Raw genomic sequence first — 43980 nt, 5'->3', positions numbered from 1 at the left:
ATACCTTCCAAAAGATGACTAATCTCATTACAGTAATGTAGGTGATTAAATGGCACAAGATATTATAGATGGAATTAATCCAACTCGTATGGAATTATTGTCTCTTAAAAACAGGACTAAACTTGCTGTTAAAGGGCATGGTTTACTCAAAGAGAAAAGGGACGCTTTAATTAAAGAGTTTTTTGATATCTTGGATCGTGTCAAAGGTATTCGTGAAAATGCAGAATTAAGTCTAAAAGAAGCTAATGATGCTTTACTTGAAGCTCAAATTGCTATGGGTGATTTGGCTGTTAGAAAAGCAGCATTATCTGTTAAAGAATCTATTGATGTAGAAATTACATCAAGAAGTGTAATGGGTGTTGCAGTGCCTGTAACTAATGTAAAAATGGAAGAAAGGTCCATTATTGACAGAGGTTATGGTTTCTCTGACACAACCATACAATTAGACGAAGCTGCAAAGAAATTCGAGGAATCTCTTAAGTATTTAATTGAACTTGGTGAAGTAGAAAAAACTATTTTCCTACTCGCTGAAGAAATTGAAGCTACTAAACGTAGAGTAAATGCTTTAGAACACATTATGATTCCAAGATTCCAAAATACTGAAAAGTATATTGATATGAGACTCCAAGAAATGGAAAGGGAAAACTTCGTAAGATTGAAAATGATTAGATCAACAATGGAGAAAAATGAAAAAGCTGCTGCTGCAGCTGAAGCAGCTAAAAATGCAGAAGCTTAAATTTTTCTCTTTTACTTCTCATTTTCTTTTATTTTTATTTATTTTATTATTTAAAGCTCAAATTAATTTTATTTTTAAAAACAGTTATTTTAATTTAGTTATTGTAAAAATTTTTCATTACTGGAAATTCGAGAAAACGGTGTAAAAATGAAAAGAAATCCAATTGACCAATTTATGAAAGACCCAGATAACAAAGCCAAAGTTTTTATCTGGATGACTCGTGCAATGATTATTACTACTTTTATGATAACATTAGGGGTAATTTTATTTATTTGCCATCTTGTTGGACTTTTCTAGCAATGTCATTTACGATTTTGCTTGATAATTCTACTTTTTCGAACAATTTTCTAAAATCTTTATCTTTATCAATAATTGTAAGTAACGGCTCTTCTTTTTCAGTTATTGAACCTATATGGGGCAGGTCATAAATATTGTATAAATCTATTTTTTCATATTTCATTCTTGCTGGTGAGTAGATTACTTTTTTATAGGAATAATATTGCGGTTTCGGAATTTCTATAATTTCTCCTTGGCATGCTTTGATGTGTGCTTCGAGCATATTAATTCCAAGTGATTTTTCCACACATTCGAATGTTCCCTGAATTCTTGGATTAATCTCGATTACATATAATCCATTTTCACTCAGAATATAATCGACACCATTGGATCCGATAAGATTGAATTTATGAGCCAACATTTCGGATGTTGTTTTCATTTCTTCAATAATTCCTTCAATGTCATTAACGTTAGCCATTATGGATTCATCTGTTAGGGGGACAATGTTTCCGATGTATCTAAAATTATTATTCTTTTCAAAGTCATGTTCACTCAGCAATCTTGAGTGTATGATTGCTTTTGCATCACTTTTGCTTGCCAATACTGATGAACTTAGATTGATTCCGCTTACATATTCCTGCAGAATAAATTCATTGTCACTAAATTGTAAATCTTCCATATTATCTAAAAGAGTTACGTCATACCCTCCACTTCCTTGAACGGGTTTTAAAATAAATTGAATGTCTTCATAATTTTTACTTATTTCAAATGCTTCATCTATATCAGTTAACCTAAAAGTCATAGGTGTTAAGAATTCATCTTTTATCTTTTTGTAAAAATTGAATTTGTTTTCAATATTTTCAACTTCAGTATTTCCCAAGATTTTCTTTTTGTACCTGCTTGGAAAGTCACTTGGTGAAACGCCGGAAATTGGAATGATGTAATCAACTTCTTCAAGATAGTCTTTTGATATGTCCAGAATATTTTCGGAACTGAACTGATCTTCAAAGATGCCACAGCTTTCACCATCGCTTTCATTTAAAATGATTTTTTGGTTTTTGATGGTGGGTGCGTCTGATGTCGAAAAATAGCTTGTAGAATATACATCATAATCTAGCTTTAATGCACTGTTAAGCATACTTCTTGTATCAATTCCAATAAGTAATAGCTTTTCCATAAAATATCAGTAAAAAATAGTTTTTGTAAATAGTCCCGAGCGGAGTCGAACCGCCGTCTCCGGGTCCAAAGCCTAGAAGGATTACCACTACCCTACGGGACTATATATGTTGCATTATATACAACATTTAATATATTTTTATCATGTAGTATTTAAATCTATCGGTTATTTTGTAATTTTTGATAAAATAGGCATTCTTCATGCCATAAACAATTAAAACAGATTTTAGATACACTTTTCTCTGTATTAAAAATGAAATCGACTTTTTCGAATAATTCAACAGATTCGTATTCCTTTGTGACATCAATTTTTTTTAAAACTTCCTCATCCATTTTAACAATTCTCTCATTCTGTGTTTCACATTCACACAGATCGTTTTTGAGATTTGGACAGGCTTTGCAGATATCATCCGGAGAATTAGTTAAAGTGATTATTGTTTCAGGCAATTTTCTTAGATTATTTATTTCGGTCATGTTTTTGGTGAAATCCTCATCATAACCATAACCCTGAAAACCTTTAAGGCACAAAAGATGATGCCCTCTGAGTAGTAATTTCATATGAATCAAAAAAAAGTAAAAAAAAGAAAGGTTAAAAAACCTTTTTAGTCTTTTGGTAAAAATACCTTGGAAACAGATGCTGCACCTAGGATTTTTACAATATCTCCTACAATGAATGGTACAAGACCCATCATTAAAAGGTCAACAACACCAATTGCTGCACCTTGAGTTAAGCTATACCATAATGCAAGACCGGCAAGTCCTGGAATGTAGATTAATGCAAAGTTTGCAATTCCAATTACAACTGCCATTCTTGAAAAGCTACGTGCTTTAGCATATTTTTCGGTTATTGCCCCAATAAAGTATGATGCAATAATAAATCCAATTAAGAATCCTCCGGTTGAACCTAAAAATACGTCAAGTCCGCCGGTCATTCCTCCAAACCAAGGGATAAATGCAATACCTAAGACAATATACAATATTTGGCTTAAACATCCATATTTTTTACCTAGGATTAAACCAGAACATAATACTGCAAAAGTTTGAGCAGTTATAGGAACTGGAGTCCATGGGAGTGGGATAATGATTTGTGCCATTAAACCAGTAAAACATGCCATCATAAAAGACATGAGTACTTTAGTTGCAGTGCTAGCGTCTTGTATCCTTTCGAAAACATCTTTTCTAGTACTGTAATAGTTTTCCATATTAATGTTCATTTTTTGCCTCCAATTCAAATTTTTAAATATGAAATGAGAATTGATCTATTCTCATTTGTAAATTCTAATCTATAGTAATAATTTTAACGTTTTGTGGTTTTTTAACTATATTTACTGTTTTAAATGCGACTAATTTGTTTATTCCTTTTTCGGATGCCACATCAACTAATCTTTGTGAGATAACACCATCGAAAATGACAGTATCTGCGGTTCCATCTATATTCTTAATTTCTTCATAGATGTTTTCCACTTCAACCTCTTTAGTCATATTTAATGCTTCATCTAAAATAGCTCCACTGCCAGATCCTTCGAATTCTTTAAGCATGTCTTTCATTAAGCTTACTTCATCATCTTCAATCACCGGCTCTTCAACAACTTCTTGGTGGCGGCGATTATTGTTGTATCTTTGTTTTTTATTGTTTCTGCCGTTTGACCTGTTGTTGTTTTCTTTTTTATTGTTCTCGTTAAGGATGTTGTTTGTAGCTAAGAATTGTGCGGTTGGAACTTTATCACGGAGTGCAACCAATACTTCATCTTTTTCCAAGTCTTCAACTTCTTTTCCTTTTGGAGCACGGGTAATGTAGTCAACGTCACCAATTTGCAAGAGTTCTTTCAAGATAAGTTCTCCGCCTCTGTCACCATCTACAAATGCGGTTGTAGTTCTTTTTTTACTTAATTCTCCAATTGAGCGAGGTACACTTACCCCTTCAACTGCTACAGTATTTTTAATGCCGTATTTGAGTAAGTTTAAAACATCACTGCGTCCTTCCACTACAATAATAGCATCTGATGTGTGGATGCTAGGACCTGCAGGTAGGCGATCTTCACCGTATTCTGAGATTTCATGAACACGCATAGCTTCTCTTACTTCTTCAATCATTCTCATGCTGGTTGGACCGACACTTTCAACCATTTTCTTATAGATTTCTTTTGCACGGTTAACAACTTGTTCTCTTTTAACAGCCCTTACGTCTTCAACTTTTGTGGTTTGAATTTCAGCTTCACAAGGACCCACACGATTGATTGTTTCAAGAGATGCTGCAAGAATGGCGGTTTCTACCCTGTCTAAACTGGATGGAATTACGATTTCACCTTTTGCTCTTCCACTATTTGAGTGGATGTTAACTTGAATTCTTCCGATTCTTCCAGTTCTTTGTAGTTCTCTTAAATCTAAGTCATTACTGAGTAAACCTTCAGTCTGCCCAAATACTGCACCAACAACATCTGGTTTTTCCACAATACCATTAGCAGTAATTTGTGCATGGATTAAGTATTTAGTTGTTGTTAATTCTTCACCTTTTCCCATTTTTAAGCCTCCTAAGCTTATTAATCGGGATAATTTATGTAATTCTAAAAATTAATGTATTTTTAGTAGGTAAATTTGCATAAATTATACGATAAACATATGTAATTCGTCAGTCGATAAGACCTATCATACACTAAAAAAAGAGCCAATACATTCAGACAGTTCTACTATTAAGGGTTTACTATTTTCTAATATTAATTGCTTATTTGAAATTATATAAACTTTTTAACCTTTATTTTTCCTTAATAATTGTTTTCTCCTGTCTTTGAATTAATTAATAATAATTATAATAATGAATAATGTAAATAACTCGTTTGAGTATATGATAATGTCAAGTATTTCTATAATACTATAATTATAATTATTGGTAAAACTAATATATAAAATATAGTATATGGTATAAAATAGTATACGAATGAGAAGATTGGTGAAGTTATGTCAATAAGTCCAAAAGACATTTTAAATAAGAATAAGAATTTAAACAAACGTATTGATGTAGAAAAAATTAATTTAGATGATGTTACAATTGACGATTTAGAATTTAATGGCAAGAATTATGAAAAATACATTAATTTATATTCCCTTTTGGATTCCGTTTCAGCATGTCAGGTTTCAGATGCTTATAACTCAGTGTCAAGAAGGCCGGGAACCTTCAATTCAATAAAGCCGATTAACAACCAGAAGGTTTTCGGTAGAATATTCACTGTTGAAACTGCCAGTGATGATTGGGGAACTTCTGCCATTGCAATCGATGAAGCTGACGATGGTGATATACTATTTTTCAAAGTGGATGGTGAAGATAAAGCCATATGGGGAGAACTTGCATCCACATGTGCAAGAGACAATGGAATCAAGGCAACTGTGATATACGGTTCAGCCCGTGATTTGGATGCACTTTTATACATGGACTATCCCGTTTTTGCAAGCAATTTCTGTCCTAATGCGGGATCCGCTTTGGGTTTGGGCAGTTTAAATGAACCGATTGAAATTGAGGGTGAGACAATTAATCCTGGCGATTTCTTTTTTGGAGATGAAAACGGTGTGGTTGTAATACCTAAGGAATTATTCACCAAAACCATGGTTGCGACATTGGGTGTAAAGATTAAAGAGGCCAAGATCATTGATGACATCTCCAATGACAAGACACTTGCACAGATTGTCGGACTCAAATAGAAAACCTTTTAAATATAATATAATATTTATATATAAAGGTATCGATACCTTTATATACTACTTTCTTTTAATATATAAATGATACAGATTTGATTTTAAGTTTGATTTTATGAAATTATTAGGTAAAAGTTTGCATATTGCAAATTCTGGAAAATTAATAGCTCGGTCTACCAAAACACCTTCACCAGGTGCCATTGTCTTTAACAGCAATAAAAAGAAAATTGGTAAAGTGGGCTATGTATTCGGGCCAACAAAGCAGCCCTATATCTCTATTAGATTATTCAAATCAGCAAATAGGGATGAAATAGCTAAAAACTGTGGTGAAAAACTATTTGTATCAAAACAAAAATCCAAAAAAACTAAAAAAAGGAGGATGAGACCACGACACAAGAAGTAGAAAAAGTTCCAACAAGAGGACGTAAAAACACACCAATGGCTGAAGCACAGGAAGAAGTTTTTGATCAAGACAGACAAACTGTATGTCCTGAATGTGGTTCTACTGAATTAATTGGCGACTATGAAAGAGCGGAAGTTGTATGTGCTCGTTGCGGATTGGTAATTGATGAAAATCTTGTTGATATGGGTCCTGAATGGAGAGCATTCGACCACGAACAAAGAGACAAACGTACAAGAGTAGGTGCTCCAATTACTTACACAATCCACGATAAAGGATTAAGTACAATGATTGATTGGAGAAACAAAGATATTTACGGTCGTGATATTCCTGCAAGAAACAGAGCTCAATGGTACAGATTAAGAAAATGGCAAAGAAAAATCAGAATTTCCGGTGCTACAGAAAGAAACTTGGCATTCGCATTAAGTGAACTTGATCGTGACTCCTCAAGATTAGGACTTCCTAGAAGCGTAAGAGAAGCTGCAAGTGTAGTGTATAGAAGTGCAGTAGAAAACAAATTGATTAGAGGAAGGAGTATTGAAGGAGTTGTAGCAGCATCATTATACGCTGCCTGCAGGCGTTGTAACGTTCCACGTACTTTAGATGAAATTGCAGAAGTATCTAGAGTTACTAAAAAAGAAGTAGGTCGTACATACAGGTTCCTGACCCGTGAATTAAACATCAAGTTACCACCAACTTCTCCAGTAGATTACGTTCCAAGATTTGCTTCAGAGTTAGGATTATCCGGTGAAGCACAATCCAAAGCTATTGAAATCATTGAAAAAGCAATGGATAAAGGATTAACCTCTGGTAGAGGTCCTACTGGTGTGGCTGCAGCTGCATTGTATATTGCTTCCGTTTTGCTCGGTGAGAGAAAAACACAAAGAGATGTAGCAGACATTGCAGGAGTTACTGAAGTAACTATCCGTAACAGATACAAAGAATTGACTGAACAATTAGAAATGGGCGTAACTTTATAGTCCCGATTGTTCTAAAAAATAATAATCCAATATTGATTAATTGAAGTATTCTAAGCCAATACTTGATTAATCAAACATTTTTTTATTTATTTCTAATTTTTTTTAATTTTTAAAGAAAGGATGATTTTTTTGCGAAATACCATTGAAAAAGAATGCTATAACTGCAAACATGTGGAATTTGACATTGGACTTTGCACCCAATACTACTGCAGATTCCATGAAAGATTAGTTAAAATGGTTGATAAGTGTGATGACTGGAGTGATTCATCCAATTAGATTCCGTTTCTATATAATTTGGCTTCAGCATCGAATCAGGTAATCAACTAGAATTAAAGGTAAAATCAGGCCTATTCAACATCGAAACCCTTTTCTATCATACTGTTTTTAAGAATTTCCATGGCTTTTATCGTATCCTCTCCGGAAACCCTTTTAATCATACGATTGTTTTCATTAAACCTTCCGACAAAATAATTCTGCTGTTCCTTACTCACAAGGTCAAGTCGGGTATAGTTTGTAAGGCATTCCAAAAGCGCGAATACTCCTCGATTTAAAGCCTTAGCGCAGGGATTGTTTTTGACGATTTCTACAACATCACTGCTTATGATATATGCTTCCCCATTTGAGGTTACATGGTCTTTAATCGGATCCATTTTTCTAATGTCTGTGACATCACAAATGATATATGCTTCTGCATTTTTCAATATTGCAATGTCATCATCATCAGTAAACTCTTCAATATCCAAGTTTCCTATTGTTGAATTAACAAAATTTATGGGGTCAAAAGTAATATTTACAACATATTTCCGTGTTTCCATAATGTTTTTCAGGGTTGTGGTACCGACAAATAATCTGCATCCAAGTTTGTCCTTGCCTTTGCATACAATTCCTATTGGTGCGGCATTTTTTACACCATCCTTGCTCATAGTAGTGTAAATCCCCTCATATTTCTGTCCTTCTTCAATTCCGATATCTGTCAAATCCATAACCATCTTATCACCCATATTAATTACATTTTCAATATAATTTCTATTCATTAATCTAATTAAAAATTTAGCATAACTAATGCCTTCTTAACAAATATGCACATTCCCGATGACGAATTTAATATAAAATAATTAAAGATTACTTGCGCTCACGTTCATCGACAAGCTGCGGTTTTCCACCGGACTTATCCCAATATCTTTTCAGTTCCATCCCGCAGTTAATGCATCGTGTCGCATCATCATTGTTAGGATAGCTGCAGTAAAAGCATTGTTTTGTCATTCGCCATCCTCAAAAATCATCTTCATAGTCCATTTCATCATCAAAGTCCACGCCCCAGTCAGGACTGTCGGACAAATCGGATCCGCATTCTTCACATATTGCATTTGAAGGGTCATTCAAATGTCCGCAAACGCTGCAAGTTATCATTTTTATCACCTTGAGTATTTTTCAATTCTGTATTTCAATTCACGAACGATTCCATCATTATTTGTCTTTTTAACTTTCTTAAGCCTTTCTGAATATTTTGGAAGTCTAGTTAAAAATTCTTTAACTCTTTCAGCGCTCATTACTTCGTGATATTCTCCGTAACCTAATTTTTGAACGTAAAATCCATTTAATGTTTGCTCAAAGTTTCCAATTGCAGGAACTGAATAAATAGGTTTTTTAAGACATATAGCTTCTGTAATGAACGTAAATCCTCCATTGCAGATTACCGCTTTTGATGAAGCCAAATCATCATAAAATACGTCTTCATTGAACTCTTTATAAGTCAAGTTTTCATCCACTTCGTTTTTGTTGAATCCATAAACTATGAATTTCTCGTCTTTGAGGGATTTTAGCCTTTCAACAAGCTTTACGCTTTCACGGCTTGTCTGATAAACGACAACATGCTCGCCTTCAGTCGGCTCTAGCTTAAGGATATCCTCACGTATGATTGGCGGATAAAGCACTGCATTTTTTCCAGGACGTATTTTCGGATAGAAGAAACTGGTTAGGATATGCACTTTCGGCTTCACGACGTAAGTCTTAACCACGCCTTTCGCCTTAATCATTTCAGCATAATGATTTTTAGGATAGTCAATTTTGGTTTGTGTCATCATATGGATGTTGTCTAAGCTGATCAGAGGAATGTTGAGAAGCTTTGAGACAACGGTAGCATATATTTCAAAATCAGTTACAATGACATCCGGTCTAAGTTCTCTTGCCTTTTTGTATAGCTTTTCATATCCCACTTTCATGTTTGTCGGATTTCTTTTCAGGGCATTTGAGAGGGTTCTTAAATTGTTTACCTTGTTGTTGATGTATACTGTATTGAATCCTCCGATTTTATACACGTTATCGAATTTGGAGTTCAGGTATTCATAAGCCCTGTCGCTTGAAAAGAGGTAAACGTCATAGTCATCCTTAATCTTGTCAACTATCACTCCTGTCCTTATGGCATGGCCCATTCCCTCACCGCAAACGCAGTAGAACACTACTTTCCTGTCCCTTATCTTTTTAACTTTAAATCGGGATCTTGTTGAGTTAATCTTTTGGATGGAGTTGTCATAAGTTTCCTTAACGCTATTAATTCTCTCAACCCCTCTTTCAAGTCTTGACAGTTTTGTTGTTGTGAGTTTTTCATGACCGTGGCCAAAATTATAATTCAAATCGGATGCTTCACTTCTTCTGCCTAAAAAGTCATTAACTGTACTTTTTCCGTATTGTTGTATTAAGGTAGTGATTCCTTCTTCTTCAAGTCTTCTTGTTGAAACACCAATTTTGGCATTTCTAAGAACTTTAAAGCGCTCTTCTTTAGCTAATCTTTCGATGTAATCTGTATCTTCACCAAATGTCAGGGATTCATCAAAGCCTCCGCATTTTTCATGCAATTCCCTTTTTGCAATGATTCCGTAACAGCCTGCACCGTGAGGCTTGATTTTTTCAACACTGATCATGAAGTAATTTGCAAAATCATGGAATATTTTGTCCTGAACCTTATTGGACAGTGGCTTCATTTGGGTAATGGCTATTCCCACATTTTCTATTTGGAATTCATATAATACATCTCTTAAATAATCTTCAGTAAGCTGCAAATCGGAGTCTAGAAATAGCAGATATTCTCCTTTTGCAACTTTCGCACCATTATTCCTACCTACTCCCGGAAGTCCCCCATCAACTACGATGCAACCGTATTCTTCCGCAATTTCTCTGGTCCTGTCAGTTGAGTTGGCATCAGCAACAATGACCTCATAATCGTCAAAGTCCTGCTCTTTTATGCTCTCCAATAGAACTGGGAGGTATTCCTCTTCATTATATGTAGGTATGATAATGCTGTAAATCATATTTTAAGATTTATTTTTAAAATTTATAAGGTTTTGTAAAAAAGGGCTTTAAATTAATTTGATTTTATTCTGTTAAATCAAATTTTAACACGCCCTACATTTTTGATAGTTGAATGTGAAGCAAAAAGAGGAATATTATATTCATACGTATCCATATGGTAAAAAGCATCTGTTGAAAATGTGGTGCTTGCTTTCTTTTACTCATAGTAGGAATTAGATTTAGTTTAGGCGGTACTTTCTTTTCGGCTTAACATCATCATGGCCATTATTGTCAATAAAAATCCTAAAAACATCAGCAGTGTCGGAATCTCTGTGTAAAATATAAATCCAAAAAGCAATGCTGCGAATGGTTCGGCGCCGGATAGCAATATGGAAGATACTCCTGAGTCTATGTAGTTCAAGCTCACAGTTGAAAAGATATAGGGCAGGGCAAATGAAAATGTTGAGTGCATGACTAAAAATATTATGACTAGAGGGGGATTGATTGAAATAAAATTATTTATTTGGCCGAAATCGGTAAATGGAATCAAAGCTATTGAAATGAAGATGATTGAATAAATAAGAATTGTAAAGGTATGCTTTCCGTTTTCAATAGATTTTTTAGATGCCATCAGATAGATTGCCCAGAACAGTCCCGCACCGATGCCTGAGGCAATTCCAAATAGAGGGATGTTTGAAATGTCGCTTTCAAGAACTCCAGTCATCAACACGCATCCAAAAATGGCTAACGCCATACAAATAAGTTTATTTGCCGTAATTTTTTCTCTAAACAAGACATAAGCGAATACTAATACATAAATTGGTGCGAGGGACAGCAAAACAGCCGCCAGTGATAACGGCACGGTGTTCATTGATTCATTATAGCATAAATTAAGTCCTATGATGCAGGCTGCACAGACTAAAAACAGAGGAATGTCCTTTAAATCTATTTTGAATAGTTCCTTGTCGGTTAAGATAATAGCCATCAATATTGGGATAACTGCTATTGAAAACCTTAAAAAGAGAAGTGTTGTTTGATCGATTCCGTTTTGAGTTAATGTTCGAACAAAAACGCCGCTTGACCCAAACATTATTCCTGCAAGGATTGGCAAAATAAGATAAATCTTTTTCATAAAATCACTTTAAATAGGAATATGCATTCCATGAAACCGTGTAGTAGTCACAGGAATTATTCAATGGCACTCTTAAATCGTTGAGCAGTTCCATTTCGTTGTATGATGAATCTACGTGATATGTGCCGTTGCTTATTTTTTCAATTGGGATGTCTGCGAAATCGACGTCATCTGTGATATTTGCGATTTCAACAGTATAGTAGTCAGGCTCTGCACCTGCAAGAGCTATTGTAAATCTTAAAGCTATAACGACAAAAACGACTATATAAGGAAAAAGGCGATTAAACAGGTATTTGATTTCACTCAAGCCCTTATTCCTGTAATTTGGCTGTATTGATTCGTTGTCCTTGAGCAATTTTTCATCTTTAAGGATTGTGCCAACAATGTAGTTTATGTAATATCCATTTCTATAAACCAAATAAAGTCCTAAAATACCTACGAGTGCAGGGGTTCCCCACATTCCACCATCAATTGCTCCGATAAGAAGGCAGCTTGAAAAGAAAGCGATCAGGAAGGTTGTAACCCATGGGCGCTTTTGAATAGCTAAGACCAATGCAATGAATAAGACAGGAATCAGCAATATCACTAAAAAACTGGCACTTGGAATGTATGAATATAGTCCAACGCCTGTGTTGATGTCGCTTTGAATGAACGGTCCAATTATTTGACTTAGAAGTGCTCCCAAAATGGACTTTAACAAATGGGTATGCAAAATGCTTGTAGAGCTCATTGTGTTAGACATGGCGCAGAATACGGTGTTGAGTTTAATGCCCATCTGCAGTCTAAATATGATTTCTAAAAGTATGCCTAAAACTAATAAAACCGTTCCGATAATTATTGAAATTTTCAGATATTTGTTTACATCAATTTTTTTGTTGATTACTTGGGATAAAATTAGGAATAGTCCTAAAATACCGAAAAACATGATGTCCTTTCCTTTTGAGGATCCCATTAAAAATAAATAGGTTATAGGTCTTATAATCGGATTTAAAATATTTGTCAGAAAAATTATTCCTGCAAGAAATATGAATAAAAATCCAAATAATATAGTTTTATTAATCTTCATTAACAATAATTTAATTAGTAATACTTTAAATAAATGATGTTTGTTTAAAAATAATTTTGTAAATGGTGAGTAGTTATGCCCTTGTATAGCTTAAAGAAGGTATGGAAATATTGCAGTTATAATATTCCATTTTTTGTATTCATATCCGTGTTAATGTTTATTATCGGTTTAGTTTCTGCTTATGTTGACCTTTACTTTAGTTTTATGGGGGCAGGGTTAATTACTGCGTTTATTTCGATGTTGTTAACTGGATATGGATTGTCAATAACGCGTGATAGAATCAACCATGGTTATAGATTGCCAAAAATCATGCCAAAGGAGGTTTTCCTTTTTGGAATTAAAGGATCAATCGTTTATGCCATATATATCACTTTTCAAATATTTATTTTGAATTATATTGCTTCATTTTTTGGATTTCCTTTGTTTAATTTAGAAGAAATGCTATTAAAATTCGATCAAACACTTCATTTGTTTTTTATACACAATCCGGTTCATTCGATAATCTTTTTTGTTTTAAGTGCAATTGTATTTTATGTTTCTAACTTTTTTGGAGAGATTGGATTGGCCAGATTGGCGGACACTAAAAGTTTATTTAGCGCATTTAATTTCAAAGCTATTTATAGAAGCATTGAACTGTTTGGATGGAGGCATTATGCAAGAGATTTGACTTCCATTGTAGTTGCAATTGTAATTCTGACATTCATCCAAAACAATTTGCCTGAATTTTTTGGGATTGACCTTCTATTATGGATGCTTTTAGGTGTTTTGATATTTGCGACTCAATATCTTGGTATTGGTGCGGTATACTGCAATATAAAGGATAACGAAAAAAGGTTAAATGCTGAAAATAATTTGTAATATGATTTCTTTTTTTAATTTTAAATTATTGATAGCCAAAAGTAATAATTATAATAACTATACAAAATTTTAATCATGATGTTTCCAATTGAATATTTCATAGGCCTGATTTTAATAGGTATATGCGCCGGATTTGCATCTGGCCTTTTAGGTGTTGGCGGAGGATTCTTAATTGTTCCTTTGCAGTACTTTCTGTTAAAATACATTGGAGTGGCACCAGACCTTGCAATTTTGATTTCTTTTGGAACCAGTTTAGCCATTATCGTTCCTACAGCATTAAGCGGCGCCTACAGACACACCAGAACCATGGACAATATCCTAAAGCCAGGTATTAGGCTGGGTATTTTTGGTCTTATTGGTGGTGTTTTGGGAGGTTTTGTGGCATCAGCCTTGCCTTCAAGAATCTTGGAGATTATTTTCGGCCTTTTGCTATTGTTCATCACAGTAAATAATATTGTCAACATTAATAAGGAACGGGAAGAAGCCAAAATTCCTTTAAATTTAATTTCAACTGGAATTATAGGTTTGCTCGTTGGATTTTCATCAGGGCTTTTAGGTGTTGGCGGCGGAATATTTTTGATAGCAATCCTAACTGCGCTTCTTGGATTTTCAATGATAGAAGCTATTGGGACTTCTTCAATATTCATTAGCCTAACCGCAATTGGAGGGTTTTTATCTTATATGGTTTCTGGTTGGGGAGTCAGCACATTCCCATATTCAATTGGTTATGTAAGTATTATTAATTTTGTTTTGATTGCATGTTTTTCAGTGCCAATGGCTTCACTTGGAGCTAAAATGGCACATAAAGTACCTCAAAAAAAGTTAAAGATCATATTTTCAATATTGGTGTTATACATGGCATTGAAAATGTTAGGAGTATTACCATAGGGTGATAAGATGAGTGGAGAGAGAAAAGTTGGAGAAAATTTTGATGCCGATAAGGCAGGAAGTATTTTTGATAAGTTAAAAAACGTTGAAGGAAAAATAAAGCCTAAAGGCGAGGGCAAATTTGACAATATTAAAAACATGATGAATGAAGCCCAATATCTTGAGAAATCCGGCAAATTGGATGAAGCTTTGGAATTGTACAAGCAAGTTATTTTTGTCCTGCCAGATTCCCAAAAAGCATACGAAGCCATTATAGGAATCTATCAAAAACAGGGCAGCGTTGATAAAGAAAAAGACATCTTGAAAAAGGCTATTGCCAACTGCAAGAATAATGAAGAATTTAAAAAAAGATTAAATGAGTTATAGATTAACTCATTATACTTTAATTATTCCGGTAGCTACTGATATCACACCAATAACAAATACCAATATTGCAAGGTATATGATGTATCTACCGTGTTTGCGGTATAACGGAACCTCTTTTTTGTAGTAAAATAATATGGCTCCATAAATTAGTCCCAAAAGTGGGGATATTAGAGCAATTATATATCAATCGGTATGATAATTGTTCCTTCACCATCCATTTTTTTCACTTCCAATATTAAAAAATAAGAAGATTAAAATCCTCTTATTTTTTGAAAATTCCTTTTATTTTGCTTAGAACACCAGTAGCAAGAAGGCCGACAGCGACATCATAAATCATGTTTGCTTGTGCTTGATCGACACCTAACTTCTCACTGATTAGCTTGGTAATCATGTCTTTGTTTTTGTTTCCAGCTAAAAAGGTGCTTTCTAAAATTCCGTTTACGCTTGCGGCTTGATTAGCATCAATGCCTGCTTCTTGACTTAATTGTGCTATAAAATCTTCTGGATTCATAATATCACCTATGAGAATAATTTAACTCCAATTCCTATTGCGTTTATTTGAAAACTATCTCCTCCAAGACCTATCAGACCATATTGGATTTCCAAATCGATCACACCATTGCCGCCGGCGGATTTGATTTCTTCACTTAGTTTTATTAAACATTCGTCTTTTCCTTTTTTAAGTTCGTACAATGCCTTATTTTCTATTTCTTGTGGAGTTAGATTTAATCTTTTATATTTTTCTATAATGACATGTGTATTGAATATTCCTATGTTTTCATGTTTCATAGTGATGAGGTCGGTGCTTGTCATAAAATAAAAATCTAGACTGTTTATTCTTTCATTGCTTTCTTTTTCATTGAATGTTGGGACTTCATAAGACTTCTTTTCTTCAATTCTTTCTAAATCAAGTATATGCGGCTCTTTAAGTACATATTTTTCATAATATCCTAAAATCAGATTATATACATGATTGGTAATCTTTTTGAAGATTCCTGAGAAGTAGGATATTATTCCAAAGCCTATTGAAAATAGTATATAGTTAACGGCTGTTGGAAATGCTGCCTGTAAAATCACAGCTATTGATCCGATAGTTATAATATTAAACCCTAATGTCGGGTTTTTCAATATAAAGCTGTAGAATGTTGTATATATAAAAAGGAAAAAGGCACTAATAGCACCTATGTTTTCACCTATAAATCTATTGGCCAATATGGTTTCTACATAACCTGCCGCCAATGGGGCGAAAATCAAGCCTAGATTCCACCCATAAATAGCAATATTGAAATGTAGAAAAAATCCATATACTACAAGGCCAACTAAGGTACCAGTTAAGATACATATAAATGCCTCTCGGATATATTTCATCTTTTCATGATTTTTAATGTTCATGCTATTCATATTTTATAGCGGTGCCATATGCAGTTACGAGTATGGTATTGCCCATAGTGCCGCCCAGATTATCATAAGAAATTTTAAGGCCTATAATTGCATTGGCTCCCAAATTTTCTGCTTTTTCTTTCATGCTTTCTAAAGCGATGTCTCTTGCTTTTTCAAGTTCCTCTTCATATCTTGATGTTCTTCCACCTACAACATCCCGCACACCGGAGAATAAATCTTTATAAATATTGGCACCAATTAAAGATTCTCCAGTAACCAATCCTTTATAGTCGATTATCTCTTTATTGGCGAGTGTATTTGCTGAAGTTAAAATCATTTTATCACTATTTCATGAAAGTCATTACTGCCCAAATTATTAAAAAGATTGCAATAACTACATATAAGATTATTTGTGATCTTTTTCTTTGGTTTAATCTTGCATCCCAGACTTTTTGACAATCCGGTGAGCATACAAGTTCATTTAGAGGAATTGGGGTTCCACAAATCGGGCAATGTTTATGAGGTTCTACTGCCATTTTTTCATCTCCTTATATTTTAAAGAATTCTTTAGTATTTTTAGTAACTTGAACTGCAAGTTCTTCTGCATCCATTCCCATGCAGAGCGCAATTGTTTCGAGGATGTGAGGTAAATATTTTGGTTCATTTCTGTTCTTTTTAGGCTTTTTGTCAAAGTTTTTTGGTATTAGGAACGGTGCATCTGTTTCAATCATTAACTTTTCGGGAGGTATTGCGCTTACAGCCTCTTGCAAATCCCTTCCCCGTTTCATATCACAAATCCATCCGGTAACACCAATAAAACAACCTAAATCAACGTAATTTTGTGCTTCTTGTTTGGTTCCGGTAAAACAGTGGACTACAGACCTTTCAACAACGCTGTCATGTCTTTTCAGGATATCATATAAATCATTGTGCGCTTCCCTTTCATGTAAAAACAGGGGCATGTCAGTCCTTTCAGCAACTTCAACTTGAGCTTCAAACCATTTTCTCTGAAGGTCCTGCGGTGAAAAGTTTCTATTATAATCAAGACCGCATTCACCGATAGCTACAACACAATCCTTTTTAGCTATTTTTTCAAGTTCAAACATGGTGTGTCCATTGCATGTTTTGGCATCATGCGGATGAACGCCTGATGTTGAAAATAAAGTTCCAGGATATTTTGAAGCATATTCTGCAGCCATATGGCTGGAATGAACATTGGTTCCTGTGATTATGAATTGGTTGACACCAACTTTTTTAGCCTCTTCAATGATTTCCACTCTGTCTTTTTTGAATGAGGAATGCATTAGATTTAAGCCAATATCGATAAGATTGTCCACTAAATCACCTATTCATTGATAATTCTGGTTCCTATTTTTTCACCATTGACAGCTTTGATTAAGTTTTCAGGCTCAAAACCGTTAGTAATAACAGTTTCCAAGTCGGATCTTTTAATCATTTGGACTGCAGTTGTGTCAAAGAACTCATAAGTTCCAGCTTTAACATCCTTGCCGCTTAAAAATTCAAGCAAATCGGTTGCAGTGATTTCAGGGACAAGTTCAGCATCATCAAATTTGTTAGGGTCTTTTGTGTACATTCCATCGACAGAAGTCAAGTTGATGAGCTTATCCGCTTGAACGTATTCCGCTAGAATTGCTGAGACTGCATCTGTACTGTGTGCCGGTTCAGTTCCACCCATAACAATTATTTTGCCAGTTGCTGAAAATTCAAGCGCTTCCTGGAAATTGTGAGGGACTCTTTGATATGCCACATCACCAAGTGCCGCCAACATCAATTTTGCATTAATTCTTGTAACTTCAATTCCAATATCATCACATTGCGCTTCGCCAGCTCCTAAGTCACGAACTACGCTTATGTATTCCCTAGCTGGTTTTCCACCACCTACAACAACAAATAACTCGTGTTCTTTAGCTAAATCTTTTAAGATAGCACCATATGCCTGGAATTTCTTACAGTCATATTCCTTAAGTAAAATGGATCCTCCAATTGCGATAACAATTTTCATATATTCACCTTATATATAATGTATCTTTAAGATATTATTTAAAGTTTAATAAGGATTAACTCTATAATAAGAATAATGAATTTAGAAAAGCAGATTTACATCAGAAAGTCTTGTAGGAACTATCTGGACGAAGAGATTGATATGGATTTGATTCATGAGTTCATGAACTCCATTAAACTTTTGAATGGGGGCGTCAGTTACAGTTATGATATCATGACAATTGATGAAGTCAATAACCTTGCAAGATTTTCCGCTCCATATTATTTGGCAATATACACTGACAAAAAAGAAAATCATGTGGATATGGGTTTCATATTCCAACAGCTTTGTCTGTATCTTCAAAGCATTGATGTAGGTAACTGTTGGGTAGGTCTGGCTTCACCCAAGAAAAAGAATTCTGATTTTGTAATTTCAATAGCTTTCGGCAAGTCTAATGATTTCACTAGAACCAGAGACAAATTCAAAAGAAAAAGCCTATCTAAAATCTCTGATGTAGAAGATGAACAATTAATTCCCGCACAGCTTGCCCCATCATCCATTAACTCACAGCCTTGGTATTTCAAGCATTCGGACGATGGTTTTGATGTATATCAGGTGAAACCTAATTTTTTTAAACGGCAATTCGTTAAGAAATGGAATTCAATCGATGTCGGAATAGCTTTAGCGCATATGTATGTGGCTAATGAGGATACATTTGAATTTTTCAAAAAAACTGATTTTAAGGATATTAAAGGCCACACTTACGTTGGAAGTATTAGGATTTAAAAAAAGAAAGGTGAGAGGATTTAAGCATCCTCTGAAGTTAATCCCTTGTATAATAAACCTGCAATGACTGCACCGACAACAGGTGCTAAAATGAATACCCAAACTTGTTGTAAAGCCTGGCCGCCAAGGAACAGTGCAGGTGCTAAACTACGTGCAGGGTTTACGGAAGTTCCAGTTAATGGAATTCCCATGATATGAACAAATGCAAGTGTTAAACCGATAACAATTCCGGCAACAGCTGCATTTTCTGCTTTTTTAGTAACACCAAGGACGGTAAATACAAATACAAAGGTTAAAATGATTTCAACAACTATTGCTCCAACAGCACCTAAACCTACGCTGGATGCAGATCCAAATCCGTTTTGACCAAGTCCGGTAGCCATGTATCCTCCAAGACTTGGGGCGGAATTAATGATGACCGCTAAAAGAGCAATACCGATTACTGCACCTATACATTGGAATACAATGTATGCAAGCAAATCTTTTGTTTCTAATCTTCCATCAATCCACATACCGATTGAAACGGCAGGGTTGATGTGACATCCGGAGATGTCTCCAATCACATAAGCCATGGCGACAATGGACAATCCAAATGCCAGTGCAATTCCAACGGTACCTAACATTTGTCCTGCTATGGCTGCACTTCCGCAACCGAATAGAACAAGAACCATTGTCCCTATTAATTCTGATACATATCTTTTCATAATTTTTTCCTCGTTAAATCTAATTTATTATCCTTGTTTATCTTCTTCTAATCTTTTTATAAAATTTGTAAGCAACGAAAAGCACTAACAATATTAAAACAAATGGGAAAATGTGTAATAATATTGAATCGTTAACTTTATCAAACTGATATTCGCTTTCAAAGCCCATATGCTGTGCATCAGTATGGCTTTGGGTTATCTTAGCAAAGTTATACATTAAGTCATAATATCCGATATGAGCTCCTTCGTATTCAATTGAATCAGGTGCCCTTCCATTAGCGTCCATGTAATTTTTAACGATTCCGGCCATATTGAAGTAATCGTAGATGGAATAGGTGTCTTTGGTTAATAATGAAATGCCTAATGGGTTTTCAGGACCGTCATATTCTTTAGGTATGTCAATTCCATCACCATTTAAGTAGGCACTGGTCTGGTAAAGTAATTGGGGAGTTGAATATGATCCGTATGGTCCTTTCATTTCTTTGTCTCCGCTTGCTATAAGCATTTTGCTTGCGTCTGCCATTCCTTGTGGTGATAATTTATTTGTCACTATTAACTCATCACTTAAGACTTTTGAATAGTTTCCGTATCCGTTAACGATGTCCACGATTTCTTTAGCCATTTGGCGGTTCATATTTTCATCATATTTTGATAAAACCCCGTCTTCAACATTGTCTGGGAACTCTTTAGTCGGTTGGATATAGTATATTCCCGCATTTTTAAGGAATGTTCCAGGGTCGTGCATTCCCGCAAGTGATTCATTAGAATAATTATCGTCCCATGCTCTTCTAAGGAAGTTTGTATGGTTGTCCAAATCATAATTGCCTATATTTACAAAAACAATCTGCTTATCAGTATTGACTGTTGCTGAAGCCAGCTGATAATAATTTCCAGCATCCGATGCGGCAATGTCGACGCTCACGTCACTTGTTACATTTATTGACCGCCATCCTTCGCCAGCTCCAGGGGCCTGATTGTCAACAATTACTTGTAATTCTCCTCCACTTATTTCCTCTATATACTGTTTAAGTGAATTTAATAATCTCACATCTTGATCATGGTCTATAATATTGTCCGAAGTTATAAATACGGTTTTAGATGCGGATACATCCTGTATAACCGGAGCAATTATTAATAGAGCCATTATTAATATAATAATTTCCTTTTTCATTTTTCATTGTCCTTAATGTTAATTATTATTAATGTATAAATTTCATAACTAAAATATTTTTATTAATCCAGTTTATTATATTTCCTTTTAAATCAAATATTTTTTTATTTTAAGAAATTTAAGTCTTTTATTACAATAAATTTAAATATATTGGTGTTTAATAGATTTTTTGAGGATTTAAAGAGATTATCTTTTATTTTCAGTTAAATTTTGTACTGATTTGAAAAAGTATATTTCTTTTCATAAAATTGGAAAATAACTCTTTAGTTAGGGCAATTAATTTGATTAAAAATTAATTGTGTAAGGCATCTAATTAATAGATTGCTTTTTAATTAAAGTTATTTTTTAAAATTTCATGACATGCTTTATTCTTTTCAAATAAAAACTCAAAATAAAAAGTTTAATTGCTGATTAGTAGCTTTTGTTAATTAATAGTATGATATGTCCTCGATAGGGGTATTAGAATGTTAGAAAATATTCAAAAGATGATTATTAGCAAACCTTTCCTCATTTCATTGCTGTTCATTTGCTTAATGTTTACTTCACTGGGAGTTGACATTAATCAAGCATATGCTGTAGAGCTTAATGAGAGTGGCGAAATAGGATTGGATGTAGATGTAGGAGATAAGCTGGAAAATTCTCACGAAAATGGAATACTTGAAAATACGAATGAAAATAAATTGATGCTTGAATATACAGGGCAAAATGATGTATTGCAAGCAAAATCCCATTCATTGGATGGGGGTACTTTTGGTGATATTCAGAAGGTGATAAATAGTGCAAGTAGTGGAGATACAATAAAATTAAGCGGAAATTTCATTTCAACTGGTGGAGATACAATTTCTTTATCAAAGAAGTTAACTTTTACTTCATCATCACAGGCAACTTTTGACGGGAAAAACAAAACAGTAATATTTAAAATTACATCTGGAGGAGCACAGTCAACATTTAAAAATTTAAAATTTATTAATGGATACACTGATAATCGTGGTGGCGCAATCAGCCTTTCAGCGAAGTTTGTCACGTTCGATAATTGCGTTTTTGAAAATAACTATGCTAAACTAACTTCAGGTGCAATACAAACACCTTACAAGGCCGAAACCTCATTAGGCTTAACAATAAAAAATTGTAACTTTACAAAAAATGGTGCAGGAATTGCTGCCGGTGCAGTGGGTGCTTTTAGTCATGATTTTAAAATCACAAACTGTATCTTTGATTCTAATTATATTAAAGGACCCGAAGCGGTGTGCGGCGGAGCAGTACAAATAGGTTTGGATACAGAACCATCATATGGTGTTGTCCGTGACTGCATATTCAAAAATAACATAGTAATAACTTCAGATGGATCAGGCCATGCTGGAGCAGGATGTGTTAGAAACGGTTCTTCATATTACAACTGCGTCTTCATTAATAATACTGCAGACCATGGGGGAGCTTTGACATACCATGCTTCAGGTAATTTAAACAACTGTACTTTGATTAACAACACAGCCAATGTATTCGGTGGTGCAGTATCAATTTTATTAGATTACCAGGATTTCATGGATTTAAATATTACAAATAGTGTTTTTAAAGGCAATAAAGCACCTTTGGGTGGTGCAGTTAAATTGGATGGTTTCAATATCAAAATTGAAAAATCAACATTTGATGACAATTACGCATCAAGGTATGGTGGTGCTGTCAATATTGAAGCGAATAATGTCAAAATTATTAATTCAGATTTTAACAGGAATATTGCAAATATTGATGGTGGGGCCGTATTCATAAAAGGGGAAGATACAACAGTCAAAAACTCAAAATTCATTGCAAATGAAGCTATACCTGATGTAACTAAACTGGATGATGGATTAGGAGGAGCTATTTACATCAACAGTACCAAGGCATTAGCTCAAAACAATGTTTTTAAGTTGAATACTGCAAGAAATGGTAGTGCAATTTACTTTGACAAACATGGCGTTGAATTTAAATTAAAAAACAATACCCTATACCAGAACCAGGCATGGGTTTATCATTTACCTATTTCAGCTCATGATATTTACTATGGTGATGTAGAAAATATCCAATCAGTAATCATTGGAGGGAATAATATTGCAGATTATGATAATCTAGATGTATCAAATGCAATTTATAACGCAGCCAATTTTGATAAAATTGAAATCGATGGTGAAAATCCTGTTTCTGGAGCTACAAACAGTGGTAAATTGTACCAGGACGATCGTGAATATAATATGGAAATATTAATGACTGTAAAACACGAAGATGGAACAGTTGTATATAATGACACTTTAAATTCCGATTATTTGGGTGAAGTGTCTGATAATTTAACCAATTTGAAACCTGGAAAATATTATGTTACAGCAAAACACTTTGAAGATAACTATTATAAGGCAATTACCAATAGCACTGTTTTCAATGTCCTTCCAAAAATAGACAACAAAATCCTAAAATCAATCAATAAAAATGCAATATCCTATGAGGATATGGTAGTTTGGACTTTGAACATTACAAATAATGGGCCAAATGATGCAACAGGGGTTGTTGTCAATGATGTATTGCCTAAAGGCCTTATTTGGGTAAGTGATGATACAAATGGAGCATATAATCCAAAAACTGGTGTTTTAAAGATAGGACCTTTAAAAGTTGGAGAAACATTGATTGTAAACATCGTAACCATTGTAAACAAAACAGGAAATATTACAAACAAGGCCAATGTCACAGGTAATGAATTCGATATAGATTTGAACAATAATCATGATGAAAAACAAATCAGCATTCCTCCTGCCGTCGATGTTGGTGTTGTTAAGCCTCGTTTTGGGGATTTGGTTGAGTGGACTTTGGTCGTTTCTAATTATGGTCCTGATGTTGCTCATGATGTTAAGGTTTCAGATGTTCTTCCTAAAGGGTTGATATTTGTCAATTCTACAGGCAATTATGATGCGGATACTGGAATTTGGAAGATTGGGACCTTGGGTATTAACAAATCCGTAAAATTAAACATAATCACAAAAGTTGATTCAACAGGGTTGATTAAAAATAATGCTTCCGTTTCATCAAAAGAATTCGATTACAATTTAACCAACAATTTTGATGAAAGTTCTATTAAAGCGGATCCTGCTGTTGATGTTGGTGTTGTTCCTCGTTTTGGGGATTTGGTTGAGTGGACTTTGGTCGTTTCTAATTATGGTCCTGATGTTGCTCATGATGTTAAGGTTTCAGATGTTCTTCCTAAAGGGGTGGTATTTGTCAATTCTACAGGCAATTATGATAACAAAACTGGAATTTGGAAGATTGGAACATTGGGCGTTAACAAATCAGTAAAATTATGCATAACCTGTAAAATTAATGCAACCGGAACAATTTCCAATAATGCCGATGCAACTTCTCGTGAGTTTGACTATAATCTGGACAATAATCATGCCAGAAAGTCTGTTAAAGTAGACCCTGCTGTTGATGTTGGTGTTGTTAAGGGTGTTAATGTTTCTAATCCTCGTTTTGGGGATTTGGTTGAGTGGAATTTGGTTGTTTCTAATTATGGTCCTGATGTTGCTCATGATGTTAAAGTTTCTGATGTTCTTCCTAAGTCTTTGATTCTTGTTAATTCTACAGGAAATTATGATAAGGATGCGGGTATTTGGAAGATTGGAACATTAGGAATTGATAAATCCGTTAAATTAAGTTTAATCTGTAAAGTCAATAAGACAGGCAGAATTACTAATGGCGTTAATGTAACCTCCCGCGAGTTTGACTATGATATGGATAACAACCACGATAATGAAACAATAAACGTTGGTTTGTCAACAGATTTGGCCATCTTGAAGTTAGCCAATGTTTCCACTGCAAATTATGGCGATACTGTTGAATGGACATTGTTAATCACAAATAATGGACCAAATAACGCAACAAATGTCAAAGTAATGGATGTTTTACCGAATGGCTTTGTTCATGTGAAATCTACCATGCAAAGGGGCAGCTATTCACAGAACGTCTTTAATGTTGGAAAATTGAATGTAGGAGAAACATTAAAACTAACAATTATTTCAAAAGTAATTAAAACTGGTAATTTTATTAATTTTGCCAATATTACTGGAAAAGAATTTGATTACAATTTGGATAACAATGAAGCCAATAAATCAATATTCATTAATCCCGCAGTCGATTTGGAAGTTAAAAAATCAGTCAATGATACAAATCCTGATTTCAAGAAACAAGTCAAATGGACATTAACTGTTAAAAATAATGGTCCTGATGATGCACATAATGTAAAATTAGCTGACAAACTCCCTAAATCTTTAATATGGGTAAGTGATGATTCATTAGGAAAATATGATCCGATAACTGGAATTTGGGATATCGGTACTTTAAAAAATGGAAAATCTGTTAAACTTTCTATTGTTTCACAAGTCGACCAAACAGGTAACATCACAAATAATGTTTCAGTAACCTCTAAAGAATTCGATTATAATCCTGCAAATAACTTTGACAATGAAACTATTGCCGTAAATGTGTCAGGGGATTTGGTTATTTTAAAAACAGCCAATGTCAGTGAAGTTAATTATGGGGAATTAGTCAAATGGACATTGACTGCATTAAATAATGGTCCTGATAAGGTAAACGGTATTGTTGTTGAAGACATGCTTCCTGAAGGTTTAGTGCTCATCAATTATACTGCAAGCAAAGGATTTTATGATGATGCTGTGTGGAATCTGTGCTGTCTTGAAAAGGGCGAAATTCAAACTTTAGACCTCATCTGTAAAGTTAATAAAACTGGACATATTATTAATTTAGCTAAAATTTCCGGAATAGAATATGACCCGGTTTTAGATAACAATGTAGATAATGAGTCTATTTTTGTTCCATCAGCTTCTGATGTTGCGGTTTTAAAACAAGTGAATGATAAAAATCCTTTCTTTGGGGATATTGTAACTTGGATGATTCAAGTAACAAATAACGGCCCTGATAATGCAAGTAATGTTGTAGTATGCGATGAGTTACCTGAAGGATTGCTCTTCAAAGACTATACATCAAGTCGTGGAAGCTATGAAAACGGCATTTGGCATTTGGATTATCTCAATGTGGGCGATAGTGAATATCTAAACATTAGCTGTTATGTGAATGAATTAGGCGTCATCGCCAATAATGTATCTGCAACAGCTAATGAATTTGATATTAACATGTCAAATAACTATGATAATGAGTCAATTGATGTATTGCCAGTTGCCGACCTTTCAATTGAAAAAGTTGCAAATGTTTCTGTGGCCAATTACAATGATTTTGTAAAATGGACATTAACTGTTTCAAATCAGGGTTTCAATGATGCAACAGGCGTTTTTGTTGAAGATGTATTGCCGGATTCATTAAAATTCATTGAAGCTAGCGGTGATGGAAATTATGAAGCGGGAATTTGGTATATTGGAGATTTGAACGTTGGGGATTATAAAGAATTGGAAATTGTATCAAAGGTAATCGATACTGGAGATATTATAAACATGGCCACTGTCCAGGGAAATGAAGAGGATCCTAATCTTGACAATAATGAAGCTGAAGATGATGTTCATGTCTATCCGGCAGCTGATTTGTCAATTATAAAATCCGTATCTAAATACCAATATTATGTTGGAGATTTGGTTACATATTCCATTAAGGTAAGTAATGACGGTCCAGATGTTGCGAAGAATGTTAAGGTAAATGAAGATTTCCCAAAATCATTGCTTTTGAAATCATTTAAAGCAACAAAAGGAACATTTGACTCTTCAATCCAGCAATGGTCCATTGATGAACTTGCAGCCGGCTGTGAAGAAAACTTATTGGTGGAATTTGAAGCTATAAACGATGGAATATTTAAGAATGTTGCATCTGTTTTAAGTGACACATTTGATTATGATTTGTCAAACAACGATGACTTTGCATTTGTTAATGTAATCAAAAGCCCTACTGATCATTCAAATAGAGTTATTAAAAACATTTCCACTAATTTGTTTGGTCATAAATTAGTCAATGCTAAAAATATTCATCATCCAGCTTCAAATATTCAAAAAAAACCTACTGCAAATCTTATTGCATTATTGGTTGTGTCTACATTAGTTTCCATAATATTTTGTGGTAGTGATATTTTCAAAAGAAGATAAAATTTAAAGTAGCTTTTAAGCTACTTTTTTAATTTTTTTGAAACGATTTTTCGAAATTATTCAAGTATTGAAATTATTAATTTAACGGTTAATAATTTTATATAGTATATAAAAAAACTATCAAATAATGGCCCGTTTTTTCAATTTAATCAAAACCTTTAAATAAAAGTTCCAATAAATGTATAGTTTGATATTGATGACATAATGCTTTTTTAAAGAAATTGTGGAGTGAATCAATATTTTTACAAAACACAAATGAGGTGTAATTATGTCTGAAGAAGAAATGATTGAAGAAACTTCTGAAGAATTAATGGAAGAAGAAAAATTACCATTCGCAAAAGCAGAAGTTGTACGTTTAATGAAAGAAAATCTTGATGACGACAAAATGATCAGGGAAAGAGTAAAAGTAGAAATGAACAATTTCCTCTATTCAGTCTTAAAAAATGTATGTGAACAATTAAACGATTATCCATACACTACTATTGAATACGAAATGTTTAAAGAATGTACTTACCCATATACCAATATTACCAGAATCAATCAAGAAAAAGAAAGAATTTTGTTACACTTAGAAGCTATCAAAGCTGACTGTAACGCATTAGCTATGGACGTACAAAAAACATTAAAATTAAAAGATGTTGTTGAAGACGATACTTTCACTTTCTCAGCACCTGTCGAAGATGAAGAAGAATTAGAAGACGAATAATTCTTCTCTTATTTTTTTTATTTTTAAAAACTTTTTCTAATTAACCTTAAATTCACCATTTATGCATTATCCTTTTTGATTTGCACATATTTCATTTTTTTTAACCTAGTTTTGCATTTAATTCTTTTAGAATAGGTCTTTTTTTTAAAATGTCTGATAAATCATGTAATCGATTTCATCTTTTAAAAATCTTAACTATCAATATTATGAATTTTCCTATTCATTATTCGATAAGTTATGGCTATAAACTATTGAATAATAAATCGTTTTTTTAATTTAAACAAAACCTTTATATAAGATGTATCATAAATATATTAGTAGAGATTGATGATTCATCTTTTTTTTGCCAAGATGGGGATTTGATCAAAATTTTCAATAAACTAAGGAGGTTTAATTGTGTCCGAAAAAGAAATGAATAATAATTCCAATGCACCCGCCGATGAAAAAAAAGAAAAATTGCCTTTCGCATATGCAGAAGTTGTACGTTTGATGAGAGAAAATCTTGACGATGGCAGAATGATTCAGGAAAGAGTAAAAGTTGAAATGAATAACTTTTTATACGGCATTTTGGTTAATGTATGCAAACAGTTAAACGAGTATCCATACACTACCGTTGATTATGAAATGTTTAAGGAATGTGTTTATCCATATACCAACATTTCTAGAATAAATCAGGAAAAAGAAAGAATTTTATTGCATTTAGAAGCTATCAAAGCTGATTGTGATGCATTATCAATGGATGTGCAAAAAACTTTAAAATTGAAGGATGTTGTTGAAGATGACACTTTCACCTTCTCAGCACCTGTCGAAGATGAGGAAGAGTCAGAAGAGTAAATCTCTTCTTTTTTTATTCTTCTATGTGACTGAAACCTGTTTTCAATTCTCTTAGTTCCTCTTCGGGAATTTCGGAAATTTCAACATTTTCGCTTACGATATTGCTTTGGCCGAAAGGATCCATAATTATTAAAGTTGCAGTTCCGTTTCCTTTTTTTAGCTCTTCAATCTGTTTGAGTGTGTTTTTCGCATTTTTTTGTGATTGCTCATCGTCAAATAGTTTCAGAGCCTTTTTCACTGCATCTTCAAAACGGGTTAAAATGCCCTCAACATTGGTTACATATCCTTCTGATTTTGGCCCAGGTTCCACTTTCACGCCTATTTCAGGTATTGAGACGGTAGCGGATTGAGATCGGACAACCCTTACAGACAAATTGTTCTTATTGATTTCAATGACGTATTTTGCAGGGTCATTTTGCTCTAAGGCTATGATATCACTGTGTTTGAATCCGCATTTTGGGCATTGGATTGTTGTTTCCAGAACCTTTCCAAAATGAGGTATTTCTATTTCTTTCATTATTGATTTCGCTAAACCTTCAACAGAGCATGCAGGACATTTAATAACCATTTCATTAATTTCACTTTCATTCATTTAAAACATATCCTTTATCTTGTAATTCTTTTATAATTTTATTTAATTTTTCAGGGTTTGAAGCACAGATTGTAGTTTTTCTATACTCTGATAATTCATATAGTTGGGACAGGTAGTCTTTTTTATCTTTGCTCTCATTAAGTTTCTCTATAAACTCATTGGCAGATTGAGCGTCTGAAACATTAATATTCCTTATTAGAGGCTCCTTGAATCCTTTAATGTTATATGTTACCTTTTCAAGTGTGCCGTGGTTCCTGTTTATGATGATGTCGATGACATCGGCCAATTCATCTACGGAATTGGTGAGGTTTACATTGGCGCAGGATTTATTGATGATTGCCAAGATTTTGTCCAATGTCGTTTCAATTGATTCTGTTTTAATGACATGGACATCATTGATTTCAGCTTGCTTTAACAGGTGGTCGTGGATTATCCTATTTTCCTTAAAGAAATCTAACTGTTTTCCACCCCTATGTATCTGAATTGCTCTTTTAACAAATCTTTCTTTATGGGATTCCTCATCAGAGCTTAAGATAAAGAAGTAAATATCTGCATCTTCTCTGAATTGCTCAATGTCTATCAGTCCAGGCACTAAATGAACTCCTTCAATAACAAGATCATCATAATCGGTTATTGCCCGTTGGATGATTTTTTCCAGACCCGGAATAACATATGCTGCGTGATCATCAAATCCCGCCGATACAAGCTCATCATAACTTTCGTATCGGCTTTTGTTTCTGATGTGCTTATATGCATCATAAGATGAGCTATGAAGCGCAGGGGCATATTCCTTACCAATAATTCCTCTGACCACTGCTCGAATAAAGTCACTTTCAATTAAATGTTTTATATTCAATTTTTTAGCAAGTTCAGCGGCAATGGTTGATTTTCCAATCCCTGATGCGCTTCCAATCAGTATAACATAAGGTTTTCTCATGTTAAATCTCTCCAAAATTTTTTTATTATTATTTTTATTTATTCAATTTTATTAATTAATTTTTTCTTAAAACATTTACATTTATTAATATGAAAAATTATAATTAATAATATAACATTTTTTTGAAAGAATTTTTAAAAAACATGAGGATAATAAATTTATTTGGTTGTTATAAATTATAACTTATAGGGGTGAAATTGTTGTATTCAGTAAAATCAGTTAAAGAGATTCAAGATTTAAATCCATTCATAGTTGTTGGTTGTGGCGGTGGAGGAGAAAAATTCTCCAATCTTGAAGGTGTTGAAGCAGTAGGATTCATTGATGATGATGTAAGAAAGCAAGGAAAAGAGTTTTGTGGTAAAATCGTTGCGGGAAGTTTGGAAAGTTGCTTGAAAGATGCTCCCGATGCTAAATCTTTGGTCATCATGTTGCCGATAGGTGCTGAGGGAACAGCTTTGAAATATGCTGTTCAGGCTATTGATGCAGGATTGAATGTCATCACATCATTCAGATCATTATCTATTGCTGACAACTTGTCTTTAAAGAAATTTGCTGATGCAAAGAATGTGGTTATCAAAGACATCGGCCCTAGATTAGATGTCGTTGAAATGATAGCCGGCGTAGCTCCCGAAAGGTCATGCGAAGTCTTACCTAAAATTTCTTACAAGCCAAAAGCAAAAGTTGTTTTTGTAGGCGGAACTTCTCAGGAATGTGGAAAAAGAACCACTACAAAGATGCTTGGTTTGGCAAGTGTTGAAAAAGGCTTAAAATCAGCAATCATATCAACTGATGAAATGGGATTGGAAGAGCCTACTGATTTTAATTTTAGAGCTGGAAGTTTATCCGCTATGGATGTTCCGGCAGCAGTTTTATCTGCAATTAAATATGTTGAAGAAACAAAACAACCAGATATTATTTTTATTGAAGGTCAGTCAAGCCTAACTGAAAAAGGCAATCCTCACCCTAGAGGTTTATCCGCTGCAATTTTAATTGGTGCAGCCCCTGATGCAGTTATCGTTGGACACAGACCAAATCACCCTTACAGAGAACCTAGAGGTATTGAGGAAGAAATCAAAGCTATTGAAGCAGTAGAACCTACAAAAGTTGTTGGATTGTCCATCAACCTTAAAAATGCCAGCTTAGATTTATGTCCTGAATTCTTTGAATCCAAATTCAATTTACCTGCTGAGGATGTTTATAATAACGGAGCATCTAAATTGTTAGATGCAATTTTAGAATATTTAGAGGAGTAGTTTAAATGAGCTTTACTGATACTTTAAAAAGAAGCTTAGGCTTTGAAGAAACAGAATCAAACGACAATAAATCCGGTGAAGGTTTTAGCCTAACTGAATTCATTAACAGTTTCACTAAATCTTCAAACAATGATATGCAACAACCAAATCCTAATGATGTACCAAATTCTTCAGCTGTGAATGAAACTCCTGTCTATGAGAGTTATGGGTATGATGTTGAAGTTATTACTCCTGACCAACCTTTCTATGAGATTGTCCTAATCAGGCCAAAATCATTGGATGATATCAATTATGTTGTGGATCAGATTATCGAAGAGAAAAATCCAGTAATTTTGGATTTGTCCTTTTTGGAAAAGGAAAGCCCTGCTAACTTTAAATTGGCTGCTGACAAAATAAAACAAATGAGAGCTAATTATAATGCACAGGCATTATTGCTTGCACGCTCTGAAGATAAGAATTTAATCATTCTTTCTCCTAGTAAAGTAAAAGTAATCAATAAGGGATAAGTAGACTAATTTCTACTTTCTTCACTATTTTTTTAAGAATCGCATGTATTCTGACAATACGTAGAATACAATTACTATGGATATTATTGTTTCAAATGTTAAAATGAGCGATAATGCCATATTTGGCCCGACTGTTTTCAAGACTCCTTTTGTTGCAATTGCACTGATTACAAATGGAAATGTGAATGCTGAAAAGCTTGGATAGAAGTCCAAATTTCTATATTCAATTAATTTATAAAGTGCAAATATGTAAAACAGGCATGCAATGAGATATAAAACTGTTATGAATTCAAGGGATGCTGTTTTTGACGAATTCAAATAGCCTACAATCAATATGCTGAATAATGCTGTGAAAATGCATATCAACGGCTTGTTCATATCCGGAATTTCATCATGTCGGACATATCTGTAGATTATCACGGGTGTGGTAACAAGCATTGCTATAAATCCTATCATGAAGAATATGAAGCCCATTTCTTCAAGTCCATATGTAGGTGCAGTGATTGCACCCATGGTAATTCCAACAAAGACTATCCAGTAGCTGGGATAGACTGTTGTTATATCGAAATTACGTATGATGAAATTATAGGTAAAGTAAATCATTAACAAAATATGCAAGCTAATTCCAATTATCCATATGGTATATCCAATACTTGGCATAAATGTGCTAAGATATGTAGATAGCAGCATCAAACTCATGGAAAAAGTACCGGAACTGCTTACAATTATTGGATTTTTAAAATCATTTTTGATGTCTGATGGATATTGAATCACTTTTAAGACAACTAAAATGATGAGCACCACTCCAATTGCTCCAAAAAGGTATCTGACATGGGGATGTATGTCCTGCAGTAAGTTTCCAAGGGACAACAATGCAAGAATCAGTCCTGCAATCGGAATAGGGATGTTTTTGATTATATTCATTGTATCCTAAATTTTAAAGTAGTTTTCAGCGTTTTTATGGGAAATCTTTTCAATTTCACTGTTCTTATAACCTAATCTTTTTAATTCGCGAATGGTCTTTGGAACTGAAAGGGGATCTGAAGGCTTATTGCTCATGTCACTGTTCAACAAGAATTTATCAAATCCGAAATCATCGAGAATGGCTATTGCTCCGTTCACGTCAAGTTTGTGGGGCTGCACGGTCAATCCCAGCATATAATTTTTGTCAATGACCTCTCCGATGACATCTTGATTAATATGATCAATCACAGCCTGTTTTTCATCTAGGTGTTGAGGAACGATGTCCAAAATAACTTTCAACACTTCTGATTTATTTTTTCTTGGTGTGTGGATGATTACTTTGGAATTTGTTTCATCTGCAATGTCCAATTGCTTTTCAAACACTTCTATTTCCGTTTCAGTTAAATCCTCAAGGCCTATTTCACCAATGGCTGCAATCTGTTTTGAGTCTATCCATTTGTATAATTCATTGTAAATCGATTCGGGATTTTCAAGGGCATTTGTCGGATGGATTCCCAATGCCACTTTCAAGTCAAGTCCATGTTCTAATGCTCTTCGGGTATCTAATTCCAAAATCCTATTTAAATGATTCAGAAGAATGATTTCTGAGTCAATCTTATATGGGTAATAGCTGCAGGTTATTGCACAATCGATTCCGGCTAGATACATCTCTTTAAAATCTTCGCCACTTCTGGCATCTGCATGAATGTGTGTGTCAATCATATTATCACGGATTAATGTTTATTTAATCTAAATTTGTTTCTTTTGTTTTAAAAAAATTACTACATGTATTCTTTACATTTAAATTTTTTGTAAATGTTATTTCGTGCAGTTGTTCACTTCAAGAGATTTTATATCTTCAGTAATAAAAATAACGGTATAAGTAATACTACACTGGTGATTAATGTGGAAGAAAATGAAAATTATCTTAAGAACTACGATTCGATTTCAGAAGAAATAAAATATATGACTAATTCATTGGTAAGATTAAAGATATTGGCGACTTTATATGATCATCCCTCCAATATGAAAGATTTAAATCAGAAAACCGGTTTGATTTATAGTTCAATATCCAGCAACATGCACAAATTGGAATTGGAAGAGCATGTATTTCGCGAATCCAACAAGTATCATTTGTCAAATTCCACAAGACTGAAAATCGAACAGATTTTGGAATTGGGCTATCTGATTACTCTGCTAAATGAATTCTTCAATATTTTGGATAAGCATCTGGTTACTATGATTCCAAATCAGTCAATTGCCGAGTTGTATTTGCTTGGAAAGGCAAATCTCATGGAATCTGATGCCGTTGATGTGTACAGAATGTATAATTTCATGGAAACTGCATTGAATAGTGCGGAGGAAGTCAAATGCATTTTGCCATTTTATTATGAAAATTTTAATGATATACTTAATGGATTGGTTGAAAATAATAAGAAAGTTGAGGTCATGATTCCTGAAAATATTTTTAATATCTTTCAAAAAAAGTCCAAGGTTAATGAGGTATCCTCTTTTGATGGTGAAAATGTTTTCCTTTTGATTGTCACGGAGGAACTAATGATTTTAGGGCTGTTTAAGGATGATGGATTTTTTGATCAGAATAGGCTATTGACCTCAAAAAATAGCGATTCGATAAGATGGGCCAATAATCTATATGAAAATTTTAAAATTGAAAATAAATGAGTTTAAACTCATTTATAATATTTTTCAAGATAGTCAGCTAATTCCTCTATTGGAATTCTTTCTTGAGCTTCAGTGTCTCTGTCCCTAACAGTTACCTGATTATCTTCCAATGTATCAAAATCAACTGTTATTGCAAGAGGAACACCAATTTCATCAGCTCTTGCATATCTTTTTCCGATTGTTCCGGTTGCATCATATTCAACGGTAAATCCAGCCATTCTTAATTGCTCTGTTAAATCCTGAGCAATTTCACGAGGCCCTTCCTTGTTGACAAGAGGGAATATTCCAAGTTGCACCGGAGCAACGGATTTGTCGAATTTGAAATAATCCTTCTCTTCGGTTTCGGTAAATGAATGCAATAAAACGGAGTATGTGATACGGTCAATACCAAATGAAGGTTCAATAACGTGAGGAACTATTTTTTCACCGGTAATCTCCTCTTCAACATCTTCAAAGATAAGCAAATCTTCAGTTACTTCATATATCTTGTCCAATTCAACTGTAAATTTGCCTTCACTTTCAATTGCTGCTTTTATATCTTCAACATCAGCATTTTCAATAGCTTGTTTGACTTTAGGAGAATCTCCTTTGAATATTGGTCCGAATTTGGATAAGTTTGGTTTAACAACAGTCTTTTGAACTTTTTTAGGTTCATCATATTCAACAAACACGTTCAATTCTTCGTTACTGAACTTTGAGTGTGAAGATAGGTCATAATCTCCTCTGTCAGCGATACCGATAATTTCAACCCATCCGTATTTGTCTGTCTTGACTTCAACATCCCAGCAGTCAAGCGCATAGTGAGCCATTTCCCCTGCCAAGTGTTGTCTGAATCTTAAAACATCTTCAGGAATTCCAAGTTCAGTCAAGAATTTACGAGCTAAATATAATTGGTAGATTAACATTTCATTGGCTACAATTCCTTTGTCAAGCGCTTCACGGGCGGTGATTTCCAAAGGCTCTAAATTGTTTTCCTGAACTTCCTGTGAATTCAGGCGCAATACGACATCCTCTATTTGTGAGAATTTAGGATGTGTCTTGTCTTTAGGATTTAAAAAGATTTCAGCTTCTGCTTGTGTGAATTCCCTAAGCCTGATAACTCCTTGTCTTGGTGAAATTTCATTTCTGTATGCTTTTCCAAGTTGCACTGCTCCAAATGGGAGTTTTCCTCTGAAAAATCTTTCTAAACGTTTGAATAAAATGAAAATGCCTTGTGCGGTTTCAGGTCTCATGTATCCTACCTTATCCCCTTTTGCACCGATTTCAGTCTTAAACATTAGGTTGTAATTCCAGATGTTTGACAAGTCTCCTCCACATTCAGGGCATTTGATGTTGTTGTCGATTACGATTTGGTCAAGCTCTTCATTTTCCAAGCTTTCCACATCTTCTCCAATAACATCTTCAATGATATGGTCTGCTCTAAACACTTCTCCACAGCTTTCACATTTACACATTGGATCTGTGAAGTTGTCAACGTGTCCTGATGCCTTTAAAACTTCTTTCGGCATTACGGTAGGACCTTCTATTTCGTAGAATCCTTCACCAGAAACATATTGCTTTCTCCATTTCTGCATGATGTTATTTTTTAGGCTAGCTCCAAGAGGTCCGTAATCGGTAAAACCGGATACTCCGGAATAAATTTCAAAGGAAGGCCATAAAAATCCTCTTTTTGCACTGATATTTGACATTTTATCATGATTCATAAGTATTATCTCCATTTATTTTTTTAATTCATAATCTAATTTAACTCTGCTACTTTCCGGGCGAGTTTGACCCATATATTTACTATTTCTGTCAGGATGTCCATATGGAATTTCGGAAGGTGTTGTCATTGTTTCAAATACAATTTGACATACCCTTTGGCCAGGATATAATGCTACAGGCATTGCGCCGATATTTGAAATCTCTAATGTGATTTTCCCTTCAAAGCCGGGGTCGATGAAACCAGCTGTAACGTGCATTGTAACTCCCAGTCTTCCCATACTTGAACGGCCTTCAACCCTTGCGACCAAATCATCAGGTAATTTGACATACTCTAAGGTAGTGGCCAAGGCAAATTCATTAGGATGTATTATGAATGCTTCGCCTTCTTTGACTGAAGTTGATTCCATATAAGATGAGAGGTCTTCTTCATCTTTTGGGTCAATATATGGTTTTCTAATAACTTTAAATACTTTAAATTCATCCCCCAATCTCAAATCAACAGAAGATGGTTGTATTTGTTTTTCATCTAAAAGGGGATCAATACCAATTTTATCCTCTTTTAAATATTCTTTAATAGTTTTATCACTCAAAATCGCCATTTTTTCACACAAATTTACAATTCTTTTATTTCAATTAAATCATCCATTCTTTTAACTACGTTATCAATTGTTTTTTGGGTGTAGTTAATTGTAATGGCATCAAATTTACAGGTATTAACGCAAAGGCCGCAGCCTCTACAGATATCATGATTGATTGTAATCTTATTATCTTTTAAATCAATAGCTTTGAACATACAAACTTCATCTAAACATTTTTTACATAACCTGCAGTTGTCTTCATGAAGCTTTACCTCAACGCCCTCAAGCTTTTCTAACTTATCGCTGATATCGGTATCCAGATTAGGATAAACCTTCCATAAGCAGCAGCATGGACAGCAATGGCAAATTGTCAAAAGTCCTTTTCCAGGCCTCACATTCATCCATACAGTATCGATTTTGTTCCTTCCAATGATATGGCTTAATCCTGCCTCATCAGCCCTGTCCACTTGAGCCAATGCTTCTTCTACGGTTGCCTTCTTACCGATATTTTTCGGAATCTTTCTGGTTGTCGGACCAAGGAATATGCATCCGATGTCTTGAGGATAGTCTTCACATTTGTTTGATGTTCTGCATAGGCAGGAATTCATAATGACAATATCCTCGCTGCGCTTAATAACTTCTTTAATAACGTCTGTCGGTAAAAATTCGGAACCTTCAGATTCGATTTTCTTGTTCACATTTATGGTATTAGGCACAACAAGAATTTCATCATCTTCAAATAGCATCTTATCAACTAATTTTTTGTATGCCTTTGATTTTTTGGTTATTTCAGCTATCCAAAATCTCCAGTTGAAAATGTATTTCAGGACAAATATGCTGATGTCAGCAAAGCTTATTTTTCTCATTGTTCACCTATTTTATTTTTTAATCGTCTTAATATACCTTTAAAGGTATGTGCTTCCCGTGCTGTTATAAATGCTCTTGAAATGATGTTATTAAATGTTTTAAGACCATTTCTTTTTTTATGGTCTGGAATATCTAAACTATCGATTAGTTCCTTCATATCTTTAATTAAATATTCTTTTTCCAATTCACTGCTTTCTTCAAGCCCCTGAACTCCGTAATCGTGCTTGTTCTTGAATAATTCATAAAATATTATAGCAGCGGCATGTGAAATGTTCATGATTGGATAAGTAGGGTCAGTCGGAATGGAAACGCAGATGTCACAATCACTTATCTCTTTGTTTGAAAGACCATCCCCTTCCCTTCCAAATAAAATTGCAATTTTATTTGAAACATTCATTGATTCACCAAGTTCCTCAGGCCTTATGGGAATTCTTGATAAATTATAACTGCCCCCAGCCATTCCAGTTGAAGCAACTTTAAAATCAATCCTCTGTGATTGGTAGAAATCATCTAATGTCGGATAGATTTTAGCGTTTTCCACAATGTATTTTCCATGTGTTGCCTGATAATAAGCTTCATTGGTTAATGTTGTAGGGTTAATCAACACTAAATTCTTCAATCCAAAGTTTGCCATGGTCCTTGCAAGAAAACCAACATTTCCGGGAGTTTCACATTCAACAAAAACGATGTAAATGTTTTCCTTGAAAAGGCTAATCTCTTTTTCTTCCTGTTCCCTTACTATTTTGGATCTCGCAGTTCCTCTGGATTGCTTTGTAGATGCGGCTTTTTTGGTGGAAGCTGATTTTTTTTCGGTTTTGCTTTCCTCTTCTTTTTCAGGCGAATTCATTGAAGCGGTCTCAACTACTTTTTCTTCGCTAACAGCAGCATCCCCTATTTTAATCAACTCCTAATTTAATTATTCATAAGCTTTATCTAATAATTCCAGGATGTGCATACATTTTATATCTTCACATCCGATTGCATCAAGGCCATCTTGTAGGTTTAACTGGCAAAATGGACATATTGTAATTACGGCATCAGCTTCAGTGTCTTTAATCATTTCCGCTTTGGACTTTGACAGTTCCATAGCAATTTCCGGCTTTCCGGATTTTATTCCTCCACCGGCACCGCAGCATTGGCATGGATATAGCATTTCTTTAAATTCAACACCTGGAATCTTTTCAATTATGTCTCTAGGTGCATCTTTAATGCCTTGTCCTCTGCCTAAATGGCATGGGTCATGGTATGTTACGGTCATATTGACTTCTTTAAGCTTATCTTCATCGAGCTTATCAACTAAAAATTCGCTGATGTCCATAACATGTAATTTTGAACCAAATTCAGGATGGTTATTCTTTAAGGTAGCACCACAGCCTGAACAAATTGTGATTACAGTATCATAATCTTTAAAGACTTCCTTGTTTTTATCGACAAGTTCCTGCACGATTTCAGTTTGTCCGGTTCTTAAAAGCGGAGAACCGCAGCATACTTGGCCCTCAGGAACATCAATGTCAATTCCGTTTTCTTTTAGGATTTTAACTAATTTATGGCCAAGTTCAGGGAATTTATAATCAACCATACATCCGGTAAAGAAAGCTACTTTTGAACCGGTTTTATTTTCCGCTTCTTCAACAAATGGAGTTTTATCAGTCTTAATGGATCTTCCACTTTCTAAAATGTTGTTTTTGAATGCAACATGTTGTGGAAGTGGACCTGAACCGTTTGCAACGGCAATAGCTCTCATTTTTTCTATTGCATCACCAAATGTGTTGATATTCTTAGGACAAACTGCCAAACATTTGCCGCAACTGGTACAGTTATACAGACCTTCATCCAAAGCTTCCTTAAGTCTATCGAAGTTATCCCTAGGGTCGGTTTCAAATTTGTCAATGTATCTCATTAAATAAGGCCCTCCAAATTCTTCGGTTGCAATATTTACAACCGGACATGATGAAAGACAGGAATAACATTCAATACAGCTTCTAACCTTTTTGGTATCTTTTGTGTCTTCTTTAGTTATGCTGGTGTCAAGCTCTTCGCATTTATGGTCACATTGAAGAGATAACTCCAAATCTTTGACCTTGGCTTCAATGCTTGATTTATCAACTATTAAATCTTTAATAACAGGGAAATTGAGGGGTTCGATAATCGCTCCATCTTTAATTTCTTTTTGGCATGCTAGAGCCCCATTTCCTTTAAACAATATTCCGCAGGATCCGCATTGTCCCGCTCTACAGGAGCTTCTAAAACTAATATCTGCATCGTATTTCTCATTAATAGCTTGAAGTGCATCAAGAACTTTCATATGTGGTGTCTCTTCAATTTCATAACACTCCAAATGAGGTTCCTTGTCGGTTTCACTATTAAATCTTGAAACATAAACTTTAATCATTTTTATCCCTCTTTTTTTAAAGCTTGTAAAACATTATAATATAATATTTGTGTCTTAACAAATATATTATACTTACTATTGACCTTCATTTTGTAAAAATTATTATTCTTCATTATTGTCTTATATGGGATGTTAGGTCAATCCTGCAGCACAGCACCACCAATTACTGATAGAATATATTTTTATCGGGTATTCAATACAATGGATTAGATATCTTAAATAACAATAAATAAATTCAATCAAAGTTAGGTAGGTAATTTGGCTGGTGGAATATATGAACTGCTGTCAGTATACTCCATAGAATAGGTATTGATTTTGGTCGTGCTTGCTTTAATATTGGCAATAGTTTCAGTGATATTCATTTTATTGCCGGCCAAATCCAAAGACTGGTTTGAAACTGAAGAAAGAATAAAATAAGAAAAAAAGTAATTAGGGAGGAAAATTAATTCCTCATAATTTCATATTTATTTTAAAACGAACTTTTTAATGCCAATTAAACTTAATATTATCGCTATTATATAACCAATTAATGAAATCACTGGCATGTCGAATACTCTTGGCCCGAATGAAACGACTGAAGAACCGATTATAAGCGCTGAAACCAATGCGATTATTGAAACCTTATCGGTAATGTCAACTTCAAACTTGAACTGCAATTCTTCATTTTCAATCTTGTGGATAGTCCTTGTAAGAAGTCTTGGCATAGCCTGAATCATGTGTCCATATAAGATTGCATTGCTTTTTTTGCCTTTTAAGAATTTTCTAGGATCGACCTTTTCTTTTGCAATTCTAGCGGCAATCGGTTTGATTGATGCGAAAACATCGATTTCAGGGTCAAGATTGTGTGCAACAGCTTCAATCATTGATAGTCCCCTTGCCATGGTAACGACTTCATTTGGGAGAATAACTCCGTACTCCTGCATAAGGCTGAGAAGTGCCTCTAAAACTCCATCGAAACGATTGAGTTGGACTCCAAAGTACCTTCCGAACAAATCGTTCATGTCTCTTCTTAAGATGGTTGTATCAATGTCATAATCCAGTATGTCCATGTACATTAACTGATTTATCAATCCGTCAACGTCTTGGTCTACGAACAATAACATTACTTCGGAAAGGTCACGTTTGAATTTTTCATCAAAGAATCCCATCATACCTAAATCAAGATAGCACACGACATTGTCTTCTAGGATTAAGATATTGCCCGGGTGTGGGTCTCCGTGGAAAAATCCATCTATGAACAATTGTTGAAGATAGGAATCAAGGACATTTTTCGCCAAAAGCTTTTTGTCGAATTCATCGCTGGTACTTGCATAAACGTCATTTAACTTTGTACCTTCAATGAATTCCATTGTCAAGACTTTTGAAGTGCAGTACTTAGCGTATGTGGCGGGAATATGAATATATGGGTTGTCTTCAAAATTCAATTCGATGCGTTGCATATTCATGAATTCATTATTGTAATCTATTTCCTTGTGGATAGAACGGTCAAACTCCTCCATAATTCCCGGCAAGTTTATTTTTCTAAGTTCAGCATTCCATTTGTCCGCACGATTTGCGATGTATTTTATAATTCTTATATCAAGGTCAATTTTATCAGTGATACCTTCTTTTTGGATTTTGACTGCAACTCTCTCACCAGTAGCCAATTTGGCTTCATGAACTTGGCCGATTGATGCGGTAGCCAAATGTTCTTGTGAAAAGTCTTCGAACAAATCTTCAATCTTGCCGTTAAGTTCTCTTTCAACTATTGCTTTAACTTGTTCATAGGATATTGCAGGATTGTCATCCTGTAAATTAGCTAATTCATTAGCTATTCTTTCCCCAACAACATCAGGCCTTGTACTTAATAGTTGACCTAACTTGATGAAGGTAGTTCCTAATTCCTGAAGCATTAATCGTAGTCTTATAGGAAGTTCATCATCCAATAATAGTGCATGTAGCTCCTCGCCATCATCCCCAGGTTTTATTTTGCTTTTTGCGGTTTGGCCTAAAAGCTTATCGAAGCCATATTTTTTCAGGGCTTCTCTAATTTCACCCAAACGCTCTTTTGTTTCTTTATCCATTTATATCCCACTTTTAATTGTTATTTTCAATAATATCTGATGCTAAGAAAGTTATGCCTTCCATTATTAAACATATTCCAACGAGGATTGCTGTATATAACGGTTCTGCAATTGAATATGCCGCAAAGAAAACAGCAATTATACCTAATATTAAAATCAATACTGATGCAATTCTTGATATTGAATCTAATCCGAAAACAAGTCCTACAATACCAATGAATATCATTACAAATGCAACTAAATAAAATAGGTACGCAAGAATGAATGATAATGCACTTATTTCATAAATAAATAATAATCCAAGGAGTATTGCACAGATTCCAAGCAATATGTTGATCAGTGAAACATGAGTCATCATGCTCCATATGGAAAATCCATCAATAATGGAAGCAAATCCGAATGCAATTAAACAGATTCCTGCAATCCAGGATACTGCTTCCGCACTATATAATGGGTAGATTACAAAAAGTAAACCCAATATTATAAATATGATTCCTAATATTTTTCTATAATCCATATGTTCACCTATAATTAATAGTATGTTTAATAAAACAATATATATTTTAAGATATATGTAAAAAATAGGTATTCAAGAAATATTTTACAATAAAAATAAAAAAGAATAGTAAATGCTTATGCATTTACTTTTTAACTTTTGCTGTTTTTTTAGCTATAAAACGACCATAGCTGACTTGATATTTGATTTTTTTGCCAACTTTAAGTTTTTTAAGCACACTTTTCTTAATGACAACTTTTGCAATACCTTTTGAGTTGGTTGTTGTTTTGTAGGTTTTTCCATTAAATTTGAAGGTTACTGTTTTGCTTTTAAGTGGTGTTTTACCTTTTTTAAGTGTTGCCTGCAATGTTAGTTTTTTGGCTGATTTTTTGACGGTTGCGGTTTTTAAGGCAATCTTTGTATTTTTATAAACACAATCCTTTGAAGTTCCGCCATAAATGTTAACACCTTTAGGAGCCTGATTATCACTGAAAGTACATTTCACTGCTTTTGCACAATGGACTTTATCAGAAGAGGAAGTTCTGAATCCGTATATTGCTCCGCCTCTTTCGCCTGCAACATTATTTGCAAAGGTTGAACTTTCAATTGAATTGGTGTAATATTTGACACTGGAAACCCATTTGCCGTTTTCATAGTGTCCGGACTGTTCATGGCATTTGAAATAGACTGCTCCGCCGTACATGGATACCTTATTTTTATTGAATTTGGAATTTTTAATAAAGAGATCCTTACATCCGAATACTGCACCTCCTTTTTCACCGGCCTTATTTGAATTGAAGGTACAGGATTTAATGTCTATGTTTGAGTATGCATAAACTGCTCCTCCTCCACGGCCGTTCGCTACGTTGCTTGTGAATACGCAGTTATATATGGTGTCCTTGCCATGTTCAAGAGCCGCTTGCATTGCAATGCTGAAAAGCAAGTTTGCATCTTCGCCAGCGTTATGTCCTGCAAAATAATTTTTATAGAATTCTGAACCTTTTTTCAGGGTTAATGAGAAAACGGCTCCTGCATCTCCTCCAGCGGAATTCTTGTTAAATACGGAATTTTTTAAGGTTAAAGCACCTAAAGAATTTACAGCACCGCCAGCAGTACCTGCATTGTTATTGGTGAAATAGCAATTATCGATAGTCAAATCAGCAAAGTTTAATATTGCTCCGCCGTAAATTTTAGCATTACCATTTTTAAATGTGATGTTGTTTAAGGTAACTTTGTACAGCTTTAATCCATCACCATAGTTAATGTTAAAAATTCTGGATTTTCCAATTCCATCAATAGTATGGCCGTTACCGTTAATGGTTATGTCTTTATTAATGAAAACGCCTGTAGTGAGTTTGAAATCATCATTATACTGATAGTCTCTT

The 43980-nt window shown here is 34.2% G+C and carries 44 protein-coding genes, 1 tRNA gene and 1 pseudogene; 15 read left to right on the top strand and 31 right to left on the bottom strand.

Annotated elements, in window-relative coordinates:
- Positions 1-49: 49 nt before the first annotated feature.
- Positions 50-736 carry a V-type ATP synthase subunit D gene (locus QZU81_RS07860; RefSeq protein ID WP_292823511.1) on the top strand — a complete coding sequence of 229 codons (687 nt, stop codon included), beginning with the start codon at positions 50-52 and terminating at the stop codon, positions 734-736.
- A 268-nt stretch (positions 737-1004) separates the two neighbouring features.
- Here QZU81_RS07860 and QZU81_RS07855 read toward each other — a convergent pair whose 3' ends face one another.
- From QZU81_RS07855 to dnaG, 5 genes are all read right to left on the bottom strand, one after another.
- A complete protein-coding gene (locus QZU81_RS07855; RefSeq protein ID WP_295591020.1) occupies positions 1005-2189 on the bottom strand; it encodes an ATP-grasp domain-containing protein in 1185 nt (394 codons plus the stop codon).
- 30 nt (positions 2190-2219) lie between these two features.
- A tRNA-Gln gene (locus QZU81_RS07850) sits at positions 2220-2291 on the bottom strand.
- 56 nt (positions 2292-2347) lie between these two features.
- Complete coding sequence (locus QZU81_RS07845; RefSeq protein ID WP_295591017.1) at positions 2348-2746, bottom strand: DUF1284 domain-containing protein; 399 nt, start codon at positions 2744-2746, stop codon at positions 2348-2350.
- A 44-nt stretch (positions 2747-2790) separates the two neighbouring features.
- Positions 2791-3396 (bottom strand): biotin transporter BioY, encoded by a 606-nt coding sequence (locus QZU81_RS07840; protein WP_292823653.1) that lies wholly within the window; start codon positions 3394-3396, stop codon positions 2791-2793.
- A gap of 70 nt (positions 3397-3466) precedes the next feature.
- A complete protein-coding gene (dnaG, locus tag QZU81_RS07835; RefSeq protein WP_295591015.1) occupies positions 3467-4708 on the bottom strand; it encodes a DNA primase DnaG in 1242 nt (413 codons plus the stop codon).
- Positions 4709-5143: 435 nt separating this feature from the next.
- Between dnaG and QZU81_RS07830 the strand changes: the two genes are divergently transcribed.
- From QZU81_RS07830 to QZU81_RS07815, 4 genes are all read left to right on the top strand, one after another.
- Entirely contained in the window at positions 5144-5881 is a 738-nt protein-coding gene (locus tag QZU81_RS07830; RefSeq protein ID WP_295591012.1) for an RraA family protein, read from the top strand.
- A 109-nt stretch (positions 5882-5990) separates the two neighbouring features.
- Complete coding sequence (locus QZU81_RS07825) at positions 5991-6278, top strand: Gar1/Naf1 family protein (protein WP_292823495.1); 288 nt, start codon at positions 5991-5993, stop codon at positions 6276-6278.
- A 35-nt stretch (positions 6279-6313) separates the two neighbouring features.
- A complete protein-coding gene (locus tag QZU81_RS07820; RefSeq protein ID WP_295591009.1) occupies positions 6314-7255 on the top strand; it encodes a transcription initiation factor IIB in 942 nt (313 codons plus the stop codon).
- Positions 7256-7384: 129 nt separating this feature from the next.
- Positions 7385-7531 carry a hypothetical protein gene (locus tag QZU81_RS07815; RefSeq protein ID WP_295591007.1) on the top strand — a complete coding sequence of 49 codons (147 nt, stop codon included), beginning with the start codon at positions 7385-7387 and terminating at the stop codon, positions 7529-7531.
- 71 nt (positions 7532-7602) lie between these two features.
- On the opposite strand, the gene QZU81_RS07810 is transcribed toward QZU81_RS07815, so the two are convergent.
- From QZU81_RS07810 to QZU81_RS07785, 6 genes are all read right to left on the bottom strand, one after another.
- The gene (locus QZU81_RS07810; RefSeq protein WP_295591004.1) at positions 7603-8244 is read right to left on the bottom strand and encodes a DUF447 domain-containing protein; all 642 of its coding nucleotides are present in this window, start codon (positions 8242-8244) and stop codon (positions 7603-7605) included.
- A 133-nt stretch (positions 8245-8377) separates the two neighbouring features.
- Positions 8378-8518: a hypothetical protein gene (locus tag QZU81_RS07805; RefSeq protein ID WP_292826424.1), complete on the bottom strand. Its 141-nt coding sequence runs from the start codon at positions 8516-8518 to the stop codon at positions 8378-8380.
- A 9-nt stretch (positions 8519-8527) separates the two neighbouring features.
- Positions 8528-8665, bottom strand: coding sequence for a hypothetical protein (locus QZU81_RS07800; protein ID WP_292826427.1), 138 nt, complete (start codon positions 8663-8665; stop codon positions 8528-8530).
- Between the two features lie 5 nt (positions 8666-8670).
- Positions 8671-10563 (bottom strand): MJ1255/VC2487 family glycosyltransferase, encoded by a 1893-nt coding sequence (locus QZU81_RS07795; RefSeq protein WP_295590999.1) that lies wholly within the window; start codon positions 10561-10563, stop codon positions 8671-8673.
- 224 nt (positions 10564-10787) lie between these two features.
- A complete protein-coding gene (locus QZU81_RS07790; RefSeq protein ID WP_295590997.1) occupies positions 10788-11675 on the bottom strand; it encodes a DMT family transporter in 888 nt (295 codons plus the stop codon).
- 4 nt (positions 11676-11679) lie between these two features.
- Complete coding sequence (locus QZU81_RS07785) at positions 11680-12627, bottom strand: hypothetical protein (protein WP_295590995.1); 948 nt, start codon at positions 12625-12627, stop codon at positions 11680-11682.
- A gap of 189 nt (positions 12628-12816) precedes the next feature.
- Between QZU81_RS07785 and QZU81_RS07780 the strand changes: the two genes are divergently transcribed.
- The 3 genes from QZU81_RS07780 (at position 12817) to QZU81_RS07770 (ending at position 14853) form a co-directional block, all read left to right on the top strand.
- Complete coding sequence (locus tag QZU81_RS07780) at positions 12817-13599, top strand: DUF4013 domain-containing protein (protein ID WP_342764268.1); 783 nt, start codon at positions 12817-12819, stop codon at positions 13597-13599.
- A 75-nt stretch (positions 13600-13674) separates the two neighbouring features.
- Complete coding sequence (locus QZU81_RS07775) at positions 13675-14487, top strand: sulfite exporter TauE/SafE family protein (RefSeq protein ID WP_295590993.1); 813 nt, start codon at positions 13675-13677, stop codon at positions 14485-14487.
- Positions 14488-14496: 9 nt separating this feature from the next.
- Entirely contained in the window at positions 14497-14853 is a 357-nt protein-coding gene (locus QZU81_RS07770; protein ID WP_295590991.1) for a lipopolysaccharide assembly protein LapB, read from the top strand.
- Positions 14854-15115: 262 nt separating this feature from the next.
- On the opposite strand, the gene QZU81_RS07765 is transcribed toward QZU81_RS07770, so the two are convergent.
- Genes QZU81_RS07765 through pyrH form a run of 6 tightly spaced genes read right to left on the bottom strand, consistent with a single transcriptional unit; the run spans position 15116 to position 18256 of the window.
- Positions 15116-15364: a hypothetical protein gene (locus tag QZU81_RS07765; protein ID WP_292826448.1), complete on the bottom strand. Its 249-nt coding sequence runs from the start codon at positions 15362-15364 to the stop codon at positions 15116-15118.
- Positions 15365-15372: 8 nt separating this feature from the next.
- Positions 15373-16245, bottom strand: coding sequence for a hypothetical protein (locus QZU81_RS07760; protein WP_295590989.1), 873 nt, complete (start codon positions 16243-16245; stop codon positions 15373-15375).
- Between the two features lies 1 nt (position 16246).
- The gene (locus QZU81_RS07755) at positions 16247-16570 is read right to left on the bottom strand and encodes a YbjQ family protein (RefSeq protein ID WP_292826453.1); all 324 of its coding nucleotides are present in this window, start codon (positions 16568-16570) and stop codon (positions 16247-16249) included.
- A gap of 7 nt (positions 16571-16577) precedes the next feature.
- Positions 16578-16769 (bottom strand): DUF2116 family Zn-ribbon domain-containing protein, encoded by a 192-nt coding sequence (locus tag QZU81_RS07750; protein ID WP_292749562.1) that lies wholly within the window; start codon positions 16767-16769, stop codon positions 16578-16580.
- 12 nt (positions 16770-16781) lie between these two features.
- A complete protein-coding gene (locus QZU81_RS07745) occupies positions 16782-17570 on the bottom strand; it encodes a TatD family hydrolase (RefSeq protein WP_292850223.1) in 789 nt (262 codons plus the stop codon).
- Between the two features lie 8 nt (positions 17571-17578).
- Positions 17579-18256 carry a UMP kinase gene (gene pyrH / locus QZU81_RS07740; RefSeq protein ID WP_292826459.1) on the bottom strand — a complete coding sequence of 226 codons (678 nt, stop codon included), beginning with the start codon at positions 18254-18256 and terminating at the stop codon, positions 17579-17581.
- A 75-nt stretch (positions 18257-18331) separates the two neighbouring features.
- Here pyrH and QZU81_RS07735 point away from each other — a divergent pair, with 75 nt between their 5' ends.
- Positions 18332-19021 (top strand): nitroreductase family protein, encoded by a 690-nt coding sequence (locus QZU81_RS07735; protein ID WP_295590982.1) that lies wholly within the window; start codon positions 18332-18334, stop codon positions 19019-19021.
- Between the two features lie 20 nt (positions 19022-19041).
- Here QZU81_RS07735 and QZU81_RS07730 read toward each other — a convergent pair whose 3' ends face one another.
- Both QZU81_RS07730 and QZU81_RS07725 read right to left on the bottom strand, forming a co-directional pair.
- Positions 19042-19725, bottom strand: coding sequence for an MIP family channel protein (locus tag QZU81_RS07730; RefSeq protein ID WP_295590979.1), 684 nt, complete (start codon positions 19723-19725; stop codon positions 19042-19044).
- Between the two features lie 37 nt (positions 19726-19762).
- Positions 19763-20869: an adhesin gene (locus tag QZU81_RS07725; protein ID WP_295590976.1), complete on the bottom strand. Its 1107-nt coding sequence runs from the start codon at positions 20867-20869 to the stop codon at positions 19763-19765.
- Between the two features lie 491 nt (positions 20870-21360).
- Between QZU81_RS07725 and QZU81_RS07720 the strand changes: the two genes are divergently transcribed.
- From QZU81_RS07720 to QZU81_RS07710, 3 genes are all read left to right on the top strand, one after another.
- Complete coding sequence (locus QZU81_RS07720) at positions 21361-27021, top strand: hypothetical protein (protein WP_295590973.1); 5661 nt, start codon at positions 21361-21363, stop codon at positions 27019-27021.
- Positions 27022-27289: 268 nt separating this feature from the next.
- The gene (locus QZU81_RS07715; RefSeq protein ID WP_292826470.1) at positions 27290-27727 is read left to right on the top strand and encodes a hypothetical protein; all 438 of its coding nucleotides are present in this window, start codon (positions 27290-27292) and stop codon (positions 27725-27727) included.
- Between the two features lie 411 nt (positions 27728-28138).
- Positions 28139-28561 carry a hypothetical protein gene (locus QZU81_RS07710; RefSeq protein WP_295591022.1) on the top strand — a complete coding sequence of 141 codons (423 nt, stop codon included), beginning with the start codon at positions 28139-28141 and terminating at the stop codon, positions 28559-28561.
- 13 nt (positions 28562-28574) lie between these two features.
- Here QZU81_RS07710 and QZU81_RS07705 read toward each other — a convergent pair whose 3' ends face one another.
- Both QZU81_RS07705 and QZU81_RS07700 read right to left on the bottom strand, forming a co-directional pair.
- Positions 28575-29153 carry a ZPR1 zinc finger domain-containing protein gene (locus tag QZU81_RS07705; RefSeq protein ID WP_295590970.1) on the bottom strand — a complete coding sequence of 193 codons (579 nt, stop codon included), beginning with the start codon at positions 29151-29153 and terminating at the stop codon, positions 28575-28577.
- The gene (locus QZU81_RS07700; protein WP_295590967.1) at positions 29146-30090 is read right to left on the bottom strand and encodes a 3H domain-containing protein; all 945 of its coding nucleotides are present in this window, start codon (positions 30088-30090) and stop codon (positions 29146-29148) included. Before QZU81_RS07700 ends, QZU81_RS07705 begins: the two co-directional genes overlap by 8 nt.
- Positions 30091-30290: 200 nt before the next feature.
- Here QZU81_RS07700 and QZU81_RS07695 point away from each other — a divergent pair, with 200 nt between their 5' ends.
- Together QZU81_RS07695 and QZU81_RS07690 are read left to right on the top strand one after the other, a co-directional pair.
- Complete coding sequence (locus QZU81_RS07695) at positions 30291-31343, top strand: DUF1611 domain-containing protein (RefSeq protein WP_295590965.1); 1053 nt, start codon at positions 30291-30293, stop codon at positions 31341-31343.
- Positions 31344-31348: 5 nt separating this feature from the next.
- The gene (locus tag QZU81_RS07690) at positions 31349-31849 is read left to right on the top strand and encodes a cell division protein SepF (RefSeq protein WP_295590963.1); all 501 of its coding nucleotides are present in this window, start codon (positions 31349-31351) and stop codon (positions 31847-31849) included.
- Between the two features lie 24 nt (positions 31850-31873).
- Here QZU81_RS07690 and QZU81_RS07685 read toward each other — a convergent pair whose 3' ends face one another.
- Together QZU81_RS07685 and QZU81_RS07680 are read right to left on the bottom strand one after the other, a co-directional pair.
- Complete coding sequence (locus QZU81_RS07685; RefSeq protein ID WP_295590960.1) at positions 31874-32773, bottom strand: TDT family transporter; 900 nt, start codon at positions 32771-32773, stop codon at positions 31874-31876.
- A 6-nt stretch (positions 32774-32779) separates the two neighbouring features.
- Positions 32780-33535: a TatD family hydrolase gene (locus QZU81_RS07680; protein ID WP_295590958.1), complete on the bottom strand. Its 756-nt coding sequence runs from the start codon at positions 33533-33535 to the stop codon at positions 32780-32782.
- Between the two features lie 183 nt (positions 33536-33718).
- Here QZU81_RS07680 and QZU81_RS07675 point away from each other — a divergent pair, with 183 nt between their 5' ends.
- Positions 33719-34495, top strand: coding sequence for a winged helix-turn-helix domain-containing protein (locus tag QZU81_RS07675; protein WP_295590955.1), 777 nt, complete (start codon positions 33719-33721; stop codon positions 34493-34495).
- An 8-nt stretch (positions 34496-34503) separates the two neighbouring features.
- On the opposite strand, the gene glyS is transcribed toward QZU81_RS07675, so the two are convergent.
- From glyS to QZU81_RS07635, 8 genes and pseudogenes are all read right to left on the bottom strand, one after another.
- On the bottom strand, positions 34504-36198 hold the full coding sequence (glyS, locus tag QZU81_RS07670) for a glycine--tRNA ligase (protein WP_295590953.1): 1695 nt from the start codon (positions 36196-36198) through the stop codon (positions 34504-34506).
- Positions 36199-36213: 15 nt separating this feature from the next.
- A complete protein-coding gene (dcd, locus tag QZU81_RS07665) occupies positions 36214-36798 on the bottom strand; it encodes a dCTP deaminase (RefSeq protein WP_292826500.1) in 585 nt (194 codons plus the stop codon).
- 14 nt (positions 36799-36812) lie between these two features.
- The gene (locus tag QZU81_RS07660; protein WP_292826503.1) at positions 36813-37643 is read right to left on the bottom strand and encodes a 4Fe-4S binding protein; all 831 of its coding nucleotides are present in this window, start codon (positions 37641-37643) and stop codon (positions 36813-36815) included.
- Complete coding sequence (locus QZU81_RS07655; protein ID WP_292826506.1) at positions 37640-38548, bottom strand: TrmJ/YjtD family RNA methyltransferase; 909 nt, start codon at positions 38546-38548, stop codon at positions 37640-37642. Before QZU81_RS07655 ends, QZU81_RS07660 begins: the two co-directional genes overlap by 4 nt.
- Positions 38549-38560: 12 nt before the next feature.
- Entirely contained in the window at positions 38561-40036 is a 1476-nt protein-coding gene (tfrB, locus tag QZU81_RS07650) for a fumarate reductase (CoM/CoB) subunit TfrB (RefSeq protein ID WP_295590948.1), read from the bottom strand.
- 464 nt (positions 40037-40500) lie between these two features.
- A complete protein-coding gene (locus QZU81_RS07645; RefSeq protein WP_295590945.1) occupies positions 40501-42099 on the bottom strand; it encodes an AarF/ABC1/UbiB kinase family protein in 1599 nt (532 codons plus the stop codon).
- A gap of 13 nt (positions 42100-42112) precedes the next feature.
- Positions 42113-42616 carry a DUF308 domain-containing protein gene (locus QZU81_RS07640; protein WP_295590942.1) on the bottom strand — a complete coding sequence of 168 codons (504 nt, stop codon included), beginning with the start codon at positions 42614-42616 and terminating at the stop codon, positions 42113-42115.
- Positions 42617-42740: 124 nt separating this feature from the next.
- Positions 42741-43980: pseudogene (locus QZU81_RS07635) on the bottom strand (hypothetical protein); the annotation flags it as partial.

This window comes from uncultured Methanobrevibacter sp. (genome assembly GCF_902770715.1).
Taxonomy (GTDB): domain Archaea; phylum Methanobacteriota; class Methanobacteria; order Methanobacteriales; family Methanobacteriaceae; genus Methanocatella.
This window is presented reverse-complemented; position numbering and strand designations above follow the sequence as displayed.

What these genes read in the sequence shown, in the direction of transcription:
- QZU81_RS07750 (WP_292749562.1), bottom strand. Translation starts at nt 16,769, where the DNA reads ATGGCAGTAGAACCTCATAAACATTGCCCGATTTGTGGAACCCCAATT.
- QZU81_RS07705 (WP_295590970.1), bottom strand. Translation starts at nt 29,153, where the DNA reads ATGAATGAAAGTGAAATTAATGAAATGGTTATTAAATGTCCTGCATGC.
- QZU81_RS07735 (WP_295590982.1), top strand. Translation starts at nt 18,332, where the DNA reads ATGAATTTAGAAAAGCAGATTTACATCAGAAAGTCTTGTAGGAACTAT.
- QZU81_RS07660 (WP_292826503.1), bottom strand. Translation starts at nt 37,643, where the DNA reads ATGAGAAAAATAAGCTTTGCTGACATCAGCATATTTGTCCTGAAATAC.
- QZU81_RS07715 (WP_292826470.1), top strand. Translation starts at nt 27,290, where the DNA reads ATGTCTGAAGAAGAAATGATTGAAGAAACTTCTGAAGAATTAATGGAA.
- dcd (WP_292826500.1), bottom strand. Translation starts at nt 36,798, where the DNA reads ATGGCGATTTTGAGTGATAAAACTATTAAAGAATATTTAAAAGAGGAT.
- QZU81_RS07845 (WP_295591017.1), bottom strand. Translation starts at nt 2,746, where the DNA reads ATGAAATTACTACTCAGAGGGCATCATCTTTTGTGCCTTAAAGGTTTT.
- QZU81_RS07825 (WP_292823495.1), top strand. Translation starts at nt 5,991, where the DNA reads ATGAAATTATTAGGTAAAAGTTTGCATATTGCAAATTCTGGAAAATTA.
- QZU81_RS07860 (WP_292823511.1), top strand. Translation starts at nt 50, where the DNA reads ATGGCACAAGATATTATAGATGGAATTAATCCAACTCGTATGGAATTA.
- QZU81_RS07690 (WP_295590963.1), top strand. Translation starts at nt 31,349, where the DNA reads ATGAGCTTTACTGATACTTTAAAAAGAAGCTTAGGCTTTGAAGAAACA.
- QZU81_RS07855 (WP_295591020.1), bottom strand. Translation starts at nt 2,189, where the DNA reads ATGGAAAAGCTATTACTTATTGGAATTGATACAAGAAGTATGCTTAAC.
- QZU81_RS07760 (WP_295590989.1), bottom strand. Translation starts at nt 16,245, where the DNA reads ATGAACATTAAAAATCATGAAAAGATGAAATATATCCGAGAGGCATTT.
- QZU81_RS07765 (WP_292826448.1), bottom strand. Translation starts at nt 15,364, where the DNA reads ATGAATCCAGAAGATTTTATAGCACAATTAAGTCAAGAAGCAGGCATT.
- QZU81_RS07755 (WP_292826453.1), bottom strand. Translation starts at nt 16,570, where the DNA reads ATGATTTTAACTTCAGCAAATACACTCGCCAATAAAGAGATAATCGAC.
- QZU81_RS07795 (WP_295590999.1), bottom strand. Translation starts at nt 10,563, where the DNA reads ATGATTTACAGCATTATCATACCTACATATAATGAAGAGGAATACCTC.
- glyS (WP_295590953.1), bottom strand. Translation starts at nt 36,198, where the DNA reads ATGAATCATGATAAAATGTCAAATATCAGTGCAAAAAGAGGATTTTTA.
- QZU81_RS07790 (WP_295590997.1), bottom strand. Translation starts at nt 11,675, where the DNA reads ATGAAAAAGATTTATCTTATTTTGCCAATCCTTGCAGGAATAATGTTT.
- QZU81_RS07640 (WP_295590942.1), bottom strand. Translation starts at nt 42,616, where the DNA reads ATGGATTATAGAAAAATATTAGGAATCATATTTATAATATTGGGTTTA.
- QZU81_RS07800 (WP_292826427.1), bottom strand. Translation starts at nt 8,665, where the DNA reads ATGATAACTTGCAGCGTTTGCGGACATTTGAATGACCCTTCAAATGCA.
- tfrB (WP_295590948.1), bottom strand. Translation starts at nt 40,036, where the DNA reads ATGATTAAAGTTTATGTTTCAAGATTTAATAGTGAAACCGACAAGGAA.
- QZU81_RS07810 (WP_295591004.1), bottom strand. Translation starts at nt 8,244, where the DNA reads ATGGTTATGGATTTGACAGATATCGGAATTGAAGAAGGACAGAAATAT.
- QZU81_RS07775 (WP_295590993.1), top strand. Translation starts at nt 13,675, where the DNA reads ATGATGTTTCCAATTGAATATTTCATAGGCCTGATTTTAATAGGTATA.
- QZU81_RS07770 (WP_295590991.1), top strand. Translation starts at nt 14,497, where the DNA reads ATGAGTGGAGAGAGAAAAGTTGGAGAAAATTTTGATGCCGATAAGGCA.
- pyrH (WP_292826459.1), bottom strand. Translation starts at nt 18,256, where the DNA reads ATGAAAATTGTTATCGCAATTGGAGGATCCATTTTACTTAAGGAATAT.
- QZU81_RS07720 (WP_295590973.1), top strand. Translation starts at nt 21,361, where the DNA reads ATGTTAGAAAATATTCAAAAGATGATTATTAGCAAACCTTTCCTCATT.
- QZU81_RS07780 (WP_342764268.1), top strand. Translation starts at nt 12,817, where the DNA reads ATGCCCTTGTATAGCTTAAAGAAGGTATGGAAATATTGCAGTTATAAT.
- dnaG (WP_295591015.1), bottom strand. Translation starts at nt 4,708, where the DNA reads ATGGGAAAAGGTGAAGAATTAACAACAACTAAATACTTAATCCATGCA.
- QZU81_RS07805 (WP_292826424.1), bottom strand. Translation starts at nt 8,518, where the DNA reads ATGACAAAACAATGCTTTTACTGCAGCTATCCTAACAATGATGATGCG.
- QZU81_RS07785 (WP_295590995.1), bottom strand. Translation starts at nt 12,627, where the DNA reads ATGGGATCCTCAAAAGGAAAGGACATCATGTTTTTCGGTATTTTAGGA.
- QZU81_RS07710 (WP_295591022.1), top strand. Translation starts at nt 28,139, where the DNA reads ATGAATAATAATTCCAATGCACCCGCCGATGAAAAAAAAGAAAAATTG.
- QZU81_RS07730 (WP_295590979.1), bottom strand. Translation starts at nt 19,725, where the DNA reads ATGAAAAGATATGTATCAGAATTAATAGGGACAATGGTTCTTGTTCTA.
- QZU81_RS07680 (WP_295590958.1), bottom strand. Translation starts at nt 33,535, where the DNA reads ATGATTGACACACACATTCATGCAGATGCCAGAAGTGGCGAAGATTTT.
- QZU81_RS07725 (WP_295590976.1), bottom strand. Translation starts at nt 20,869, where the DNA reads ATGGCTCTATTAATAATTGCTCCGGTTATACAGGATGTATCCGCATCT.
- QZU81_RS07700 (WP_295590967.1), bottom strand. Translation starts at nt 30,090, where the DNA reads ATGAGAAAACCTTATGTTATACTGATTGGAAGCGCATCAGGGATTGGA.
- QZU81_RS07685 (WP_295590960.1), bottom strand. Translation starts at nt 32,773, where the DNA reads ATGAATATAATCAAAAACATCCCTATTCCGATTGCAGGACTGATTCTT.
- QZU81_RS07820 (WP_295591009.1), top strand. Translation starts at nt 6,314, where the DNA reads ATGGCTGAAGCACAGGAAGAAGTTTTTGATCAAGACAGACAAACTGTA.
- QZU81_RS07645 (WP_295590945.1), bottom strand. Translation starts at nt 42,099, where the DNA reads ATGGATAAAGAAACAAAAGAGCGTTTGGGTGAAATTAGAGAAGCCCTG.
- QZU81_RS07830 (WP_295591012.1), top strand. Translation starts at nt 5,144, where the DNA reads ATGTCAATAAGTCCAAAAGACATTTTAAATAAGAATAAGAATTTAAAC.